This window comes from Sphingomonas sp. LR55 (assembly GCF_036856015.1).
Classification (GTDB): domain Bacteria; phylum Pseudomonadota; class Alphaproteobacteria; order Sphingomonadales; family Sphingomonadaceae; genus Sphingomonas.
Genome location: NZ_JASPFO010000001.1, coordinates 3,312,137 through 3,355,000, shown reverse-complemented (window position 1 = coordinate 3,355,000; position 42,864 = coordinate 3,312,137). Strand labels below are relative to the sequence as shown.

44 protein-coding genes and 6 pseudogenes (1 of these 50 running past the window's edge) are annotated in these 42,864 nt (G+C 65.9%); 24 read left to right on the top strand and 26 right to left on the bottom strand.

The genetic code is table 11. From position 1 onward, the window contains the following. Window positions 1-485 precede the first annotated feature (485 nt). Window positions 486-1,861: pseudogene (locus tag QP181_RS16200) on the top strand (lipopolysaccharide biosynthesis protein). Window positions 1,862-1,887: 26 nt separating this feature from the next. Here the strand turns inward: QP181_RS16200 and QP181_RS16195 are convergent. Continuing rightward, entirely contained in the window at window positions 1,888-2,316 is a 429-nt protein-coding gene (locus tag QP181_RS16195; RefSeq protein ID WP_132742438.1) for a CBS domain-containing protein, read from the bottom strand. Between the two features lie 71 nt (window positions 2,317-2,387). Between QP181_RS16195 and QP181_RS16190 the strand changes: the two genes are divergently transcribed. Continuing rightward, window positions 2,388-2,678, top strand: a complete 291-nt coding sequence (locus QP181_RS16190) for a hypothetical protein (RefSeq protein WP_243643540.1) — start codon at window positions 2,388-2,390, stop codon at window positions 2,676-2,678. Window positions 2,679-2,784: 106 nt separating this feature from the next. Here the strand turns inward: QP181_RS16190 and QP181_RS16185 are convergent, their stop codons facing one another. From QP181_RS16185 to hisS, 4 genes are all read right to left on the bottom strand, one after another. Next, window positions 2,785-3,993, bottom strand: a complete 1,209-nt coding sequence (locus tag QP181_RS16185) for a DUF4167 domain-containing protein (RefSeq protein WP_333929176.1) — start codon at window positions 3,991-3,993, stop codon at window positions 2,785-2,787. A 241-nt stretch (window positions 3,994-4,234) separates the two neighbouring features. Continuing rightward, window positions 4,235-4,978, bottom strand: a complete 744-nt coding sequence (gene prmC / locus QP181_RS16180) for a peptide chain release factor N(5)-glutamine methyltransferase (protein ID WP_333929175.1) — start codon at window positions 4,976-4,978, stop codon at window positions 4,235-4,237. 230 nt (window positions 4,979-5,208) lie between these two features. Further along, the gene (gene prfA, locus QP181_RS16175) at window positions 5,209-6,282 is read right to left on the bottom strand and encodes a peptide chain release factor 1 (protein ID WP_056053173.1); all 1,074 of its coding nucleotides are present in this window, start codon (window positions 6,280-6,282) and stop codon (window positions 5,209-5,211) included. Between the two features lie 133 nt (window positions 6,283-6,415). Next, the gene (gene hisS, locus QP181_RS16170) at window positions 6,416-7,660 is read right to left on the bottom strand and encodes a histidine--tRNA ligase (protein WP_333929174.1); all 1,245 of its coding nucleotides are present in this window, start codon (window positions 7,658-7,660) and stop codon (window positions 6,416-6,418) included. A gap of 49 nt (window positions 7,661-7,709) precedes the next feature. Between hisS and QP181_RS16165 the strand changes: the two genes are divergently transcribed. After that, complete coding sequence (locus tag QP181_RS16165) at window positions 7,710-8,363, top strand: DUF1345 domain-containing protein (RefSeq protein ID WP_333929173.1); 654 nt, start codon at window positions 7,710-7,712, stop codon at window positions 8,361-8,363. 53 nt (window positions 8,364-8,416) lie between these two features. Here QP181_RS16165 and QP181_RS16160 read toward each other — a convergent pair whose 3' ends face one another. Next, window positions 8,417-10,450 (bottom strand): S9 family peptidase, encoded by a 2,034-nt coding sequence (locus tag QP181_RS16160; protein WP_333929172.1) that lies wholly within the window; start codon window positions 10,448-10,450, stop codon window positions 8,417-8,419. Window positions 10,451-10,655: 205 nt separating this feature from the next. Here QP181_RS16160 and QP181_RS16155 point away from each other — a divergent pair, with 205 nt between their 5' ends. From QP181_RS16155 to QP181_RS16145, 3 genes are read left to right on the top strand one after another with little or no spacing between them, the layout of a single operon-like run. After that, complete coding sequence (locus tag QP181_RS16155) at window positions 10,656-11,213, top strand: DNA-deoxyinosine glycosylase (protein ID WP_333929171.1); 558 nt, start codon at window positions 10,656-10,658, stop codon at window positions 11,211-11,213. Between the two features lie 9 nt (window positions 11,214-11,222). Then, the gene (locus tag QP181_RS16150; protein WP_333929170.1) at window positions 11,223-11,723 is read left to right on the top strand and encodes a DUF1993 domain-containing protein; all 501 of its coding nucleotides are present in this window, start codon (window positions 11,223-11,225) and stop codon (window positions 11,721-11,723) included. Between the two features lie 42 nt (window positions 11,724-11,765). After that, window positions 11,766-12,389, top strand: coding sequence for a DedA family protein (locus QP181_RS16145; protein ID WP_277983741.1), 624 nt, complete (start codon window positions 11,766-11,768; stop codon window positions 12,387-12,389). Here the strand turns inward: QP181_RS16145 and QP181_RS16140 are convergent. The 10 genes and pseudogenes from QP181_RS16140 to QP181_RS16100 form a co-directional block, all read right to left on the bottom strand. Then, on the bottom strand, window positions 12,367-12,639 hold the full coding sequence (locus QP181_RS16140; protein ID WP_277983740.1) for a DUF1488 family protein: 273 nt from the start codon (window positions 12,637-12,639) through the stop codon (window positions 12,367-12,369). The two genes, QP181_RS16145 and QP181_RS16140, sit on opposite strands and share 23 nt — an antisense overlap. A gap of 58 nt (window positions 12,640-12,697) precedes the next feature. Then, window positions 12,698-13,750, bottom strand: coding sequence for a toprim domain-containing protein (locus QP181_RS20115; RefSeq protein ID WP_443027601.1), 1,053 nt, complete (start codon window positions 13,748-13,750; stop codon window positions 12,698-12,700). 140 nt (window positions 13,751-13,890) lie between these two features. Continuing rightward, window positions 13,891-15,225 carry an ATP-binding protein gene (locus QP181_RS20110; protein ID WP_443027556.1) on the bottom strand — a complete coding sequence of 445 codons (1,335 nt, stop codon included), beginning with the start codon at window positions 15,223-15,225 and terminating at the stop codon, window positions 13,891-13,893. A gap of 517 nt (window positions 15,226-15,742) precedes the next feature. Further along, entirely contained in the window at window positions 15,743-16,549 is an 807-nt protein-coding gene (locus tag QP181_RS16130; RefSeq protein ID WP_333929169.1) for an OmpA family protein, read from the bottom strand. Window positions 16,550-16,636: 87 nt separating this feature from the next. After that, window positions 16,637-17,479, bottom strand: a complete 843-nt coding sequence (locus QP181_RS16125; protein ID WP_443027600.1) for a DNA replication/repair protein RecF — start codon at window positions 17,477-17,479, stop codon at window positions 16,637-16,639. 102 nt (window positions 17,480-17,581) lie between these two features. Continuing rightward, window positions 17,582-17,823: pseudogene (locus QP181_RS16120) on the bottom strand (AAA family ATPase); the annotation flags it as partial. A 45-nt stretch (window positions 17,824-17,868) separates the two neighbouring features. After that, a complete protein-coding gene (locus QP181_RS16115) occupies window positions 17,869-18,669 on the bottom strand; it encodes a Coq4 family protein (RefSeq protein WP_333929168.1) in 801 nt (266 codons plus the stop codon). A gap of 277 nt (window positions 18,670-18,946) precedes the next feature. Then, window positions 18,947-19,087 carry a type II toxin-antitoxin system Phd/YefM family antitoxin gene (locus QP181_RS16110; protein ID WP_333929167.1) on the bottom strand — a complete coding sequence of 47 codons (141 nt, stop codon included), beginning with the start codon at window positions 19,085-19,087 and terminating at the stop codon, window positions 18,947-18,949. 54 nt (window positions 19,088-19,141) lie between these two features. Continuing rightward, complete coding sequence (gene dnaN, locus QP181_RS16105; RefSeq protein ID WP_056017955.1) at window positions 19,142-20,260, bottom strand: DNA polymerase III subunit beta; 1,119 nt, start codon at window positions 20,258-20,260, stop codon at window positions 19,142-19,144. Between the two features lie 130 nt (window positions 20,261-20,390). Next, entirely contained in the window at window positions 20,391-21,044 is a 654-nt protein-coding gene (locus QP181_RS16100; RefSeq protein WP_333929166.1) for an outer membrane protein, read from the bottom strand. A gap of 139 nt (window positions 21,045-21,183) precedes the next feature. On the opposite strand from QP181_RS16100, the gene QP181_RS16095 reads away from it, so the two are divergent. From QP181_RS16095 to QP181_RS16080, 4 genes and pseudogenes are all read left to right on the top strand, one after another. After that, on the top strand, window positions 21,184-21,867 hold the full coding sequence (locus QP181_RS16095) for a histidine phosphatase family protein (protein WP_333929165.1): 684 nt from the start codon (window positions 21,184-21,186) through the stop codon (window positions 21,865-21,867). Continuing rightward, window positions 21,864-22,335 (top strand): annotated as a pseudogene (locus QP181_RS16090) (invasion associated locus B family protein). The gene QP181_RS16095 and the pseudogene QP181_RS16090 overlap by 4 nt, the downstream one beginning before the upstream one ends. A 230-nt stretch (window positions 22,336-22,565) precedes the next feature. Further along, on the top strand, window positions 22,566-23,774 hold the full coding sequence (gene rlmN / locus QP181_RS16085) for a dual-specificity RNA methyltransferase RlmN (RefSeq protein WP_333929164.1): 1,209 nt from the start codon (window positions 22,566-22,568) through the stop codon (window positions 23,772-23,774). After that, window positions 23,758-24,525: a sulfite exporter TauE/SafE family protein gene (locus QP181_RS16080; RefSeq protein ID WP_333929163.1), complete on the top strand. Its 768-nt coding sequence runs from the start codon at window positions 23,758-23,760 to the stop codon at window positions 24,523-24,525. The genes rlmN and QP181_RS16080 overlap by 17 nt, the downstream gene beginning before the upstream one ends. 205 nt (window positions 24,526-24,730) lie before the next feature. Here QP181_RS16080 and QP181_RS16075 read toward each other — a convergent pair. After that, window positions 24,731-25,344, bottom strand: a pseudogene (locus tag QP181_RS16075) (flavin reductase family protein). A gap of 51 nt (window positions 25,345-25,395) precedes the next feature. Between QP181_RS16075 and QP181_RS16070 the strand changes: the two are divergent. The 3 genes from QP181_RS16070 to QP181_RS16060 are packed head-to-tail and all read left to right on the top strand — an operon-like array spanning window position 25,396 to window position 28,184. Continuing rightward, on the top strand, window positions 25,396-26,154 hold the full coding sequence (locus QP181_RS16070) for a cytochrome b/b6 domain-containing protein (RefSeq protein ID WP_333929162.1): 759 nt from the start codon (window positions 25,396-25,398) through the stop codon (window positions 26,152-26,154). Beyond that, window positions 26,151-26,912, top strand: coding sequence for a molybdopterin-dependent oxidoreductase (locus QP181_RS16065; protein ID WP_333923805.1), 762 nt, complete (start codon window positions 26,151-26,153; stop codon window positions 26,910-26,912). The genes QP181_RS16070 and QP181_RS16065 overlap by 4 nt, the downstream gene beginning before the upstream one ends. A gap of 48 nt (window positions 26,913-26,960) precedes the next feature. Next, window positions 26,961-28,184 (top strand): class I SAM-dependent methyltransferase, encoded by a 1,224-nt coding sequence (locus tag QP181_RS16060; protein ID WP_333929161.1) that lies wholly within the window; start codon window positions 26,961-26,963, stop codon window positions 28,182-28,184. 144 nt (window positions 28,185-28,328) lie between these two features. On the opposite strand, the gene QP181_RS16055 is transcribed toward QP181_RS16060, so the two are convergent. Then, complete coding sequence (locus QP181_RS16055; protein WP_332755841.1) at window positions 28,329-28,721, bottom strand: EF-hand domain-containing protein; 393 nt, start codon at window positions 28,719-28,721, stop codon at window positions 28,329-28,331. Between the two features lie 134 nt (window positions 28,722-28,855). Between QP181_RS16055 and QP181_RS16050 the strand changes: the two genes are divergently transcribed. Further along, the gene (locus QP181_RS16050) at window positions 28,856-30,073 is read left to right on the top strand and encodes an argininosuccinate synthase (protein ID WP_333929160.1); all 1,218 of its coding nucleotides are present in this window, start codon (window positions 28,856-28,858) and stop codon (window positions 30,071-30,073) included. 86 nt (window positions 30,074-30,159) lie between these two features. Beyond that, a complete protein-coding gene (locus QP181_RS16045) occupies window positions 30,160-30,750 on the top strand; it encodes a class I SAM-dependent methyltransferase (protein ID WP_333929159.1) in 591 nt (196 codons plus the stop codon). 77 nt (window positions 30,751-30,827) lie between these two features. Here QP181_RS16045 and QP181_RS16040 read toward each other — a convergent pair whose 3' ends face one another. Continuing rightward, window positions 30,828-32,045 carry a glycosyltransferase family 2 protein gene (locus tag QP181_RS16040; RefSeq protein ID WP_333929158.1) on the bottom strand — a complete coding sequence of 406 codons (1,218 nt, stop codon included), beginning with the start codon at window positions 32,043-32,045 and terminating at the stop codon, window positions 30,828-30,830. A 98-nt stretch (window positions 32,046-32,143) separates the two neighbouring features. Here QP181_RS16040 and QP181_RS16035 point away from each other — a divergent pair, with 98 nt between their 5' ends. Further along, window positions 32,144-33,949: a hypothetical protein gene (locus tag QP181_RS16035; protein ID WP_333929157.1), complete on the top strand. Its 1,806-nt coding sequence runs from the start codon at window positions 32,144-32,146 to the stop codon at window positions 33,947-33,949. An 85-nt stretch (window positions 33,950-34,034) separates the two neighbouring features. Then, the gene (locus QP181_RS16030; RefSeq protein WP_333929660.1) at window positions 34,035-35,549 is read left to right on the top strand and encodes a hypothetical protein; all 1,515 of its coding nucleotides are present in this window, start codon (window positions 34,035-34,037) and stop codon (window positions 35,547-35,549) included. Here the strand turns inward: QP181_RS16030 and QP181_RS16025 are convergent. From QP181_RS16025 to QP181_RS16000, 6 genes and pseudogenes are all read right to left on the bottom strand, one after another. After that, window positions 35,512-36,003, bottom strand: a pseudogene (locus QP181_RS16025) (GNAT family N-acetyltransferase); the annotation flags it as partial. The gene QP181_RS16030 and the pseudogene QP181_RS16025 sit on opposite strands and share 38 nt — an antisense overlap. Next, the gene (locus QP181_RS16020; RefSeq protein WP_333929156.1) at window positions 35,937-36,257 is read right to left on the bottom strand and encodes a peptidogalycan biosysnthesis protein; all 321 of its coding nucleotides are present in this window, start codon (window positions 36,255-36,257) and stop codon (window positions 35,937-35,939) included. The gene QP181_RS16020 and the pseudogene QP181_RS16025, both read right to left, overlap by 67 nt. Before the next feature lie 17 nt (window positions 36,258-36,274). Further along, window positions 36,275-36,655, bottom strand: coding sequence for a peptidogalycan biosysnthesis protein (locus QP181_RS16015; RefSeq protein WP_333929155.1), 381 nt, complete (start codon window positions 36,653-36,655; stop codon window positions 36,275-36,277). A gap of 42 nt (window positions 36,656-36,697) precedes the next feature. Next, window positions 36,698-37,162 carry a RidA family protein gene (locus tag QP181_RS16010; RefSeq protein WP_333923797.1) on the bottom strand — a complete coding sequence of 155 codons (465 nt, stop codon included), beginning with the start codon at window positions 37,160-37,162 and terminating at the stop codon, window positions 36,698-36,700. 182 nt (window positions 37,163-37,344) lie between these two features. Beyond that, a complete protein-coding gene (locus tag QP181_RS16005; protein ID WP_333923796.1) occupies window positions 37,345-37,971 on the bottom strand; it encodes an HAD family hydrolase in 627 nt (208 codons plus the stop codon). Further along, entirely contained in the window at window positions 37,968-38,252 is a 285-nt protein-coding gene (locus QP181_RS16000; protein WP_132897501.1) for a DUF3572 domain-containing protein, read from the bottom strand. Before QP181_RS16000 ends, QP181_RS16005 begins: the two co-directional genes overlap by 4 nt. Before the next feature lie 36 nt (window positions 38,253-38,288). Here QP181_RS16000 and QP181_RS15995 point away from each other — a divergent pair, with 36 nt between their 5' ends. Further along, entirely contained in the window at window positions 38,289-38,651 is a 363-nt protein-coding gene (locus QP181_RS15995) for a response regulator (protein WP_132742468.1), read from the top strand. A 428-nt stretch (window positions 38,652-39,079) separates the two neighbouring features. Here QP181_RS15995 and rpmG read toward each other — a convergent pair whose 3' ends face one another. Then, complete coding sequence (rpmG, locus tag QP181_RS15990) at window positions 39,080-39,247, bottom strand: 50S ribosomal protein L33 (protein ID WP_055881863.1); 168 nt, start codon at window positions 39,245-39,247, stop codon at window positions 39,080-39,082. A gap of 251 nt (window positions 39,248-39,498) precedes the next feature. Between rpmG and QP181_RS15985 the strand changes: the two genes are divergently transcribed. The 6 genes and pseudogenes from QP181_RS15985 to QP181_RS15960 all read left to right on the top strand — a co-directional run. Further along, a complete protein-coding gene (locus QP181_RS15985) occupies window positions 39,499-39,801 on the top strand; it encodes a hypothetical protein (RefSeq protein WP_277983720.1) in 303 nt (100 codons plus the stop codon). A 3-nt stretch (window positions 39,802-39,804) separates the two neighbouring features. Further along, window positions 39,805-40,371: a TMEM165/GDT1 family protein gene (locus QP181_RS15980; protein WP_333929154.1), complete on the top strand. Its 567-nt coding sequence runs from the start codon at window positions 39,805-39,807 to the stop codon at window positions 40,369-40,371. A gap of 61 nt (window positions 40,372-40,432) precedes the next feature. Next, on the top strand, window positions 40,433-40,930 hold the full coding sequence (locus QP181_RS15975; protein WP_333929153.1) for a Dps family protein: 498 nt from the start codon (window positions 40,433-40,435) through the stop codon (window positions 40,928-40,930). A gap of 69 nt (window positions 40,931-40,999) precedes the next feature. Next, window positions 41,000-41,185 carry a DUF1328 family protein gene (locus tag QP181_RS15970; protein WP_107955576.1) on the top strand — a complete coding sequence of 62 codons (186 nt, stop codon included), beginning with the start codon at window positions 41,000-41,002 and terminating at the stop codon, window positions 41,183-41,185. A gap of 198 nt (window positions 41,186-41,383) precedes the next feature. Further along, the gene (locus QP181_RS15965; RefSeq protein ID WP_333929151.1) at window positions 41,384-41,761 is read left to right on the top strand and encodes a DUF6265 family protein; all 378 of its coding nucleotides are present in this window, start codon (window positions 41,384-41,386) and stop codon (window positions 41,759-41,761) included. A gap of 49 nt (window positions 41,762-41,810) precedes the next feature. Further along, window positions 41,811-42,864: pseudogene (locus tag QP181_RS15960) on the top strand (cisplatin damage response ATP-dependent DNA ligase) (it continues 547 nt past the right edge of the window).

The window sequence follows — 42,864 nt, the reverse complement described above, 5'->3', positions numbered from 1 at the left end:
CCCTTCCGAGAAAGCTTGCAGCATCTGGTTTTTTGCGACCACCGCGGTAACCAGTAAGGCACTCCGCTGCGGTGACACCCCTCTAGGCGGGGTTCCGATTCGCGTCAAACACAATCTTTCACATTTGTGGCAATTTTCTCGAGTTTGCGCGTTTATGACGCCCCACACACCCCTGCCGGTGCTGACGAAGCACTTGTAACTGCACTTCATTCCGCCGCCGGAGATTTCCAAAGGATGCCCCCGCGTCCTGTGGCACGCACCATCCGTCTTTAGGGCCTCGCCTTAAGCGCTTGTGAAGGCCCATATCGCTACATGCCCGATACGATGGATACCGCGATCCCTGCCCCCCGCCGGCGAACGTGCCCGAGACCCTGTCGGCGCCTGGGCCCTCGGACGCTTTGGGCGCGCCCTCCGGACCAACCTCGCTCGCCGGACAGGTACGCAGCGCGCTCATATGGCGATCGGGCAGCCAGATCGTCGCGCAGATGGTGCAGTGGTGCGCGACCTTCCTGGTTATCCGCATCTTGGCGCCTGCCGATTACGGCCTGTTCGCGATGTGCCAGGTGGTTCTCACCTTCATGGCGATGCTCAACGGCTATGGCTTGGCGAGTGGGCTGATCCAGCAAAAGGAAATTAGCGAGCGCGAAGTCCGCCAGCTGTTCGGGATGCTGATCGTCCTGAACGTCGGGCTCGCCGTCGCCCAGCTCTCGCTCGCGCCGCTGGCGTCCGCCTATTACCGCCAGCCGATCGTCGGCGACATGCTCCGCGTCCAGGCGCTGCTCTATCTGACGACCCCCTTCATCGCGCTCCCGTATGCGCTGCTCTCGCGGGCGATGGATTTCCGTCACCAGGCCAAGGCTAACATCACCGCGTCGATCGCCTCGGCCAGTGCGGCGCTCGGCGGTGCGCTCTATGGTCTCGGGGTATGGACTTTGGTGCTGGCGCCGATCGTGCTGTTTAGCGTGCGCGGCGCGATGATGACGTGGAGCGCGCGGTCGCTAGTCTGGCCGAGCTTTGACTTTCGCGGCGCCGGGACGATCGCGCGTTATGGCGGGGTGATGGCCGCGGGGCAGCTGTTCTGGTTCCTGCAGAGCCAGACCGACGTGTTCATCGCCGGGCGCAGCTTTTCGCCGCACATGCTCGGCATCTATACGACCAGCCTGTTCCTCACGCAGATCTTCGTCTCGAAATTCGTGCCGCCGCTGAACGAGGTCGCCTTCTCCGCCTATGCGCGGATGCAAGCCGATCCCGCTGCGATCGGGCGCGCGTTCGTGAAGGGGGTGCGGATGGTGATGATCGTCGCGATGCCATTCTACATGGGGCTGGCCGCCACCGCCGAGCCGCTGGTGCTGACTGTGCTGGGCGACAAATGGCGCGAGACGGCGCCCATCGTCCACCTGCTCGCGCTGGCGATGCCGTTCATGACGTTGCAGGTGTTGTTCACGCCAGCATCGGACGCGCGGCCGTCCGGGAATCGGCGTCCAGAACGGCGCGGTCGGTGCAATGATCCTGACCACGGCGTTTCTGGTCGGCGTTCAATGGGGCCCTACCGGCATGGGCATCGCGTGGATCACCGCGTATCCGCTCTACCTGGCGATCAGCGCATGGCGGACACTGCCGGTAATCGGGGTGCGCGCGAGACGTGGCGCGGGCGGTCGCATCACCGGCGCTGGCGGCGATCGCGATGGCGCTGATCGTCGGGCTGGTGGATCGCGGCCTGCCGCCGCTCGACGCGCATTGGCGGCTGTTGGTCCTCGTGGCTATTGGCGCAGCGGTCTATGCGGCGTCGATGCTGATCTTTGCGCGGGCGACGGTGCGCGAACTGATCGCCGTGGTGCGGAAACAACCTGTCGCTGCCTAGTTTAGCCCCCTGGTTTAGCCCCTAATCTAGGCGGACTGAATGTATTCGCGCATCGCTGCGGCATCGGCTTCGATCCGGTCGATGCGGTATTTGACCAAGTCGCCGATCGAGACGAAGCCGACCAGCGTGTCGCCGTCGATCACCGGCAGATGGCGGATGCGGCGCTGAGTCATCAGCGACAGCGCGCCGATCGCGGACTCGTTCGGCCCGACCGACTTCACCGCGGTAGTCATCACATCGGCGATCCGCCGGTCCAGCGCCGCGGCCCCGTCCGATTGCAGGCAGTGGATGACATCGCGTTCGGAGAATATGCCGACCACCCGGTCGCCATCGAGCACCGGTGCCGCGCCGATCCGCTTCTCTGCGAGCAGCGCCACCGCCTCCGCCACAGTCGAGTCCGGGTGGAGCGACTCTATGCCGCCCTTTCGGTCCTTCAGGATCGCCGCGATCGTCATCTTCGCCTCTCCTCATATGCGTCTGGTGCGCCTGACTTGAGGAAACCATGTTTGCGCGGCAATGTGAAGCGATGACCGATCGACTGCCTGAACCACCCGCCGGGTTGGACGACCCGCATTATGCGGCGTTCGCATGGGCGCGGTTTCGCGCGATCATGGCGTGGATGGTGCTGGCGGCGGCGATCTGCGTCGCGGCGGTGATTGCGGCGATGGCGCATCTGCAGGGGCCGCTGCATCTGGTGACGATGCTCGCGGTGATCGGCGGGGTCGGCGGATCGGTGATGATGGCCGGGCTGCTGATGGGACTCGCGTTCCTGAGCTCGGGAAGCGGGCATGACGAGGATGTCGCGCGGATCGATTGAGCGCACGCTGATCAGACGTCGAACATGAAAAAGGCCGGTGTCGCGTAACGCGGCACCGGCCTTTTCAGGTCTCAGCAATACCCCGGATCAATCCGGGATGACGGCTTCAGCCTGCGACCTCATCCGGTACCGCACGAACGCGGCGACGGCGGGGCTTTTCTTCCGGCGCCGCGTCAGTAGCAGTCGCTTCGGTCGCTGGCGCCGGCGTTATGGCCGAGATGCCGAGCGATGGCGGCAGGCGGTCCGCATCGAATGCGGTCGGTGCTGCATCTTCGGTCGCAACGGGTGCGTCGAGGCTGCGATCGCGGCGCGGACGACCGCGACGGCGGGGCTGCTCCTCGGTGGCTGCGGCGACAGGCGTCGTCGTCTCGACGGTTTCGATCGGCTGGGCAACCTGCTCCGAGGCTTCGGTTACCGAACGGACCGCGTCGGCTTCCGAATCCTGGTTGGCGTTGGCGACCTGGACGCTGGTGCGCAGCGTGCGACGGATCGTCTCACGCTGCGGCGCATCGCGGTAGTCGGAGCGGGGCTCGCGGACCTGCTCGTCGCGGGGCTGGGTCTCGCGCGCCTGGTTCTCACGGGCCTGGGCCTCGCGCGCCTGACCCTGCTCTTCGCCGCTACGCTCGTCGCGCTGCTGCGTATCGCGGGGAGCGTTGCGCTGGTTGCGCTGGCCTTCACCACGAACGCGGTCTTCGCGCTGACCTTCGTTGCGCGACTGACCCTCGTTACGCTGGCCCTCGTTACGCTGGCCCTCATAGCGGGTGTTCTCGTACCGCGGGCGCTCTTCGCGCTGTGGCCGGTCATCGCGCTGCGGACGATCTTCGCGGGTCTGCGTGTCGCGATTCTGCCGGGACGCATTCTGGTACTGGCCGTTCTGGCCGCCATTCTGCTGCTCGGCCGAAGCCTGCTGCCCCTGCTGCTCGCCGGAGCGGATCGGTTCGCCCTCGTCGCCGTAATCGTCGTCGCCGTCGAGATCGAACGGCTGCTGGCGACGTGGCTGCTGCTGCGCCTGCGGCTGGCTCTCTTCGAACCGTGCGCGCGTCTCGCTCAGGACGCGGAAATAATGGTCCGCGAACTGGAGGTAATATTCGATATTGACGCGGTCGCCCTGCTGCTGCGCATCGCGCGCGAGGTTCTTGTACTTCTCGTACAGCTGGCTCGCGTTGCCGCGCGCGCGGCTGTCGATGCGGTTGCCGGTATCGCGACCACCCTGGCCACCGCCGCCGCCCTGGCGTTGACCGCCACCACCGCCACCGCCGCCATTATTATTGTTGCCACGACCGCGACGGCGGCCGGCTTGCCGGTTGTTGATCAAGCTTGTGTCCTCAGTCGTCGAACCAAAATCTGGTCGTGCTCCGAAATGCGGTGCAAACCCCCGCCGCGCACCGACGATCTAAACGAGATCGGTGCGTCGAACTTGCCAGGGCCGCCGGACTGCAGCGACCTCAAAGCGAAGGATGCGGGTCATCGCTCTAAACCGACCAATCGTCGAGAGTGCGTGCCCCTGCCCGCGTGATAGCGGGCGGAAAGGCCATACTACAAGCGAAAACTGCCGGTTAGCGCCGTATTCCTGTCGTCGCGACCAGCGCACGAGGGTTGTTTCCATAGTCGTGGTGGAGCGCGACGTGCAAACCCTGCGCTTCGAGCAGTGCGGTGACGGGCTCGGCTTGCGTCGATCCGATCTCGATGACGGCCGCGCCGCCGGGCGCGATCAGCGCCGGGAGTTGCGCGGCGAGGATGCGGTAGTCGTCGAGCCCGTCGCTGCCGGCGAACAGCGCGGCGTGCGGTTCGTGGTCATGGACTTCGGCCGGGAGCGTCTCGTCGGTGGCGATATAGGGCGGGTTGGCGAGGATCAGGTCGAACTGGCCGGTGATCGCGCTCGCCCAGCTCCCGCGGAGGAAGCGGGCGCGGTCGGTCATGCCGAGGGTGGCGGCGTTGGCGCGGGCGTAGCCGAGCGCTTTCGGGGAATAGTCGACGCCGAGGCCTTGCGCGGGCCATTCGTCGAGCGCGGCAAGGAGAAGCGTGCCGGGGCCGGTGCCGAGGTCGAGCACCGTCGCGGGGGCGCGACCGGCGAAGTGTTTTTGCGCGGCGATCAGGAGCGTTTCGCTGTCCCCGCGGGGGACGAGCGCGCCGGGGCCGACGGCGAGATCGATCGACCAGAAGCCGCGGGTGCCGGTGATGTAGGCGACCGGTTCGTGGTTGAGGCGGCGTTCGACGAGGGGGGCGAAGGTCTGGGGAACGGTGTAGCGGTCGGGGTTGAGGAGTATCGCGTTGCGCTCGACGCCAAGCGCGTGCGCCATGAGGAGTTCCGCGTCGAGGCGGGGGTGGCGGAGAAGGCGAACCGCGCGGCGGCGGTGGCGATCGCCGCACTTACCCCCCGCCCGCTTGCGGGAGGGGGTTGGGGGTGGGCACGCGCTCACCGCGGACACACCAGTTGCGATGGGTCGAGAGACCCACGCTGAACGCTCGTCTGGAACCGGCCGCGAGCCCACCCTCGGCCCCCTCCCGCTTGCGGGAGGGGGAGCAGAATTTAGCCATCCAGCTGCGCCAGGCGGTCCGCTTCGTCCTGCGCGACCAGCGCACCGATCAGTTCGTCCATCTCGCCTGCGACGATCTCCGGCAGGCGGTGCAGCGTCAGGTTGATGCGGTGATCGGTCACACGGCCCTGCGGGAAATTGTACGTCCGGATCCGCTCCGAGCGATCGCCCGAGCCGACCATCGACTTCCGTGCACCTGCCCGCTCGGCGTGCAGCCGGTCGCGCTCCGCCTCGTACAGCCGGGTCCTGAGCACGCGGAGGGCCTTGGCCTTGTTCTTGTGCTGCGACTTCTCGTCCTGCTGGATCACCGTCAGCCCGGTCGGGATGTGGACGATCCGCACCGCAGAGTCGGTGGTGTTGACCGACTGCCCGCCCGGCCCCGACGAGCGATAGACGTCGATGCGCAGGTCCTTGTCGTCGATCTTGACGTCGACCTCCTCCGCCTCGGGCAGCACCGCGACGGTCGCCGCCGAGGTGTGGATCCGGCCGCCGGCCTCGGTGGTGGGCACGCGCTGGACACGGTGCACGCCGCTCTCGAACTTGAGCTTGGCGAAGACGCCTTGCCCGGTGACGCTGGCGACGACTTCCTTGAAGCCGCCCGCGTCGGACGACGAACCCGAGATCATCTCGACCCGCCAGCCCTGCGATTCGGCATAACGCTGGTACATCCGGAACAGGTCGCCCGCGAACAGCGCCGCTTCGTCGCCACCGGTGCCGGCGCGGACTTCGAGCATCGCCGAGCGCTCGTCGGCAGAATCGCGCGGCAACAGCGCGAGCGCGAGCTTGCGATCCGCGGTTTCGAGCAGCGTGCGGTTCTCGTGAAGCTCGTCCGACGCCATCGCGCGGAGTTCGTCGTCGGCATCCTCGGCCATGAACGCGAGGCTCTCCGCCTCCTGTCGCAATCGGCGCACTTCGGTGGCGGCCTGGGCTACGGGTTCGAGCTCGGCATATTCCTTCGATACCGCGACGAAGCGGTCGGAGGGGAGATCGCCGGTCGACATCAGCGCCTGCAACTCGTCACGCCGAGCCTCGATCGCGCGGATGCGGTCGGGGGAGATCTGGGTCATTCTCCCGCCCCCTTATCCGTCATCCCAGCGAAAGCTGGGATCTCACTGGGGCGGGTGTTGCGTCCGCCAACCGGGATATCCCAGCTTTCGCTGGGATGACGGGTGGGGGGCGAGCCGGCAGACGGCGCGACGTTCAACGCAGCGCCTCCGCAAGATTTGCGAACGCGACTTCGGCTTGCGTGCCCGCGCCAAGGGTCTTCACCGCAGCAACACCCTTGGCGAGTTCGTCGTCGCCGATAATGATCGCAAACCGTGCACCGAGCGCATCCGCCTTCGCCATCCGCGCCTTCATCTTACCCTTATACGCCATCTCGACCGCCACGCCTGCACGCCGCAGATCGGCAACGATACCGGTCGCGCGGGTTTCGGCTTCGGCACCCATCGGCACAACGACCGCATCGATCGTTGCCGCCGCCGGCTCCTCCAACAGCATAGCCAGCCGCTCGACACCAGCAGCCCAACCCACGCCCGCCGTCTCCGGCCCGCCGAGCGAGCCGATCAACCCGTCGTACCGGCCGCCCGCGAGCACAGTTCCCTGCGAGCCCAACCGGTCGGTCACGAACTCGAACGCGGTGTGGCGATAATAATCGAGGCCGCGGACGAGGCGCGCGTTGCGCTCCCACGCGACACCCGCCGCATCGAGCCCGGCCGTCACCGCCTCGAAGAACGCACGCGCCTCGGGCGTCAGATACGCGTCGATATCGGGCGCGCTGTCGGCGATCGGGCGGTCGCGCGGGTCCTTCGAGTCGAGGATCCGCATCGGGTTCTTCTCGAGCCGGGTCAGGCTGTCCTCCGACAGCTCGCCGCGATGCACCTCGAAATGCGCGACCAGCGCCTCGCGCCAGGCGTCGCGCGTCGCCGCATCGCCCAACGTGTTGAGCTGCAACGTCACGCCCTCGGAAATCCCGAGTTCGCGCAGCAGCTGGTCCGCCAGCACGAGCAGTTCAACGTCCGCCGCTGGTTCAGCAGCACCGATCACCTCGGCGTCGATCTGGTGGAACTGGCGGAAGCGGCCCTTTTGCGGGCGTTCGTAGCGGAACACAGGACCGCTGGTGGTGAGCTTCAGCGGCGCGAATTGCTGCCAGCCTTCGGTCAGATAGGCGCGCGCAATGCCGGCGGTGAACTCGGGGCGGAGCGTGAGCGAGTCTCCGCCGCGATCCTCGAACGTGTACATTTCCTTCGACACGACGTCGGTCGTCTCGCCGAGCGAGCGCGCGAACACCGCGGTCGACTCGAACACCGGGATATCGACGCGCTGGAAGCAATACAGAGCCCGCACGCGTTCGAACGTCGACAGGACGTGCGCGAAGCGGCGCTGCTCGTCGCCGAAAATGTCCTGGGTGCCACGGATGCGGCGCGGGGTTTCAATCTTAGCCATGATGCGCGCGTATCTAGGCGACGTCCCCGCTAAGCGCTAGCGCTGTGGCATGAACGACAAACCCAGATATTGGGGCCTCGGCCAACGCGTTGCCCCGCCGCGCTTCATCCTGTTCGTGCTGGTCTTCGCGATCGGCCTCGCCGCGCTGATCCCACGTATCGGGTTGGGCCGGGGGACGATGGCGGCGTTCGACGTCGCTGCGGTCGTGTTCCTGATCGCGGTTTCGACGCTATTCCGCAACGCCACCGCGGCACGGATGCGCCGCGCGGCGGAAGAGAACGACGCCAATCGCGCGGTGCTGCTCGGGTTCAGCGGTATGATCATGCTCGTCATCCTGGTCGCGGTCGCCAAGGAACTGCAGGGCAAGAACGACGCGGTCGGGATCGCTCTGACAATCGCGACGCTGGCGCTGGCGTGGCTGTTTTCGAACATGATCTACACGCTGCACTACGCGCATCTTTATTATGTCGACGATCCGGACGGGAAGGACGCCAAGGGCCTCGATTTCCCGAGTTGCGACGAGCCCGATTACTGGGACTTCGCCTATTTCGCGTTCACGCTGGGGATGACGTTCCAGACCTCCGACGTCGAGATCACCTCGCGCCGGGTGCGCAAGGCGGCGCTCGGCCAGTGCATGGCGGCGTTCGTGTTCAACATCGGCGTGCTGGCGTTCACCATCAACGTGCTGGGGAGCGGTGGCTGAGGTGAGCTCGTGTCGTCATGCCGGAAGGGCTCCGGCATGACGACATGGGGGAATTATTTCGCCGTCCACTTATCCATCCAGCCGAGCACCTCGCCATACCATTGCCGCGAGTTCTTCGGCTTCAGCACCCAGTGGTTCTCGCCTGGGTTGACCAGCAACCGCGATGGAATCCCGCGCCGCTGCAAAGCGGTGAACGTCGCCAGCCCCTGCGTGTACGGAATGCGGAAATCCTTCTCGCCGGTGATCACCAGCATCGGCGTCTTCCACTTGGCGACGTAATTGACCGGGTTCCATTTCTCGAACGCCTGCGGGTCCTCGTAATAGGCCTTCCCGCCATGCTCCCATTCGTCGAACCAGAGCTCTTCGGTTTCGTATGCCATCGCGCGGGCGTCGAACACGCCGTCATGCTGGACGATGCACTTGAAGCGATCGGGCCACTGCCCCTCGATCCAGTTCATCATATAGCCGCCGTACGACGCCCCAAGCGCACACGCATTGTCGGCATCGAGCCACGCGAACTTGTCGGTCGCGGCTTTCAGACCCTTTTGCAGATCCTCGAGCGGCCAGCCGCCCCAGTTGTTGCTGATCGCATCGGTGAAGCCCTGACCGTAGCCGGTCGACCCGTGGAAATCGACCGCGACCAGCCCGTAGCCGGCGCCTGCGAACACCGCTGGGTTCCAGCGATACGACCAGCTGTTGTTGCTCGATCCCTGCGGGCCCCCGTGGACCATGTACGCGATCGGCACCTTGCCGGTGGAACCGTACGGCTTCACCGCATAGCCCCAGACGGTGTCCGCGTTCGCGCCCTTGAAGTTGAACCGCGTGACCGTCGGCATGTCGATCCCGGCGAGCTTTGTCGCGTTGACCTGCGTCAGCCGCTGCGGCGCATCGGTGCCCGCGACGCGGTAGAAATCGGCGGGTGCGGTGAGGCTGTCGATCGCCACCACGGGACCGCGCGGGCTGATCGCAACCGCGCTGACATGTCCCTCCTGCGTCAGCCGCGTGACCGCGCCGGTGGTCGCATCGACGCGAAACAGCGGCGTCTCCTGCGTGTCGTCCGCCGTCACGTAGAGCGACTTCGAATCGGGCGCCCACGCGATCGAGCCGACCGACCGGTCCCAGCGCTCGGTCAGCGACACCGTCTTGCCGCTGGCGATGTCGCGCAGCGTCAGTACCTGGCGATCCGCCTCGAACCCCGGCCGCCGCATCGCGAAGAACGCGAGCGTCCGGCCATCGGGCGATACCGTCGGCAGATTGTCGGTCGCCTTGTTCGCCGCGGTCAGGTTGACCGGTGCAGCCGAACCATCCGCGGGCGCCGAGAAGATATCGAGGTTGGTCGACAGCGCCTCGATCCGGCCGGCTTCGCGCATCGCGAAATAGACGGTGCGGCCGTCGGGGCTCCACGAGATTTCCTCGCCGCCGCCATTGGGCTTCGAGGGCGTATCGCCGACCAGCGCGCCAACGATCGCCGTCCCGTTGCCGGGTGCACCGGTCGCCGTGAGCGGCAAGACGAACAGCTGCGAGCGGGTGCCGTCCGCCCAGGTATCCCAATGCCGTACGAACAACTGGTCGTAAGTGCGGCCGGCGCCCGCGTTCGGATCCTTCTTGACCATCGCCGGCTCGAGGCTCGGCGCGCCGGGCTTGCGGTCCGCCCAGACGAGCAGCCTGTCGCCGGTCGGCGCGACCTTGAAGCCGCTGAACCCACCCTTGAAGCTGGTCAGCTTGCGCGGCGTGCCGCCCGTTACGGGCACCGACCAGACCGCATCTTCGCCGCCCTTGTCCGAGGTGAAATACACCGTGTTGCCGACGATCTGCGGGTCGTTCTCGTTGACCTGCGGATCAGCGAGCAGCTTCACCGGCGTCGCGCCCGGCGTGCTCAGGTCGAGCCGCCAGAGATCGTAGCGCCCCTTGTCCGCGGCGAGATCGGTCTCGCGTTGTGCCCAGACGAGCCAACGCCCGTCCTGCGACGCGGTCGGCGCGCCGACGCGGCTGAGCATCGTCACGTCGTCGATGGTGAGTTGCCGGGCGGCGGCGGGGGCACTCGCAAAGGCGAGCACGGCGAGGCTGGCGGAGAGCATGATCTTCATGTGCGTGTGATAGGACGCTTGCGGGATTATGCGCAATCACCGGGGTTTGGTGACGGATCGATTTGCCTGCGGGATCAAAGACGAAATGGACAGATGCGATAGCGATCCGCAGCGCCTCGCCTCGTCATCCTGACGAAAGTCAGGACCCAGGGTTACGAACGGTGACTTTCGCGGCTCGGGGTCCTGACTTTCGTCAGGATGACGGATGGGGGTTGTCGAACGGAAAGCTATCTTCACTAAAGACACCCATGTCCCTCAAGCACTCCTTCCCCCGATCGCCGCGCCCGATGCGCGCCTGCTCGTCCTCGGCAGCCTGCCAGGGGATCGCTCGCTTGCGGCGCAGCGCTATTACGCCCATCCGCAGAACCAGTTCTGGCAGCTGATGTCGCCCGTCGTCGGTCGCGACCTCGCCGTGCTGGACTATGACGACCGGCTCGACGCGTTACGCGAGGCCCGCGTCGCGCTGTGGGACGTCATCGGTTCGGCCCGCCGCGCAGGTAGCACCGATGCGGCGATCGTCGATATCGAAGGCAACGACCTCCCCGCGCTGCTCGCCACCCTGCCGCACCTCCGCGCGATCGCGTTCAACGGCGGCACCGCGCTCAAGCAAGGCATGAAGCTCCTTGGCCGCGACGTCGCTGGCCCCGAGATCGTCGCGCTCCCGTCGAGCAGCCCGCTCCACACCGTCGGCATTGCGGCCAAGCACCCCGCCTGGAGCGCACTGGCGACGTTCCTGCTCGACCCGCCTGCAGAGCGCGCCTAGCCTTCTCGCATGACCAGCCTCTACGACCTCACGGTCCCCGCCTTCCGCCGCGGTTTTGCCAGCCTGTCGACGATCCTGACCGTCGGCGAGATGTTCGCGCGCGACCACGGCATCGGGGAGGCGGACCTGCTCGACACCCGGCTGACCGCCGACATGACGCCGCTGACCGCGCAGGTGCAGCGCGCCAGCGACACCGCCAAGGGCGCGATGGTGCGGATCGGCGACATCCCCAATCTCGCCATGGCGGATGACGAAGCCAGCTTCGCCGCGCTCCAGCAGCGGATCGTCGCGACGCTCGCGTTTCTCGATACCGTTCCCCGCGCAGCGATCGACGGCAAGGAGGACGCCCCGGTTACGCTCGTCACGCCGGGTGGCAGCATCGACTTCACCGGCAAAAGCTACGTGCTCGCCTTCGTCCTGCCCAACTTCTATTTCCACATTACAACGGCCTACGCGCTTTTACGGATGCGCGGCGTGCCGATCGGCAAGATGCACTATCTGGGCCGATAAGCACGGCTGGCCAAACCCCGTGCGGTCCGGCAAGGGCGGCGAATGTCGATCGAAAGCTTCATTTCGCAGTACGGCCTTGCCGCGATCTTCCTCGGCGCAGCGTTCGAGGGTGAAACCAGCGTCGTCACCGGCGGGCTGCTCGCGCACCAGCATCTGGTATCGCTGGTCGGCAGCGCCGCCGCCGCAGTGACCGGATCGTTCTTCGCGGATCAGCTCTTCTTCTTCGCCGGCCGCCGTTATCGCGACACCAAGCGGGTCCGCCGGATCGCCGAGAAGCCCGCCTTCGCCAAGGCGCTCGACACGCTCGATCGACATCCGACGGTGTTCATCCTCGGCTTCCGATTCTTGTACGGACTGCGCACGATCAGCCCGATCGCGATCGGTACCTCGCATATCCCCGCGCGCACCTTCGTGGTGCTCAACGCGATCTCTGCGCTGGTGTGGGGCGTGTTGTTCACGGGGATAGGCTATGTGTTCGGCGACGGGCTGATCGCGCTGGTCGACAAGGTCATGCCGAAGCAGAAGCTGGTCGGCGTGGCGATCCTGGTCGCGGTCGCGGCAGTGGTGATCACCGCGATCCGCTTCTGGCGGGGCCGCCACGTCCGCAAGGCGAGCGCGACGACCGCCACGTCAAACGCCGTCGTCAGTCGAGATCATTCTCGCTGATCACGACGATCTCCTGGTCGGGATCGCGGGCCAGCGCGACGACGCCGAGGTCGGCGATCTCGTCAAGATGCTGTTTGAAGATCGCCACCGCATCACCCTCCGGCGCCACCGTGCTCAGCGCTTCGAGCACATCATATTGCACCGCGAACTGATAGCGTTCTTCGCTGACTTCGCCCTCGAACTCGACCTGACGCAGGTCGCTATTGTCCTCGAGGGTCTTCACATCGATGTCCAACCGGTCTTCGGCCATGTTCTACGCTCCTAGATAGATGGCCGTTAAGCGCGGTTGGACGTTCGATGTTCCGTCCTTAGACGTCGAGGTTGGCGACGTTGAGCGCGTTGTCCTGGATGAACTCGCGGCGGGGTTCGACGACTTCGCCCATAAGCTGCGTAAATATCTCGTTCGCGCTCTCGGCGTTGAGCGCGGTCACGCGGAGCATCGAGCGGACCGACGGATCGAGCGTGGTTTCCCAGAGCTGTTCGGCGTTCATCTCGCCGAGCCCCTTGTAGCGCTGGATCGCGAGTCCTTTCCGCCCGGCGGTCAGGATGGCGTCAAGCAGGTGGCTTGGGCGCGAGACCTGCGTCGAGCCGCGTGCAGCGACCGCAGTGACCGAGCCGATCACGCCGGCACCGGCCTCCGCACCCTCTTCGGCCTCGGGCTCTTCCGCCGCCGAAGCCTTGCTAGCGGGCACGAGGTTCGAGGTCTGCGCATAGCTTTCGGCGTGCTCGCCCGACAGCGCGTGGAGTTTGCGCGCTTCGGCCGATACCAGGAAGCTGGCCTCGATGATGTGGTGGTCGGTGACGCCGCGCCATGCACGCTGGAAGTGGATGCCGCCGTCTTCGGTCAGCACCGCAGTCCAGCGTGCGTCGCCGTCGTCGAGTTCGAGACGACGCGTCACGACTTCGAGACGCGAGGTGCGGTCCTCGACCGAAGCCTCGGGATCGAACACGCCGCCGAGTGCCAGCGCCTCGATCATGCCGGCATCATAGCGCTTCGGGACGTAGCGCATCAGCGTCCGCATCCGGCGCGCATGATCGACCAGATCCTTCAGGTCACGACCCGAACGACCGCCGCCGGGGCCATCGAGCACCATCGTATTGACGCCCGCATCGACCAGATATTCGTCGAGCGCCGCGTCGTCCTTGAGGTACACCTCCGACCGGCCCTTGGTCGCCTTATACAGCGGCGGCTGGGCGATGTAGAGGTAACCGCCCTCGATGATCTTGGGCATGTGCCGATAGAACAGCGTCAGCAGCAGCGTGCGGATGTGCGCGCCGTCGACGTCTGCGTCGGTCATGATGACGATCTTGTGGTAGCGCAGCTTGTCCGCGTTGAAGTCGTCGCGGATGCCGGTGCCCATCGCGGTGATGAGCGTGCCGATCTCGCGGCTCGACAGCATGCGATCCTCGCGCGCGCTCCGTATTCAGGATCTTGCCGCGCAACGGGAGGATCGCCTGGAAATGGCGATCGCGGCCCTGCTTTGCCGAGCCGCCGGCCGAGTCACCCTCGACCAGGAACAGTTCGGACTTGGCGGGATCGCGCTCCTGGCAGTCGGCGAGCTTGCCGGGCAGCGAGGCGATGTCCATCACGCCCTTGCGGCGCGTCAGTTCGCGCGCGCTTGGCGGCCTCGCGCGCGGCGGCGGCGTCGATGATCTTGGCGACGATCGCCTTCCCGTGCGCGGGGTTTTCCTCAAGCCATTCGGCCATCTTGTCGGCCATCAGACTTTCGAGCGGCTGGCGGACTTCGGACGAGACGAGCTTGTCCTTGGTCTGGCTGCTGAACTTGGGATCGGGCAGCTTGACCGAGACGATCGCGGTCAGGCCTTCGCGCATGTCCTCGCCGGTGAGCTGGACCTTTTCCTTCTTCAACATGCCCGATTTCTCGGCGTAGTTATTAAGTGTGCGGGTCAACGCGGCGCGGAACGCGGCCATGTGCGTGCCGCCGTCGCGCTGCGGGATGTTGTTCGTGAAGGCGAGGACGTTCTCGTAATAGGAGTCGTTCCACTGCAACGCGACGTCCATCGTGACGTCGTCGCGCGTGCCGCTGATCGCGACCGGCTCGGGCATCAACGGCACCTTCGCGCGATCGAGATACTTCACGAACGCGGCGATCCCGCCCTCGTAATAGAGCTCGACGGTCTTCATCTCCTCGTGCCGCGCGTCGGAGAGGAACAGGCGGACGCCCGAGTTGAGGAAGGCGAGTTCGCGGTAGCGATGTTCGAGCTTGTCGAAGTCGAAATCGGTGATCTTGAAGGTCGCGGGCGATGGGAAGAAGGTGACGCGCGTGCCCTTCTGGCCTTCGGTGGCGGGACCGACGACCTTCAGCGGCGCGACCGCATCGCCGAACGCGAAGCGCATGTAATGCTCCTCGCCGTTGCGCCAGATCGTCAGGTCGAGCCATTCGCTGAGCGCGTTGACGACCGAGACGCCGACGCCGTGCAGGCCGCCCGAGACCTTGTAGGCGTTCTCGTCGTTGGTGTTCTCGAACTTACCGCCGGCGTGGAGCTGGGTCATGATGACCTCGGCTGCGGACACGCCTTCCTCGGTGTGGATACCGGTCGGGATACCGCGGCCGTTGTCGGTGACGGAGACCGAGCCGTCGGCGTTGAGGACGATGTCGATCCGGTCGCAATGCCCGGCGAGCGCCTCGTCGATCGCGTTGTCGCTGACCTCGAACACCATGTGGTGGAGGCCCGAGCCGTCGTCGGTGTCGCCGATGTACATGCCGGGGCGTTTCCGCACCGCGTCGAGGCCCTTGAGGACCTTGATCGAGTCGGCGCCGTAGTCGCCCATGTTCGGGAGGTTGGGATTATTGGATTCAGGGTTGGATGCCATGACAAGTATATAGGCATCCGAGGGCCGAAACGGAAGCGAAATGGCCTGTAGGGGCTCGGGTGCGCGGGAGTGAAGTATAGGAAGTGCGGACGCTGGGAGCGTTTTGTGTCGAGTGTGCACTTCGCGTGTCGGGCGTGTCGGTTTCGAGGAGGTTGGGAGCGCCATGCGGGGATGGTGACAGCGTAGGGTCGTGTAGGACAGCGGCTCGCGGCTTCTCCGGTGAAGCCACCTCCCCGGCGCAGGCCGGGGCCCAGGTGGAAAGGTTTCAATAACTACGTGCCGCACTCTGTTAGCGACGTCGCCCAACTGGGCCCCGGCCTTCGCCGGGGTGGTGGGCGGCTGAAGGGGCGCGGCCCTTACGTCCCTCTCCCCTTGGGGGAGAGGGAAGGAGGAGCCGTAGGCGACGGAAGGGTGAGGGGGAGTTGGGGCGAACTCCTGAGCCTCACGCCCCTCTCCCTTCCCACCACAAGTGCGGCGGCCCCCTTCCCTCTCCCCGAGGGGGAGAGGGAGCTGCTCCTCAGAAACGGTCGGCGCGCTGGCCGAGGAGTGTGACTTCGACGCGGCGGTTGAGACGCATGCCGGCGGGCGTTGCATTCGTGGCGACCGGATCGCGCTCGCCGTGGCCGACGACGCTGAAGCGGGCACGGACCACGTCCATGTCGTCGAACGCCTGGCGGACGCTCGCCGCGCGCCGCTCAGACAGGTCCTGGTTGTGCGCGTCGGTACCACGCGAGTCCGTAAACCCATCGATCGACACGCGCACGCCGGGGTTACCGCGCAGATAGCGCGCGAGCGGACGCAGCTTCTCGATCGCGCCGGGACGCAGCACGTCGCTATCCGTGCGGAACAGTACGTCCTCCTGCAGCGTCAGCGTCGCGCCGCGCGGGGTCTGGCGGAAGCCGTAGTTGCGCATCGCGCCGCGATCCCACGTCGTGGTGGTCTCGACCACCGTGGTGCCGCCGCCGCGGTAGCCGCGTGGGTCACGGCCATACGCATCCCAGTCGAATCGGTCGCGGCGGGGTCCCGCGATGCGGGCGAACTCGCGGTTGGCATCGTCGGCTTCCCGGGGGCTGATCCGGCCATCGCCGTTCGCATCGAAGTTCGGCATCACGAACGCAATGCCGCGCCGCGTATTGCGCAGTTCGGGGAAGAGTACCGGCACGCCTACGCCTTCCAGACGATAGCCGGGGCGCAACCAGGGCGCGCGGCTCATGTCGTAACGCCCCTCGGGCCGTCCTCCGTCACGGACCTGCGCTAAAACGGGGGCGGTGGTTGCTGCGACCATCAGGACGCCGAGGGCTGCGCGCGTGAAATTCCGGGTCATCATCGTCTCTCCGTGTCTTCGATGGACGGAGCTTTGCCCGCGCCCGCTTGAACGCGCGGTGAGCCTGCTCGACAGCGCGCGTTCAGCCTAACGCCCGACCGCGATCCGCGTTGCCTGGGCGCCGATCGCATCGAACAGCGCGTCTTCGGTGCCGGTCATCCACACCTGGCCGCGGCCTGCAAGCCGCGCGAACAGCGCCGCACGGCGCGCCGGGTCGAGATGTGCGGCGACCTCGTCGAGGAGCAGGACGGGGGGCTGGCCGGTGCGTTCCGCGACGAGGTCGGCGTGGGCGAGGACGATGCCGAGCAGGAGCGCCTTCTGCTCGCCGGTCGAGGCGAGCGAGGCGGCTCGCGCCTTGTCGAGATGGGTGACGATCAGGTCGACGCGGTGGGGTCCGCTGAGCGTGCGCCCGGCAGCGGCATCGCGCGCACGGCCCTGGGCAAGGTCGGATTGCAGGCGCGTGGTATCGCCGGCCCAGCCTTCGAGTGTCAGGCCGGCGCGGGGAAATGGGCTGTCGCCTTGTTCCGCAAGCCGTGTTCCGAGCAACGTCACTGTCTCGCGCCGGGCGGCATCGACCGCGGCGCCGTGCTCGGCCATTTGCGCCTCTAGCGCGGAGAGCCAGTCGCTATCGGGCCGGCCTTCGTCGGCGAGCAGGCGGTTTCGCGCGCGCATCGCCGCGTCATAGCGGGCGGCGTGGTGGGCGTGGGTGGGGGCGAGGGCTAGCGTGAGGCGATCGAGGAAGCCGCGACGCTCGCTGGCGGGGGCGACGAACAGGCGGTCCATCGCCGGGGTGAGCCAGAGGATGGTGAGCCATTCGGCGAGCGCGTTCGCAGTGGTGGTGGCGCCCTGGATGCGGACGATGCGGCGTTCTGGGGCCGAGGCTAGCGTGCCGGTCGCGACGTCGACTTCGCCGGACGAGGGTATTCCCACTTCCGGCTCTGACTCCCGTCCCGCTTGCGGGAGGGGTCGGGGAGGGGCGCGCTTTCCTCGACACCGGTCGCCAGTACGTACGTCACGCCCTCCCCTAACCCCTCCCGCAAGCGGGAGGGGGAAAGTGTCGCCGCGACACCGAAGCCTCCCGCCCCGCCCTGCCGCGCCATCTCGCCCAGTGCAGCGCGACGAAGTCCGCGGCCGGGTGCGAGCAGCGACACAGCTTCGAGGATATTCGTCTTCCCTGCGCCATTCTCGCCGGTCAACACCACGAACCCCGGCCCCGGCTGGAGCGTCAGATCGGCATGATTACGAAAATCGGTAAGGACCAGGCGCGACAGCATCGCACCGCCCTTAGCGGCAATTTTCGCGCGCCGTCAGCCTTTGCCTCAGGCGGCGATCCGCTCGGGGACGATCGCCGGTTCGAGCTTCGCCTTCTGCATGCTGAGATACGAGGCGAGTTCGGGGCCGAGTTCGCGCTGTGCCCGCAGATAGGCGACCGGCGTAACGATCCCGAGCCGTTCGCGCGCAGCGTCGAGCGGTTCGTGGAGGAGGTGCAGATAATCCTCGCCCGAAATCCACTTTGCTTTGCGTCCGTTGCGATAGCCTTCCCAGACCGCCTTCGCGAACAGCTTGCTCCCCGTAACGCGCATGCTCTTCAGCGCCGCAGCCGAGCCGATCAGCGCCCAGCCGAGCCCGCCGACCTGCGCGTAGCTGAACGCCACGAGCGCCGCCTCACCCATGCTTTCGTCCGCCTTGTAGCCGGTCAGCACGTGCCAGATGTCGTGCGTGTCGCGCACCCGCCGGCCGAACCACGCATAGGGATGCGCCAGATCGTCCTCTGACGGCTCGAGCCGCGAGACCTCGACCAGCCCGTCCGCGGAATAGCCTGTCGTCTCGAGGAAATTCCGATACGCCGCCCCCACCGTGCCGGGCGCGAAGCTCGCGACGAACGCGGGATCGGAGAAACGCTGTGCCAGTTCGACGCGGTCATAGGCGATCCGGCCGCCCTGCTCGGAAGCGATCAGCCGCGCGTAGTTCATCGGTGCGTTGCCGACGTTCAGCGCGCGCATGATCCGGAAAACCTGCGTCGTGTCGTCGCCGTTCGCGAGCAATTTCCTGATCGCATCGAACGCGGTACGCCAATCGCGACGACCGGTCGTACCGGGAAACGGAGGAAGCTTCGCCATCGAGTCGACTCCTTACTGACATTACTGTTAGTATCAGATACGACGATGGGTTCAAACGAAAAAGCCACCCCACAGGATGGCCTTTCGATGACTACGACTTCACATGCTTGGTATCGCAATATGTGAAGCCGGCTGCCCGTCTCCGGACAGTCTCCAAGCCCGATGCTTTTACAGAGCGGGAACGCCAAAGCGCGGCACGCCGGCCACCTGTGAATTTGCGATCTTACGGTCGATACTTCGCCAAGATCTCTAGCTGACTGCAATCGAGGCGCTTGGCTCAAGGCACGAGTGGTAATTCCGGGGTCGCACACGCGAAAGGCCGACCGTCGCGTGTGATGTGCACGATCTCCCTGGCCTCCAGCCAGTCTATCAATTTGCCGAGCTGGTCTTTTAAATCGGCAACATCAATCACGTTCATGATCCGGCTCCTGCCTGTCGCCCCGCTATACCACGGAGCGACAGGCGGACCGAATCACACGCGCATCGGCATCAGCACGTACAACGCGGGCGACTTGTCGTTCTCGCGGATCAGCGTCGGGGCGGCGGCATCAGCCAAGTGCACCTCGACCATGTCGCCGTCGATCTGCGCGAGGATGTCCATCAGATAGCGGCTGTTGAAGCCGATCTCGAACGGCAGCGCGACGTAATCGCCGGGGACTTCCTCCGCGGCAGTGCCGTTTTCGGGCGAGGTCACCGACAGCGTAATCTTGTCGCGGTCGAGCGCCATCTTCACCGCCCGCGTCTTCTCGGTCGCGATCGTGGAGACGCGGTCGACGCCTTCCATGAAGCTCTTCGGATCGATCTTGAGGATCTTGTCGTTGCCAGTCGGGATCACGCGGCTGTAGTCGGGGAAGGTGCCGTCGATCAGCTTCGAGGTCAGGATCGCCTGGCCGAGGTCGAAGCGGATCTTGGTCGGCGACAGCGAGACGCCAACCGAACCGTCGACCTCGTCGAGCAACTTGCGCAGCTCGCCGATGCATTTGCGCGGCACGATCACGTCGGGCATCGATTCGGCACCCTCCGGACGCGGCAGCGTGACGCGCGCGAGGCGGTGGCCGTCGGTCGCGGCGGCCTTCAGCACCGGGTTCGAGCTGTCGCCGTCCGCCACATGCAGGAAGATGCCGTTGAGGTAATAGCGAGTCTCTTCGGTCGAGATCGCGAAGCGAGTCTTGTCGATGATCTGCTTGAGCGTCTCGGCGGGCAGCTCGAACTGGGTCGGCAGTTCGCCCTCGGCGATCACCGGGAAATCGTCGCGCGGCAGCGTGCCGAGCGAGAAGCGCGCGCGGCCTGCGACGATGCTCATCCGGCCTTCCGACGCGGCGAGCTGGACCTGCGACCCCTCGGGGAGCTTGCGCGCGATGTCGAACAGCGTGTGCGCGGATACGGTGGTCGCGCCGGGCTGGTCGACCGCTGCTGCGATCGATTCGTTGATCTGGAGATCAAGGTCGGTCGCCATCAGCTTGAGCGTGCCCTCAGCGGTCGCCTCGATCAGCACGTTCGACAGGATGGGGATGGTGTTGCGCCGCTCCACCACGGACTGGACATGGCTCAGCCCCTTGAGGAGCGTTGCGCGTTCGATCGTCGCCTTCATCAAAATTCCCCCGGCCTCCACAGCCGGACTCGGGGCTGGGGGCAATCCGCTAATGGCTTACCCAACAACAAAGGGTCGGAGCAAGCGCCCCGACCCTTCTTTGATCACGGTAAACGTCGCGTTAAAGCGATCAGAAGCGGAAGCCGTAGCTCGCCACGACCTGATGGCGGTCGGTATCGACGTCGAAGCGGCTGCTGGTGGCGCCGGTCGCATAGTCGATGTTGCCGCGCTCATAGTTCGAATAGCGATATTCGAGCTTGGCGTAGCTGTTCGGGCCCATCGCGTGCTCGGCGCCCGCACCGACGCGCCAGCCGTCGAGCTTGAAATTATTGTCGGTGGTCTGGCTGGTGCTGCCCGCGAGCACTTCGAGCTTCGAGTTGGTGTAGCCGCCCTTGACGTACAGCATCGTCGTCGGTGCGACGACATAGCCTGCGCGCGCGCCGACATAGATGTCGCGGCCCTGCTTGACGCGGCCATATCCGAAGTCGCTGGTGTAGTCGTTGCGGTCGCTCTTCGCGGTCGAGCCGGTCAGTTCGGCTTCGGCGCCGAGCACGATGTTGTCCGAGGTCGCGATGTCGTAGCCGATACCGCCGCCGTACAGCAGGCCGTCGATCTTCTGGTCGTCGCGTCCGTTGTTGTTGGACACGCTGCTGCCGGCGCCGGTGTGGTCGTAGCCGAGCGTGGCCTCGACGCGGGGGCCGGTGAAGGTCGGGTTGGTCTGCGCGAGGGCGGGTGCTGCGACGGCTGTGGTGGCGAGCAGCGAGACGGCGATGAGCGTACGCATTGGGTTACTCCTTACTGATCTGGCGCCCCATTACGCGGGGCGGACCGCTCCAATGGACCAACCGCGCGGGCGTTGCATGAACCCCAGATAAACGCGGAAATCCGTTGCTTTTGCGCCACAGGGGGTTGAAACGCGGGCCATGATTCCAAGCCAACGGCAGGGTGAACGCGACGCCCGATCAAGCGATAGTCCGGCCCTTCGCAAGGGACGCGATTTCGTCGCGCGGCACGGCGAAACCGTGTTCAACGCGGCGCATCGGTTGCAGGGGAATGCCGCGCATACGCCGTTGACTCGGGCTGGGTTCGCGCAGGCGGACGAGCTTGGGCGGGCTTTGCGTGGGGTGCTGGGGGTGAAGCCGAAGCTGGCGTTGTGGGCGTCGCCGACCGGGCGGGCCTTGCAGACGCTGGCGGTGATCTGCGAGCATCTGGAGCTGGATTGGCACGACGCGCGGACCGATGCCCGGTTGGTCGAGATCGACATGGGGTCGTGGGGCGGCCGCTATTACGCGGACGTCGTCGATGAGGTCGGGCCGGTGATGCTGCCGGGGGGCACGCTGAAGCCTGCGCCGGACGGCGAGACGTATGCGGAGATTGCTGCGCGGGTTGGCGGGTGGCTGGCAGATACCGCGGAGGAGTCGGGCGACCGGCTGGTGATCATGCACGGGATCTCGAGTCGGGTGATGCTGGGCGTGATGACAGGTGCGGCGGTCGATCCGTTGCTCGGTGCGCCGATTGCGAAGGGGTTGCCGCAGGGGTCGGTCACGCTGGTGGAGAACGGACGCGCGACAGTGCCGCATCTTGGTACGGGATTCGCTCCAGCGTGAGATTGGCGGCTCTGCTGATCCTCGCGACCGCGGTCCCGGCATCGGCGCGCGACACGATCGGCGTCTACAAGGGCTGGGGGCGTTTCGCGATGCCTCGCCCCCGCGGTGTTACGCGATTGCTCGGCCGGTGATGGCGGGGGGCGCTCGTCCGGGTTTGCGAGCGTGGCAACGTGGCCGAAGCGGGGTTTGCGCGCGTCTTTGTATGTGCGACTCAGTCGGGAGCGAGATCGGTCGGCGGGGGTGACGCTGACGGTTGGCGAGCGTCGATTCGCGCTGGTGGCGAACGGGCTGGATGCGTGGGCGAGCGATGCGCCGAGCGATCGGGCGATCGTGGCGGCGATGCGGTCGGGACGGAGCATGAGTGTCGAGGCGGTCGGCGTCGGGGGGCGGCCGTTTGCGGATGTGTATGCGCTGTCCGGGGCGGCGACAGCGATCGATGCGGCTGTGCTGGCATGTAGCGGGGGGTGAACTGTAGGCGTTCGCCCTCACTCAGTACCACCACCCCGGCGAAGGCCGGGGCCCAATTGGGTGACGGGTGTACCGACGCTCAGTTCTCCGTTGCGACGACCTTTCCTATTGGGCCCCGGCCTTCGCCGGGGTGGTGGTTATTTTGGGTGACGTTCGGCCTGACTGCGCCGACTCCGCTCCCATCCCGCAGCCAGTAGAAAAATCACGAAAATTCCGCTACGGGCCGCGTCATGCAGACCGCCGCGAACCTCATGCCTATTCCGGGGCACATCGATCCCGTGCCCGTTCCCCGCAGCTTCGTGCCGCGCAGCGATGGGCGGATCGACCTGCTCGGGCTGTCGCTCGCCGATCTGCGGATGGCGCTGGAGACGTCGCAGTTGGAGGAGAAGCAGGCCAAGCTGCGCGCCAAGCAGCTGTGGCACTGGATCTACAATCGCGGCGCGACCGAGTTCTCGGCGATGACCGATATCTCGAAGACGATGCACCCGTGGCTCGAGCAGCGCTTCGTCATCAGCCGCCCCAACGTGGTCGAGGCGCAGGTGTCGACCGACGGCACGCGGAAATGGCTGCTGCGCTCGGACGACGCGCAGGATTACGAGATGGTGTTCATCCCCGACGCGGATCGCGGCACGTTGTGCGTGTCGAGCCAGGTCGGTTGCACGCTCAACTGCACCTTCTGCCACACCGGCACGATGCGGCTTGTGCGCAACCTGACGCCGGCCGAGATCGTCGGGCAGGTGATGCTCGCACGCGATTCGCTGGGCGAATGGCCGAGCCAGCCCGAGGGCCGCATGCTCACCAACATCGTGATGATGGGGATGGGCGAACCGCTCTATAATTTTGAGAATGTCCGCGATGCGTTGAAGCTGGTGATGGACGGCGCCGGGCTCGCGCTGAGCCGGCGGCGGATCACGTTGTCGACATCGGGCGTGGTGCCGATGATGGCGCGTGCGGGGGCCGAGATCGGCGTGAACCTTGCCGTGTCGCTGCACGCGGTGACCAAGGAAGTGCGCGACGAGATCGTGCCGCTCAATCGGAAGTACGGCATCGAAGAGCTGCTTCAGGCATGCGCGGACTATCCGGGCACCAACAACGCGCGCCGGATCACGTTCGAATATGTGATGCTAAAGGACAAGAACGACTCCGACGACGACGCGCGCGAGCTGGTGCGGTTGCTGCGGAAGTACGAGCTGCCGGCGAAGGTGAACCTCATTCCGTTCAACCCGTGGCCGGGTGCGCAATACGAGTGCTCGACGCCCGAGCAGATCAAGTCGTTCTCGAGCATCGTCTTCGGCGCGGGGATTTCGGCGCCGGTGCGGACGCCGCGCGGGCGCGATATCGACGCGGCGTGCGGACAGCTGAAGACCGCGTCGGAGAAGAAGAGCCGCGCGCAGATCGATCGCGAGGCCGCCGCCGAGTCTGATGCCGCCTTTGTCTGATCTGGCTTCGCTGGGATTGGCGGCGGGTGCGGGGATGCTGGGCGGCGCGATGAACGCGCTGGCGGGCGGCGGCAGCTTCGCGACGATGCCGTCGCTGATCGCGCTCGGCCTGCCCTCGCCGATCGCCAACGCGACCAGCAACGTCGCGGTGCAGCCGGCGGCGATGGCCAGCGCGTGGGCCTATCGGGCGGATCTCGGGCCGGTCGGTGGCGTCGGTATCCGCACGTTGGCGGGGATAACGTTCGTCGGCGGGCTGGTCGGCAGCCTGCTGTTGTTCTTCACCCCGGCGACCGCGTTCGACGTGATCGTGCCGTGGCTGCTGCTGATGGCGACGCTCGCGATCGCGTTCGGCAAGCCCGCCTCGACCTGGCTGCATGCACGCGTTGCGATCGGGTCGCGCTCGCTGATCGCCGCGCAGACGTTGCTGGGGATCTATGGCGGCTATTTCGGGGGCGGCGTCGGGATGATGTTGACCGCCGCCTGGGGATTATTGTCCGGCGCGTCGCCCGCCAAGCTCGCTGCGCCGCGCACGCTGATGCTGGCGACCGCGAACGCCGCCGCGACGATCGTGTTCGCGGCGACCGGCATGGTGGCGTGGACATTGTGCCTGCCGATGATGGCGGGCGGCGTGGTCGGCGGGTATTTCGGCGCGCGGTTCGGGCGGAAGCTGCCGGATGCGGTGATCCGCGGGTGGACGCTGCTGGTGACGGCGACGACGACGATCGTGTTTTTTTACAGAGCATACGCCTGAACCACGATGTTCCCCGCGAAGGCGGGGACCCAGTCTGGGCACCCGCCTTCGCGGGTGAACACGCTTGGTTTGGCGTCACACATTTCCAAAGAAGCCGTCGCCCCAGCGAAAGCTGGGGTCTCGTGCGGCGAGGGTGCGCTCCGTTACCGGGATATCCCAGCTTTCACTGGGATGACGGACTTTGTGGTGATGACGGACGTCGGGGTCAGCCCGGCCGGCGCATCTTGAAGAGCGCGTCCTCGGTGATCTCGAAGTAATCCGCAGGACCGCCGCCGCGCAGGATCGGTTGCGCGCGCCGTCTGGTAGACACCGTCCTCCAGCATGGCCGAGTCGATGTGGATCGCGACCGCCTCGCCGAGCACCAGCCACTGGTCGAGCTCGCGGCCTTCCTTGGTTTCCAGGCGGATCAGCTGCGTCAGCTTGCACTCGAACTGCGCGCGACGCCGCAACGCGCGGTGGCTTCACCGTAGTCGACGCTGCCATCTCCAGCTTGGCGAGCGCAAACTCGTCGACGTCGGCGGCGACGTTCGCGGCGGTCGTGTTCATCGCCTCGCTCAGGTCGCGCGAGACCAGGTTCCAGACGAACTCGCCGGTCGCCTCGATATTGGCGACGCTGTCCTTCCAGCCCATCGACGAGAAGCCGATGATCGGCGGCGCGTAGTTGAAGAGGTTGAAGAACGAATAGGGCGCGAGGTTGGCGACGCCGTCTGCGGACAGCGTGCTGACCCAGCCGATCGGTCGCGGCGCGACGATCGCGTTCAGCGGATCATGCGGCAGGCGATGGCCGTCCGCGGGCTCGTAAGAATGCCATTCGGTCATACACTTATTCCTGCTATGCCATGGTCCGACTGCCTATAGCGAAGGTCGAGCATGAACGATCCCACTGCCCCGACTATCAGCACCCCGATCATCAAGCGCCATCGGCTCGCGACGCGCATATGGCACTGGGTGACGGTGGTGACGATGTTCATCATGATCGGCAGCGGGATCGGCATCCTCAAGGCGCATCCGCGGCTGTACTGGGGCCGGTACGGCGCGAATTTCGACACCGCGTGGACGACGCTCGACCAGTGGCCGAGCTGGCTGGTGTCGCTGCTCAACCTGCTGACGATCCCGACGAGCTATAACCTCGCGATTTCGCGGCGGTGGCATCTGCTGTTCGCGCTGGTGCTCGCCTTCGCGCTGCTCGGGTTCATGATCGTCAGCCTGGTCAACAAGCATTTCCAGCGCGATCTCCGCGTCCGCGCCGCCGAGCTGTCGCCGCGCGAGGTCGGGCACGACGTGAAGGAGCATCTCGCTTTCCGCTTCCACGATCCAAAGCGGCCGGGCGCGTACAACATCCTCCAGAAGCTGTCCTACGTGGCGACGATCTTCGTGCTGATCCCGGTGATGATCCTGACCGGGCTGACGATGTCGCCGGGGATGGATGCGGCATGGCCGTGGCTGCTGGAGGTGTTTGGCGGGCGGCAGTCGGCGCGGTCGATCCACTTCATCGCCGCGACCGGGCTGGTGCTGTTCATCATCGCGCATCTCGCACTGGTGATCCTTGCGGGGACTTGGAACGAGGTACGGTCGATGATCACCGGGCGCTGGCATGTTCCCAAGCACACGTCGGAGGACGTCGCATGAGCTCGCTGATTACCCGCCGCTCGCTAATTGTAGGCGCGACCATTGGTGCAGGCGCGCTGCTGACCGGCTGCGATAAGATCGCCGCGAACCCCGAGGCGCGGAAAATCCTGTTTATGGGCGAGGACATGAACCGCGGGCTGCAACGTGCGCTGACCAACCGCAACGCGCTGGCGCCAGAGTTCAGCCCTGCGCAGATGTCGCCGATCTTCCGGTCGAACGGCACAAGCAATCCGGGGACGGCGGACTATACCGCGATGGTCGCCAACAACTTCGCGGATTATCGGCTCAAGGTCGGCGGGCTGGTCGATCGGCCGCTGTCGGTCAGCTTGCCGCAGCTTCGCCAGATGCCCGCGCGCGCGCAGATCACGCGGCACGATTGTGTCGAGGGCTGGAGCGCGATCGGCAAATGGCAGGGACCGAAGCTTGGCGCGCTGCTCGACGCCGCCGGCCTGAAGCGCACCGCGCGCTACATCGTCTTCACCTGCGCCGACCTGTACCGCGGCGCGAATTATTACGAGTCGGTCGATCTGGTCGACGCGTTCCACCCGCAGACCATCCTCGCCTGGGCGCTCAACGATCAGGTGCTCGACGTCGCCCACGGCGCGCCCGTCCGGCTGCGCGTCGAACGGCAACTAGGCTACAAGCACGCGAAATACGTCACGGCGATCGACGCGGTCGCCAGCCTCGAAGGCATTGGCAAGGGCAAGGGGGGCTATTGGGAAGATAACGTCGATTACGACTGGTATGCGGGAATCTGATCGGCCGCGGGGTGGCGCAATTCCGTACCAATCATTAGCTAACGCCTCATGGCACTTTTCGATCGTTTCCTGGCCCGGCAGGTTAAAACCGGCGAACTCACGCTCATCCACGCGGACGGCACCACCAAGCATTTTGGCAAGCCCGACCCCGCCTATAACCCGGTCACGATCCGGCTGACCCAGCCGGGAGTCGCAGGGGCGATCGTCCGCCACCCCGCACTCGGCGCGGCGGAGGCGTTCATGGACGGCCGCCTCGTGATCGAGCGCGGCGATATTCGCGATCTGGTCAATCTGCTCAAGGGCAACAGCCCGTGGGAGCGTGGCGGCGGGCTCAATCCGTCGCTGCCGATCAAGCTGCTCGACAAGGTGGTGCATCGCGTCGACCGCGTGAACATGGCGCGCCGGTCGAAGAAGAACGTCGCGCATCACTACGACCTGTCCGACCGGTTGTACGACCTGTTCCTCGACGCGGACCGGCAATATTCCTGCGCGTACTTCACCGATGCGGGCAACAGCCTGGAGCAGGCGCAGAACGATAAGAAGGCGCACATTGCCGCCAAGCTGGCGATCCAGCCGGGGATGCGCGTGCTCGACATCGGCTGTGGCTGGGGCGGGATGGCGCTGTACCTGCACGGGAAGACCGGTGCCGAGGTGCTCGGCGTGACGCTGAGCGAGGAACAGCTGAAGGTCGCACGGCGTCGAGCCGAGGAAGCCGGTGTCGCCGACAAGGTGAAGTTCGAGCTGATCGATTATCGCGCGCTGACCGGAACGTTCGACCGGATCGTGTCGGTCGGGATGTTCGAGCATGTCGGCCCGGCGCACTACAAGGCGTTCTTCCGCAAATGCCGTGATCTGCTGACCGAAGACGGTGTGATGCTGCTCCACACGATCGGGCGGATGGGCGGGCCGGGCGTCACCGACACCTTCACGACCAAGTACATCTTCCCGGGTGGCTATAACCCGGCGCTGTCGGAAATCGTGAAGGGGTATGAGGGACTGCGGATGTTCCCGACCGATATCGAGGTGCTGCGCGTCCATTACGCGCTGACGATCGACCAATGGTACGACCGGACGGTGGCCGCGAAGGACGCGATCGTCGCGCTGTACGACGAGCGCTTCTACCGGATGTGGACGTTCTACCTGGCAGGCGCCGCGGCGGCGTTCCGCACTGGCGGGATGGTCAATTACCAGATTCAGCTGTCGAAGAGCCGGATGACGCTGCCGCTCACGCGCGACTATATGATCGAGGGCGAGCGGGCGTTGCGGGACTAAGTCCGTTCGTCCTGAGTAGCTGCTGAGCTTGTCGAAGCGGCGTATCGAAGGATTCGCCCGGGGCAATGTCCTTCGATACGGGTCTTCGGCTTCGCTCAGCCCCTACTCAGGACGAACGGAATTCTGGCGACCATCGGGTGGGCGTCAGCGCGGCCCCTGCACGTCGGCCTTCGCGGCAGCGCGCTCGTCGCCGCCGATCTTGCCGTCCTTGTTGGCATCGTACTTCGCGAACGTCGCCGCGAGCAGCGCCTGCGCTTCGGCCTGCGTGACCTTGCCGTCCTTGTTCTTGTCCGCGCTGGTGAACCACAGGTCGGCGAGACGCTTGGCGTGGACCGGATCCGGACGCCCCTGTCCGCCAACCTTCATGTTGCCGATCCGCGCCTGCACTTCCGCGCGCGTGAGGACGCCGTCCTTGTTCGTGTCCGACGCAGCGAACTCGGTCTTGAACTTGGCCGAGGCGGACGCGCGGGTTTCCTGCGCGAGCGCTGGCGTCGCAAGGCCGGCGAGGACGAAGAGGGTGAGGCTTTGGCGTAGCACGGTGGTTAAACTCCAGAGGATGCGAGGCGCGAATAGACCGGTTTGGTTGTACGCGCCATGAATGCGCGCGGTTGCATGAGGGCCACTCAACGCATAGGGGCGCCGCATTGGATATTGCCCGAAGGACCCTGCCCGTGACCGATCAGATCAACCGCGTCGTGCTCGCCTATTCCGGTGGCCTGGACACGAGCGTGATCCTGAAATGGCTCCAGCAGACGTATAACTGCGAGGTCGTGACGTTCACCGCCGATCTCGGCCAGGGCGAAGAGCTCGAGCCGGCGCGCGCCAAGGCCGAGATGATGGGCGTCAAGCCCGAGCACATCTTCGTCGACGATCTTCGCGAGGAGTTCGTGCGCGACTACGTGTTCCCGATGATGCGGTCGAACGCGCTGTACGAGGGGCTGTACCTGCTCGGCACGTCGATCGCGCGGCCGCTGATCGCCAAGCGCCAGATCGAGATCGCCAAGATGGTCGGCGCGGACGCGGTCAGCCACGGCGCGACCGGCAAAGGCAACGACCAGGTCCGCTTCGAGCTCGGCTATTACGCGCTGTCGCCCGACATCAAGGTGATCGCACCGTGGCGCGAATGGGACCTGACGAGCCGCACGCGCCTGATCGAGTTCGCCGAGCAGCACCAGATTCCGGTCAGCAAGGACAAGCGCGGCGAGTCGCCGTTCTCGACCGACGCGAACATGCTACACACCTCGTCCGAGGGTAAGGTGCTCGAAGATCCGTGGGACGAGGTCCCCGATTACGTCTATTCGCGCACCGTGAACCCCGAGGACGCACCTGACGCGCCGGAATACATCACGATCGATTTCGAACGCGGCGACGGCGTCGCGATCAACGGCGAGGGCATGAGCCCGGCCACCCTGCTGTCGACGCTCAACGAATACGGCCGCCGCCACGGCATCGGCCGTCTCGACCTCGTCGAGAACCGCTTCGTCGGCATGAAGAGCCGCGGCATGTACGAGACGCCGGGCGGAACGATCTATCACCTCGCGCACCGCGGCATCGAGCAGTTGACGCTCGATCGCGGCGCCGCGCATCTGAAGGACGAACTGGCGCCACGTTATGCCGAGCTGCTCTACAACGGCTTCTGGTTCTCGCCGGAGCGCGAGATGCTGCAGGCGGCGATCGATCACAGCCAGGAGAAGGTGTCGGGCACCGTCCGCCTGAAGCTCTACAAGGGCGGCGTGTACGTGGTCGGCCGCAAATCGCCGAACTCGCTGTATTCGGAGAAGGTCGTGACGTTCGAGGACGATCAGGGCGCGTACGACCAGCGCGATGCGGCGGGCTTCATCAAGCTGAACGCGTTGCGGCTGCGGCTGCTGGGGCGCCGCGACCGGTAAGACGGCGAAGGTCGCCACATACCGCGCGTTAACCAAATATCATCGACTCAACGGCAAGGTCGCATCTCTGATTGGGGAGATGCGACGTGCTGGGTGCGGTTCATGACAAATTGGTGTTCGGCCGTCGTATTCGGCGTCTGGCCGCGGTGATCGCCGATCGATTGCCCGCCGATGCGCGGGTGCTCGATGTCGGCTGCGGCAGCGGCGATCTGGCCGTGCTGATCATGCAGACGCGGCCAGACGTGACGATCGAAGGCATCGACGTGCTGGTGCGCCCGGACACGGCGATCCCGGTCCATGCGTTCGATGGGGCACATATCCCGTTTGCAGACAACGCCTTCGACGCGGCGATCGTCGTTGACGTGCTGCATCATACCGACGACCCCGAAGCCGTGCTCGCCGAGATTGCGCGGATCGCACCGATGGTCATCATCAAGGATCATCTGCGCAACGGCATCGCCGCAAACACCACGCTGCGCTTCATGGATTGGGTCGGCAACGCCGCGCACGGCGTCAGGCTGCCGTATAACTATCTGTCGCGCAAGGAATGGACCAGCATCTGGCGGACGCTGGATCTGGGCGTCAGCAGGTTCGCGACGCGGCTGTCGCTGTACCCGCGCCCGTTCTCGTGGGTATTCGATCGCGGGCTGCACTTCGTGACGGTGCTGTCACGCTGAACCGAAGCGCGTGATCAGCATGAAAAAGGGGAGGATACGGCGATCGTATCCTCCCCTTTTTCATGCCCATCCCAACCTCAGCGATCGGGTCGGGTGTCGATCAGTCCGATCAGGAAACTGGTAAACATCGTCTGCAACCCGATGACGCACGCCACCATCGTCGGGATCGCCAGACGCATGAGATGGACCGGCTCCATCGGCCCGAATCCCGCCCGCCCCCATTGGGCGAGCAGCGCTGCACTACCGGCCATGCCAAGCAGCAGGAGAAGACCACCGAGGATGCAACCGCGCTCGACGCTGAAGTGGCGGCGGAATTGATCGACCCGCATGCTGGTCGGCCACAAGGCGCTGGCGACGCCGTAGAGTCTTGCGAGGATTCCGAAGCCGATCAACTGGCTACCCAGCAGCATTGTCATCGCCGCAAACAGCATCGTCGTCGCGCTGAGTTCGATACCGCCGAGTTCGACCCCGCCGGTCGCGAGTACCGCGACTCCCGCCGCGCCGCCAGCTGCGGCGATCAGGCCGGGATAGACGAACAGGAATCGCGGAGCATAGGTCAGCAGGAAGCGCAGATGCCGCCAGCCGTCGCGCCACGTCCGCAAATGCGGCGGACGGCTGCGACCGTCGGGCGACAGCGTGGTCGACACCTGGCGGACATCGAGCCGGTGCATGACCGCCTTGACGACCATCTCGCTGGCGAACTCCATGCCCGACGATCGCAAGCCAAGACCAAGGACCGAATCGCGGCGGAATCCGCGCAGACCGCAATGGAAGTCGCCGATGCGCGCGTTGAACAGGCGACGCCCGAGGAAGCTGAGGACGGGGTTGCCAAGATATCGATGCAGCGGCGGCATCGCACCGGGAGCGATCCCGCCCTGGAACCGGTTGCCCATCACCAGTTCGCCGCCATCTCGGAGCGCGGTGACGAACGGCATCAACGCGAGAAAGTCGTAGCTGTCGTCGGCATCGCCCATGATCACGAAGCGTCCGCGGGCCGCCGCGATCCCGCCCAGCAGCGCCGCACCATAGCCCTTCGTCTCGACGCCGACGAGGCGCGCGCCCATCGCATTCGCGATCTGGCGCGACCCATCGGTCGAACCGTTGTCGGCGATCACGACCTCGCCGGCAACCCCGCTCGACCGCAGGAATTCCTGCGCCTTGCGAATGCAGAGGGCGAGCGTCTCGGCTTCGTTGAGGCAGGGCATGACGATCGACAGTTCGACCGCATCCTCCGCTTCCACCGCTGACGTTCCGCGTTCGACGATCGGCGATTGATAGGCCAGCACTGTCGGCATGGATGATCCTCCCTTGCCCGAAGGCATACGGACCGAACGCTAAAAAGAGGGTTAACTATTCGCCGCTAAGCCGGCGACGTTCACCGCAGGATGACCGCATGCCAAACCCGCCGCCAATCGACGACGCACCCGCTTATGTCGCACGCCGCGACCGTGCGATCCGCTTCGACGTGATCGTCGCGGTGGTGCTGGCGACATTGCTGTCGACCTGCTGGGCGATCACCGACTGGCACCGCGTCGGGCAACTGATCCTGCCCGATGCGGACGACATGATGCGGCTGGCGCAGGTCCGCGACTGGCTCAATGGCCAGGGCTTCAACGACTGGACGCAATACCGCATGGCGCCCCCGCTCGGCGCACCGATGCACTGGTCGCGGCTGAACGATTTCGGGATCGCCGGGATCATCCTTGCGGCGACGCCGCTGGTCGGCCGTCACGGTGCCGAACTGACTGCGGTGCTGCTGTACCCGGCGCTACTTTTTGCCTGCAACATATTCCTGTCGGCGCGGATCGCGCGCCGGCTATGGGGTAACGAGGCGGCGGTCGTGGCGGCCATTCTGGCAGGCCTCGCCTATCCCGGCATCACGCTGTTCATCCCGGGGCGAATCGATCACCACGCGCTCCAGATCGTGACAATCGAGATCGCGATCCTCGTGATGATGCGTCGGCCGACGATCGGCAGCGGCATCATGGCGGGTATTGCGGTCGCCGCCAGCCTCGTCATCGGACTGGAAACCGCGCCGCAAGTCGCCGCACTCGTCGCCACGCTGGCGATGTTCTGGGTCGTATCCGGCGACCGCGAACGGCTGCGTCTTACGGGATTCGCGGCAGCCCTTGCAGCGACGACCGGCGTCTTTCTGGTGGCGATGCGTCCCGGTTATTGGTCGCCTGCGCTGTGCGACGCCTTCACGCCGGCGTCGGCGACAGGCACGCTCGCCGTCGCCGCGTCGCTTGGCGCACTGGCAGCGGCGACACCGTGGCTGCGGACATGGCCATCGCGCATCGTCGTGGGCGGCGTGCTCGGAACGCTTGCACTGGGCGGGACGCTGGCCGCCTATCCGGGATGCCTGACCGGGCCGTACGGGATGGTCGACCCCTTCCTTCGTGCCGCCTTCCTCCCGCACATCGACGAAGCGAACAGCATTTTTGCGCAGGCGACGTTCGCCCGCACGCTGTCGATCGGCGGACTGCTGCTCGCGGGGTGCATCGCGTCGGCCTGGATGGTTGCACGCACGCCGAAGCGCTGGGCGGTTATGATGCCGCTCGTCGGCGTGATCGGCGTCTCGGCGCTCGTCTCGCTGTCACAGGCGCGGGGGACGTATATCGGCGCACCGACCGTCATACCGGTGCTCGCCGGCCTGATCCTGGCGGCGCGGCGTCGAACGACTTGGTCGACGCCCGCGCTGATCGGCGCCTGGCTGGTCTCGGCGGGCATCACCTATGCCGAGGCGCCCGTCGTCGCGGTCCGTGTCCTCAATCCCGGCGTGCGGATCCCGCCTGCGACGACGCCGCAGATCCTCTGCAACACCGGCGACGCCTGGGCGCAGGTCGATCGGTATCCGCCGGGCGTGGTGATGGCACCGACGAACATGGCATCCTATCTGATCGGCGCGACGCATCTGTCGACCGTCGGCGCCGGCTATCACCGCAACAACCGCGGCAACATGGCGATGTATCGCTATTTTCTGAGCCGCCCCGACCGCAGCGCGACGATCGCGCGCGTGGAACGTGACCTATGTCGCTTTCTGTCCAGGAGATTTTTCCGAGATCGACGTGACGCACAGCTATCCGAACAGTCTTGCGACGATGCTGCAAACCGGCCGGGCCCCGCCGGGCTTCGTACGTCTCCCCTTGCATGGGGCAAGACTCCGCCTCTATCGCATCCGATGACGACGTTGCGGTAGCGGGGAATGAGTGGACGACGGTAAGACGGGGCGGCTGAACTGGTGGCAGACGCGCGGCTTCGTCGTCGCGGTGGCGCTGGCGTCGATGATACCGTTGCTGTGGCCGGAAATCCCGCCGCTGGTCGACCTGCCGGGCCATATGGGGCGCTACCGCGTCCAGCTGGCGATCGGCGATAATCCCTGGCTTTCCCAGTGGTATAACTTCCATTGGCAGATGATCGGCAACCTCGGGATCGACCTGCTGATCGAACCGCTGGCGCCGATCTTCGGGTTGCAGCTGGCGGTGAAGCTGATCGTGATGGCGATCCCGGCGCTGACCGTGACCGGGCTGCTGTGGATCGCGCGCGAGGTGCACGGCCGAATCCCGGCGACCGCGCTGTTCGCGTTGCCGCTCGCCTATAGTTACCCGTTCCAGTTCGGATTCGTGAATTTCGCGCTCGCGATGGCGCTCGCGCTCAACCTGTTCGCGCTGTGGCTGCGGATGGGGCGGCTCGGGCGCACCAAGCTGCGCACCGCGATCTTCATCCCCGTCTCGTGCCTGTTGTGGCTGTGCCATACGTTCGGCTGGGGCGTGCTGGGCGTGCTCGCCTTCTCCGCCGAGCTGATCCGCCAGCATGACATCCGCCGCGACAGCGATCCCAAAAGCTGGGCGCATGGCTGGTTCAGGGCGTTCGTCCAGGCCGGGCTCAACTGCCTGCCGCTCGCACTGCCGATGGTGATGATGGTGGTGTGGCGCTCGGGCGATCATGTCGGCGGCAAGACGCAGGACTGGTTCAACTGGCGCTGGAAGATGAACTGGATCACGATGGTCCTGCGCGATCGGTGGATGGCGTTCGACATCGCGTCGGTGACGGTGCTGTTCGTGATCCTGTTCCGGGGCGTGCGCGACCAGACGATCGAATATTCGCGCAACCTGGGGCTGTCGGCGCTGTTCCTGGCGGCGGTGTACGTGCTGTTGCCGCGGATCGTGTTCGGGTCGGCCTATGCGGACATGCGGCTTGCCCCGTTCGTGCTGGCGATCGCGGTGATCGCGCTGCGGCCGCGGCATGGGCTGTCGTTGCGTGGGGCGGCGGTGCTCGCGGTGCTGGGGTTTGCGTTCTTCGGGGTGCGGCTGGCGGGGACGACGGTCAGCTATCTGATGTACGATCGCAGCTACGACCAGGCGATCGCGGCGATCGATACCGTGCCCGAGCGGTCTCGCGTGGTGTCGTTCGTCGGGCGGCGGTGTCGCGACGACTGGGCGTATTCGCGGCTCGAGCATGTGCCGGCGCTGCTGCTGGAGCGGCGGCTGGCGTTTACCAACGACCAATGGTCGATGGCGGGCGCACAGTTGCTGACGACCAACTATGCGGCGGCGAAGGGCTTTGCGCATGATCCGTCGGAGGTGGTGAGCGACGTCAAATGCCGCGGCCAGTTCTGGCGGCCGATCTCGATGGCGCTCGCGAAATTCCCGCGCGATGCGTTCGATTATATGTGGCTGATCCACCCGCAGAAGTTCGATCCGGCGCTGGTCCGCGACCTGACGCTGATCCGCCGCGATGGAACCAGCCTGTTGTACCGCGTCAACAAGCCTGCGGTTCGCCCCGCCGGAACGGAGTAAGCTCGCCGAGATACTCCTGCTGCTCGGCGACCGCCTCGCGTTCGCGGACGAGATAGTCGGCGATCGCGCGGCGGAAGCTTGGGTCGGGGATGTAGTGTGCGGAATAGGTCGCGACGGGCGCATAGCCGCGCGCGAGCTTGTGTTCGCCCTGCGCGCCGGCCTCGACGGTCTGCAGCCCCCGAGCGATGGCGGCGTCGATCGCCTGGTAATAGCAGACCTCGAAATGGAGGAACGGCACCTCCTCGGTCGCGCCCCAATAGCGGCCGTAAAGCGTGTCCTCCCCGATCAGGTTGAGGGCGCCGGCGATAGGGAGGCCGTCGCGCTCGGCAAGGATCAGCAGGATCTGGTCGCCCATCGTCTCGCCGATCTGGTCGAAGAACGCGCGCGTCAGATAGGGCTGCCCCATTTTCGCGCGCCCGTGTCCTGATAGAAGACCCAGAACGCGTCCCAGTGCGCGGGGGTGATCTCGGCGCCGGTGAGGTGACGGATCGTCAGGCCTTCTACCGCGGCGGCGCGTTCCTTGCGGATCGCTTTCCGCCTGCGGCTGGCGAGCACGGCGAGGAAATCGTCAAAGCTGGCATAGCCGTCGTTCTTCCAGTGGAACTGCGTGCCCTGCCGGATCAGCCAGCCCGCCGCCTCGAACAGCGCCACCTCGCCCGGATCGATGAAGGTCGCGTGCGCGGAGGACAGCCCGCTCTGGTCGGTCACCGCCTCCAGAGCGGCGATCAGCGCGGGGGCCTGCTCGCGGTCGCGAAGGAGGAGGCGCGGGCCCGGCACCGGGCTGAACGGCGCGGCGATCTGAAGCTTGGGATAATATTGCCCCCTGCCCGTTCCCACGCGTCGGCCCAGCCCTGGTCGAAGACGTATTCGCCCTGACTGTGGCTCTTGGCGTAGGCGGGCGCGATTCCCGCCGGTTTGCCGTCGGGGCCGTCGACCACGACCGGCAGCGCCTGCCAGCCGGAGCGGCCGCCGACGCTGCGCGATGTTTCGAGTGCGGAGAGGAAGGCGTGGCCGACGAACGGGTTGGCGGTGCCGGAGCACGCTTCCCAGTCCTCGGCCGCGATCGAGGTGACGCCTTGGGCGATGCGAGCAGTGACCGAATTCATCACTGCCTTAGGTAGAGACGCGAGGGCACGCCTCCAAGGAGGTCAGGCGGAAACCTGCACGATCGCGTCGATCTCGACAGCAGCACCGAGCGGGAGGACGGCAACGCCAACGGCCGAGCGCGCGTGCTTGCCGCTATCGCCGAAAAGCGCGACCATCAGCTCGGAGGCGCCGTTGGCGACCTTGGCCTGGTCGGTGAAGTCTCCGGTCGAGTTGACGAATACACCGAGCTTCACGATCCGCTCGACGCGGCCAAGCGTCCCGAGCGCCGCCTTCATCTGCGCGACCAGCATGAGCCCGCACAGCTGGGCGGCGTCCTGCGCGTCTTCGATCGAGACGTCGTCTCCCACGCGGCCCTTGACCAAGGCACCGTCCTTGAACGGCAACTGGCCCGAGATGTGGAGCATGCCGTTCGCCAGCACGGTCGGGACATAGGCGGCGACGGGCGCGGCAGCCTGGGGAAGGGTGAGGCCCAGCTCTTCGAGCTTGCGGTCGATACGATCGGTCATGGCGGAGGTATCACCACAGCGGTGGGGGATGGGTCAAGTGCGTGGGCACGCCCAACCCCTATCCTCCCCTGCAACGGGAGGTGGCGGCGCGCAGCGCTGACGGAGGGGTGACCCGCCCTCGATAGCGCGTCACCCCTCCGTCGCTTCGCGCCACCTCCCCTTGCAGGGGAGGATAGAGGGAATCAGGCGTTCGCCGGCACACCCGCTTCGAACCGCGCGGCGATCCAGTCCGCCGCCTCGCGCCAGTCGTCGATCCGCGCATGCGCTTCGGGCGCTTTCGGCACATTCACCGCCAACGTCGGCTCCGAGACCATGTGCAACCGGTGCACCCCCGGGGCGTGCTTCGCGACCGACTCGTGATGCACCGCCAGATCGTCAACGAACACCGTTACAGGCGACCCATATTCCTCAACCAGTCGCGACACCGGCGTGCCCTTGCCGCCCTGATTGCACTCGACGCGGTGGGCGATGCCGAACTTGGCAAGCTGCTCGATCCGCGGCTGGCGGCATTCGTCCTGGAGGTTGGTGAGGATGACGATGTCCGCGACCTGCGCCAGCCGCTCGAGCGCCTCGACCGCATGCGGGACCAGCGTCTGGCGATGCATCTCGGCGGGGAAGAACTCGCCGAGCATTGCCCACATGTCCTCGCGCGACGGCGGCGGGCCACCGTCACGCCGCGTCATCGCGGTCGAGAAATCGCCGTGCTGGATCGCAAAGTCGATATCGTGGCGCTCGTCGAGCCAGACGCCGAAATGCTTGACCATATGCAGCAGCACTTCGTCGCAATCGCTGATCAACAACGGCCTCATGCTTCGAAATCTCCTTGGTCCAGTCTGGCATGCGCGCGGACCAGCGCCTCGGGCTTCACACCGAGCGATTCGGCGCACGCAATCAGATCCGGCTCGTGGTTTTCGAGAAAGCCGAGCGCCGCCGACAGCACGGTCGGGTCACTCGCCCTTGCGCGGAGATCGTGCGGCTCGAGGCCGGTGACCGACAACAGCCGCATCGCGCGGTCGGGCTCGACCAGCGTCCATACCAGCGCGCGCAGGGCGAGCGCTTCGGCGTCTTCGTTTGAATCGCGGTCGCGCATTGCCTATCGTGCCCTCTTTCCGGATAAGGTGCGGCGGTGACAAAGAAGGTGCTCGTTGTCGAGGACAACGAACTGAACCTCAAACTATTCTGCGATTTGCTGCGCGCGCACCAGTTCGCCGTCGAACCCGTGCGCGACGGCCGCGAAGCCGTTGCGCGGGCACGGGATTTCGTACCCGACCTGATCATCATGGACATCCAGATGCCGCACGTCACCGGCTACGAGATCATCCTCGAACTGAAGGCGGACGAGGAGCTGCGCGCGATCCCGGTGATGGCGGTAACGGCGTATGCCGGGCGCGAGGACGAGGAACGGATACGGGCTGCGGGCGCGGATTCGTATGTGTCGAAGCCGATCAGTCTGGCGCGGTTCATGGATGCGGTCGGGGCGTTGATCTGAGGCGGGAGCGGAAACGCGCCGTTCGCCTCGACCCGCCTTACCGCCTCAACCCATGATTTAGTGCCTACCCCCCACCCCCGTTCGTGCTGAGTAGAGACCGAGTAGCTCCGCCAGGAGTGTATCGAGGGCGCGTATCGAAGCATGGGTTCCCCGCGCCAACCTGTCCTTCGATACGCCCTCTCGATACGCCGCCTGCGGCGACTACTCGATGGCTACTCAGGACGAACGGGGAGGGTCGGGCGTACGCGCCCCACCCCGGCACCCCAGCGAAAGCAGGGGTCTCCCCGTTGCGGGCGTACCCTCGCGGCGGGAGATCCCAGCTTTCGCTGGGATGACGGACGTTCCGGACACAAACGCCAAAAGCCGCGGAATTACCCGCGGCTTTCACGATCTTCGCAATCAGACGGCGGTTCGCACCGCCAACCCGATTACTTGATCTTGGCTTCCTTGAACTCGACATGCTTGCGCACGACGGGATCGTACTTCGAGAAGGAGAGCTTCTCCGTCTTGGTACGGGGATTCTTCTTGGTGACGTAGAAAAAGCCGGTGTCAGCGGTGCTGAGCAGCTTGATCTTTACGGTGGTCGGCTTGGCCATGAGCCCAATTCCTATGGCTTGAAAATGCGAAAGCGGCGAACTGACGCCGCCGCTCCATCAGGGGCGGCGCATGGCGGACGTAAGGAACGAAGTCAAGCTTTACGGCCCCCGCATCCGCCACGACGCCGCATTTAACCCGCTATTCACCACCGCAAGCGCATCATATCGTCAGATAAAAAGGAGCGGGATGATGGGGCAGGCGCTACGACTCACCGAGATGGTACCCGCGGACATAGGACGAGATCGACGCCATGATCGCGGTGAAGGCCGATCTCGCCGCGCGAATCGCCGCGATCGATGTCCGAGCGCCCTATTCCCGCCCCTGTGACATCGCCACCGAAATCGATGCGATCCGCGTGATCGCGCACAGCAACGGCCTCAATCCCGCGGTCACCGTCGCGCACTTCGTTGATTCGGCGCTCTCGCGTGGCGAGCATGGCGCGCTGGTGCATGGCTGGCTGGCGATCCTGCGCGATGCGGTCGGCTGCGAGCGGCAGGACGTCCAGGCGTGCCACGCGTTCGCCGCCGCCTGTTCGGTGCGTCTTGCGGGATAATCCATGGACGCCTTGATGGCGGCCCTCGTCGCGGCCGCGCTGGCGCAGGTCGGCGACCGCACCGCGTGGCTCGCGGCGATCCTGTCGGACCGGTACGCAAAGCCGGGGCTGGTGATCCTGATGGCCGCGGTAGCCTTGCTCTCGGCGAGCGGCCTCGCGGCGACGCTCGGCGCGATCATCGGGCCGAAGCTCGCGCCCAACGCACAACAGCTCATGCTCGCGCTCGCGCTGCTGTTGCAGGGCGGCGGGTCGTTCTTTCCGGCCAAGGCGCCCGAGCGGCTGACCGGCTGGAAGATCGGCGCGCTCGCGACCACCGCACTCGGCCTCTTCATCCTCGCGTTCGGCGACGGCGTGCAGTTCATCGTCCTGACGCTCGCCGCGCGGACCCCCGTCCCTGCGCTGGCCGCGATCGGCGCGACGATCGGCTCGCTGGTGGTGATCGTCCCCGCAGCCTTGATGGGCGAAGCCGCATGGCTGAAACTTCCGCTCAAGCCGCTCCGTATCGCCATCGGCATCGTATTCGTGATCTTCGGCCTCGTCCTCGCGCTCAGCGCGCTCCGGCTCGTTTGACGGGAGGAGCATTTTCGCGTTCGGATCGTTTACGCAACGATCTTCAAAACCGGAGCTAGCCATGGCCGATATCAACCCCGCCCTCGACACGCCGACCGACCTGCCGAGCAACAGCACCAAGTCGGTCGCCGACGCGCTGAACGCCGCGCTCGCCGATTGCTACGCGCTGTATCTCAAGACCAAGAACTTCCACTGGCACATGTCGGGGCCGCATTTCCGCGATTACCACCTGCTGCTCGACGACCAGTCCGCGCAGATCCTCGGCACCACCGACGCGATCGCCGAGCGCGTGCGGAAGACGGGCAACACCACGTTGCGCTCGATCGGCGACATCTCGCGCCACCAGACGATCGCGGACAACGACATGGCGTTCGTCGGCCCGACCGAGATGCTCGCCGAACTGCGCGAGGACAATCTGAAGCTCGTCGAGCAGTTCCGCATCGTCAAGGACGCCGCCGACGCCGCCAAGGACAATGCGACCAGCGGGATCGTCGACGAGTGGACGGATCATGCCGAAGAACGCGCTTGGTTCCTGTTCGAGGCCAGCCGCAAGGGCTGATCGTTACAGTAAGGGAACAATCAGGCAGCCGCACCGGTTCAGCGACCCTATCGAAAACAGGAGTCCGTCATGCTGAAGCTCGCAATCACCTTTCTCGTCATCGGCGCCGTGCTCGCGCTGCTCGGCTTTGGCGGCATCGGCGGCGCGTTCATCGGCATCGCGAAAATCCTGTTCTTCATCGCGATCGCGCTGTTCGTGATCTTCCTCGTGCTCGGCCTGCTCGCGGGCAAGGGCATCAAGAACGCGGTCGACTAACGCGGATATCGCTTGCGACTCGCATAGAGCCGCCAAACATGTAGCCTCTGCCGGAAACGGTGGAGGCTATATGCATTTCTGGATCTCGATCCTCGCACTCGCGGCCTTGCCGGCCTCGTCGCTCGCGGCCGTTCCCGACGAGACGCGGTCCGCCGTTCCCGGCGTGGCGTCACCGAACGCGAACATCGATTCGCTCGCGTGGCTGGAGGAAGCTGGCGCGGTCCCGGTCTCGGCGGCGATGCCATCGAAGTCTATTCCGCGCCCGAAGCCGGTCAGATCACGGGACATTTCACCCAGACGCAAGAGGGCAAGGTCGCTTTTTACGAACTGATCCAGATCGTCCCCGTCGGTAAATCGCTGGCCTATCGGCTGCGTCATTTCAACGCCGACCTGACCGGCTGGGAAGATAAAACGCGTAAGCCGGAAAGCTTCGCGCTCGTCGCGATCGAGAAGGACGCGATCCATTTCGACGGTCTGACGATGCGGCGACTCGGGCCCAACCGCATCGACGTCTGGGTACGGATCGATGGCAAGGCGCCGCACGAGGCGCTCTTCAGCTACACGCGCACGCGGTGAAGATGCCCGCGTTGAACGGGTTCGCGGAGCGGCGGCGGCTTCCCGTGCGTTGACGACCGATGCACGCTTTGCCGCCCTGCTCGACTCGCTCACCTACACCCGGTCGCGCAACGCGAAGCTGAAACTGATCGCGGATTACCTGCGCGCCACGCCCGACCCCGATCGTGGCTGGGCGATGGCGGCGTTGACCGGCGATCTCGATCTCAAGGGCGTGAAATCGGCAGTCATCCGAGGACTAATCGAGGAGCGCGTCGACCCGGTGCTGTTCCGGATGAGTCGCGACTATGTCGGTGATACCGCGGAGACGGTGGCGCTGCTCTGGCCCGAACCGACGGTGCCGGTCGACCCCACACCCCTGTCGATTACCGATGTCGTCGAGCGGTTGGCGGCGCTGTCGCGTGCCGATGCCCCCGCCGCGCTGGCCGACATGCTCGACCGATCCGATGCCGAGGAGCGGTTCGCGTTGCTCAAGATGGCGACCGGCGCGCTGCGGATCGGCGTTTCCGCGAGGCTGGCGAAGACCGCGCTGGCCGACGCGTTCGGGCTCGATGTCGATGCGGTCGAGGAGGTCTGGCATGGGCTGGATGCACCCTATCCGAGCCTGTTCGCCTGGGCCGAGGGCACGGGCGAGCAGCCGACGCCGGCCGACGTGCCCGTGTTCCGGCCGTTCATGCTCGCGCACGGACTGGAGGATCTGCGTGTCGATCTCGCCGACTATGCGGCCGAGTGGAAATGGGACGGCATCCGCGTGCAGATCGTCCATGTCGCCGGCGAGACGCGACTCTATAGCCGCACCGGCGACGACGTGACGGGCAGCTTTCCGGAAATCGCCGCCGCATTCCGGACGCCGGGGACGGTCGACGGCGAACTGCTGGTGAAGGGCGAGCATCAGGGCGGCACGCTGGAGGATGGCGGCGGCGCGGCGAGCTTCAACGCGCTCCAGCAAAGGCTTGGCCGCAAGACCGTGTCGGCGAAGATGCTGGCGGAGTACCCCGCGTTCGTCCGGCTCTACGATCTGTTGATCGATGGCGAGGAGGATCTGCGCGCGCTGCCGTGGACCGAACGGCGCGCGGCTGGAGGCATTCATGCCGCAACTCGATCCC

Coding starts and splice junctions, on each gene's coding strand:
- QP181_RS16195 (WP_132742438.1), bottom strand. CDS start 2,316: ATGACGATCGCGGCGATCCTGAAGGACCGAAAGGGCGGCATAGAGTCG.
- QP181_RS16190 (WP_243643540.1), top strand. CDS start 2,388: ATGACCGATCGACTGCCTGAACCACCCGCCGGGTTGGACGACCCGCAT.
- prmC (WP_333929175.1), bottom strand. CDS start 4,978: ATGGCGCACGCGCTTGGCGTCGAGCGCAACGCGATACTCCTCAACCCC.
- prfA (WP_056053173.1), bottom strand. CDS start 6,282: ATGACCCAGATCTCCCCCGACCGCATCCGCGCGATCGAGGCTCGGCGT.
- hisS (WP_333929174.1), bottom strand. CDS start 7,660: ATGGCTAAGATTGAAACCCCGCGCCGCATCCGTGGCACCCAGGACATT.
- QP181_RS16165 (WP_333929173.1), top strand. CDS start 7,710: ATGAACGACAAACCCAGATATTGGGGCCTCGGCCAACGCGTTGCCCCG.
- QP181_RS16160 (WP_333929172.1), bottom strand. CDS start 10,450: ATGAAGATCATGCTCTCCGCCAGCCTCGCCGTGCTCGCCTTTGCGAGT.
- QP181_RS16155 (WP_333929171.1), top strand. CDS start 10,656: ATGGGGGTTGTCGAACGGAAAGCTATCTTCACTAAAGACACCCATGTC.
- QP181_RS16150 (WP_333929170.1), top strand. CDS start 11,223: ATGACCAGCCTCTACGACCTCACGGTCCCCGCCTTCCGCCGCGGTTTT.
- QP181_RS16145 (WP_277983741.1), top strand. CDS start 11,766: ATGTCGATCGAAAGCTTCATTTCGCAGTACGGCCTTGCCGCGATCTTC.
- QP181_RS16140 (WP_277983740.1), bottom strand. CDS start 12,639: ATGGCCGAAGACCGGTTGGACATCGATGTGAAGACCCTCGAGGACAAT.
- QP181_RS20115 (WP_443027601.1), bottom strand. CDS start 13,750: ATGGGCACCGGCATCCGCGACGACTTCAACGCGGACAAGCTGCGCTAC.
- QP181_RS20110 (WP_443027556.1), bottom strand. CDS start 15,225: ATGGCATCCAACCCTGAATCCAATAATCCCAACCTCCCGAACATGGGC.
- QP181_RS16130 (WP_333929169.1), bottom strand. CDS start 16,549: ATGACCCGGAATTTCACGCGCGCAGCCCTCGGCGTCCTGATGGTCGCA.
- QP181_RS16115 (WP_333929168.1), bottom strand. CDS start 18,669: ATGGCGAAGCTTCCTCCGTTTCCCGGTACGACCGGTCGTCGCGATTGG.
- QP181_RS16110 (WP_333929167.1), bottom strand. CDS start 19,087: ATGAACGTGATTGATGTTGCCGATTTAAAAGACCAGCTCGGCAAATTG.
- dnaN (WP_056017955.1), bottom strand. CDS start 20,260: ATGAAGGCGACGATCGAACGCGCAACGCTCCTCAAGGGGCTGAGCCAT.
- QP181_RS16100 (WP_333929166.1), bottom strand. CDS start 21,044: ATGCGTACGCTCATCGCCGTCTCGCTGCTCGCCACCACAGCCGTCGCA.
- QP181_RS16095 (WP_333929165.1), top strand. CDS start 21,184: ATGATTCCAAGCCAACGGCAGGGTGAACGCGACGCCCGATCAAGCGAT.
- rlmN (WP_333929164.1), top strand. CDS start 22,566: ATGCAGACCGCCGCGAACCTCATGCCTATTCCGGGGCACATCGATCCC.
- QP181_RS16080 (WP_333929163.1), top strand. CDS start 23,758: ATGCCGCCTTTGTCTGATCTGGCTTCGCTGGGATTGGCGGCGGGTGCG.
- QP181_RS16070 (WP_333929162.1), top strand. CDS start 25,396: ATGAACGATCCCACTGCCCCGACTATCAGCACCCCGATCATCAAGCGC.
- QP181_RS16065 (WP_333923805.1), top strand. CDS start 26,151: ATGAGCTCGCTGATTACCCGCCGCTCGCTAATTGTAGGCGCGACCATT.
- QP181_RS16060 (WP_333929161.1), top strand. CDS start 26,961: ATGGCACTTTTCGATCGTTTCCTGGCCCGGCAGGTTAAAACCGGCGAA.
- QP181_RS16040 (WP_333929158.1), bottom strand. CDS start 32,045: ATGCCGACAGTGCTGGCCTATCAATCGCCGATCGTCGAACGCGGAACG.
- QP181_RS16035 (WP_333929157.1), top strand. CDS start 32,144: ATGCCAAACCCGCCGCCAATCGACGACGCACCCGCTTATGTCGCACGC.
- QP181_RS16030 (WP_333929660.1), top strand. CDS start 34,035: ATGATACCGTTGCTGTGGCCGGAAATCCCGCCGCTGGTCGACCTGCCG.
- QP181_RS16015 (WP_333929155.1), bottom strand. CDS start 36,655: ATGAATTCGGTCACTGCTCGCATCGCCCAAGGCGTCACCTCGATCGCG.
- QP181_RS16010 (WP_333923797.1), bottom strand. CDS start 37,162: ATGACCGATCGTATCGACCGCAAGCTCGAAGAGCTGGGCCTCACCCTT.
- QP181_RS16005 (WP_333923796.1), bottom strand. CDS start 37,971: ATGAGGCCGTTGTTGATCAGCGATTGCGACGAAGTGCTGCTGCATATG.
- QP181_RS16000 (WP_132897501.1), bottom strand. CDS start 38,252: ATGCGCGACCGCGATTCAAACGAAGACGCCGAAGCGCTCGCCCTGCGC.
- rpmG (WP_055881863.1), bottom strand. CDS start 39,247: ATGGCCAAGCCGACCACCGTAAAGATCAAGCTGCTCAGCACCGCTGAC.
- QP181_RS15985 (WP_277983720.1), top strand. CDS start 39,499: ATGATCGCGGTGAAGGCCGATCTCGCCGCGCGAATCGCCGCGATCGAT.
- QP181_RS15980 (WP_333929154.1), top strand. CDS start 39,805: ATGGACGCCTTGATGGCGGCCCTCGTCGCGGCCGCGCTGGCGCAGGTC.
- QP181_RS15975 (WP_333929153.1), top strand. CDS start 40,433: ATGGCCGATATCAACCCCGCCCTCGACACGCCGACCGACCTGCCGAGC.
- QP181_RS15970 (WP_107955576.1), top strand. CDS start 41,000: ATGCTGAAGCTCGCAATCACCTTTCTCGTCATCGGCGCCGTGCTCGCG.